Source organism: Bacillus sp. L75, assembly GCF_003676355.1.
Lineage (GTDB): Bacteria > Bacillota > Bacilli > Bacillales > Bacillaceae > Bacillus > Bacillus velezensis.
Genome location: NZ_ML064901.1, coordinates 115,344 through 171,613 on the forward strand (window position 1 = coordinate 115,344; position 56,270 = coordinate 171,613).

At 47.0% G+C, this 56,270-nt stretch carries 66 protein-coding genes (2 of these 66 cut by a window edge); 51 read left to right on the top strand and 15 right to left on the bottom strand.

The annotated features are described in order from the left end of the window. The 14 genes from D5S11_RS00615 to D5S11_RS00680 all read left to right on the top strand — a co-directional run. On the top strand, window positions 1-365 hold the 3' portion of the coding sequence (locus tag D5S11_RS00615; protein WP_020956469.1) for a low molecular weight protein arginine phosphatase. 91 nt of this gene lie to the left of the window's left edge; only the last 365 of its 456 coding nucleotides appear in the window; the start codon falls outside the window, past its left edge; its stop codon occupies window positions 363-365. 133 nt (window positions 366-498) lie between these two features. Next, window positions 499-948 (top strand): ribose 5-phosphate isomerase B, encoded by a 450-nt coding sequence (rpiB, locus tag D5S11_RS00620; protein WP_020956468.1) that lies wholly within the window; start codon window positions 499-501, stop codon window positions 946-948. 13 nt (window positions 949-961) lie between these two features. Continuing rightward, complete coding sequence (locus tag D5S11_RS00625) at window positions 962-1,504, top strand: TIGR01440 family protein (protein WP_108725262.1); 543 nt, start codon at window positions 962-964, stop codon at window positions 1,502-1,504. Between the two features lie 147 nt (window positions 1,505-1,651). Next, window positions 1,652-2,899: a serine hydroxymethyltransferase gene (gene glyA / locus D5S11_RS00630; protein WP_015240756.1), complete on the top strand. Its 1,248-nt coding sequence runs from the start codon at window positions 1,652-1,654 to the stop codon at window positions 2,897-2,899. Window positions 2,900-3,033: 134 nt separating this feature from the next. Beyond that, the gene (upp, locus tag D5S11_RS00635; protein WP_003151154.1) at window positions 3,034-3,663 is read left to right on the top strand and encodes a uracil phosphoribosyltransferase; all 630 of its coding nucleotides are present in this window, start codon (window positions 3,034-3,036) and stop codon (window positions 3,661-3,663) included. A 418-nt stretch (window positions 3,664-4,081) separates the two neighbouring features. Next, window positions 4,082-4,465 carry an ATP synthase subunit I gene (atpI, locus tag D5S11_RS00640; protein WP_003151155.1) on the top strand — a complete coding sequence of 128 codons (384 nt, stop codon included), beginning with the start codon at window positions 4,082-4,084 and terminating at the stop codon, window positions 4,463-4,465. A 7-nt stretch (window positions 4,466-4,472) separates the two neighbouring features. Beyond that, entirely contained in the window at window positions 4,473-5,207 is a 735-nt protein-coding gene (atpB, locus tag D5S11_RS00645; RefSeq protein ID WP_003151158.1) for a F0F1 ATP synthase subunit A, read from the top strand. 45 nt (window positions 5,208-5,252) lie between these two features. Then, window positions 5,253-5,465: a F0F1 ATP synthase subunit C gene (atpE, locus tag D5S11_RS00650; RefSeq protein ID WP_003151167.1), complete on the top strand. Its 213-nt coding sequence runs from the start codon at window positions 5,253-5,255 to the stop codon at window positions 5,463-5,465. A gap of 142 nt (window positions 5,466-5,607) precedes the next feature. After that, a complete protein-coding gene (gene atpF, locus D5S11_RS00655; RefSeq protein WP_003151168.1) occupies window positions 5,608-6,120 on the top strand; it encodes a F0F1 ATP synthase subunit B in 513 nt (170 codons plus the stop codon). Then, window positions 6,117-6,662 (top strand): F0F1 ATP synthase subunit delta, encoded by a 546-nt coding sequence (locus D5S11_RS00660; protein WP_003151169.1) that lies wholly within the window; start codon window positions 6,117-6,119, stop codon window positions 6,660-6,662. Before atpF ends, D5S11_RS00660 begins: the two co-directional genes overlap by 4 nt. Before the next feature lie 16 nt (window positions 6,663-6,678). Then, a complete protein-coding gene (gene atpA, locus D5S11_RS00665; RefSeq protein ID WP_003151170.1) occupies window positions 6,679-8,187 on the top strand; it encodes a F0F1 ATP synthase subunit alpha in 1,509 nt (502 codons plus the stop codon). A gap of 75 nt (window positions 8,188-8,262) precedes the next feature. Beyond that, on the top strand, window positions 8,263-9,126 hold the full coding sequence (atpG, locus tag D5S11_RS00670; RefSeq protein ID WP_003151172.1) for an ATP synthase F1 subunit gamma: 864 nt from the start codon (window positions 8,263-8,265) through the stop codon (window positions 9,124-9,126). Between the two features lie 25 nt (window positions 9,127-9,151). Further along, window positions 9,152-10,573, top strand: coding sequence for a F0F1 ATP synthase subunit beta (atpD, locus tag D5S11_RS00675; RefSeq protein WP_003151173.1), 1,422 nt, complete (start codon window positions 9,152-9,154; stop codon window positions 10,571-10,573). 23 nt (window positions 10,574-10,596) lie between these two features. Next, window positions 10,597-10,995, top strand: coding sequence for a F0F1 ATP synthase subunit epsilon (locus D5S11_RS00680; protein WP_003151176.1), 399 nt, complete (start codon window positions 10,597-10,599; stop codon window positions 10,993-10,995). A 44-nt stretch (window positions 10,996-11,039) separates the two neighbouring features. Here D5S11_RS00680 and D5S11_RS00685 read toward each other — a convergent pair whose 3' ends face one another. Continuing rightward, the gene (locus tag D5S11_RS00685) at window positions 11,040-11,510 is read right to left on the bottom strand and encodes a hypothetical protein (RefSeq protein ID WP_007407595.1); all 471 of its coding nucleotides are present in this window, start codon (window positions 11,508-11,510) and stop codon (window positions 11,040-11,042) included. Window positions 11,511-11,682: 172 nt separating this feature from the next. Between D5S11_RS00685 and D5S11_RS00690 the strand changes: the two genes are divergently transcribed. From D5S11_RS00690 to D5S11_RS00765, 16 genes are all read left to right on the top strand, one after another. Further along, on the top strand, window positions 11,683-11,913 hold the full coding sequence (locus D5S11_RS00690; RefSeq protein ID WP_003151181.1) for a DUF1146 family protein: 231 nt from the start codon (window positions 11,683-11,685) through the stop codon (window positions 11,911-11,913). Between the two features lie 141 nt (window positions 11,914-12,054). Next, window positions 12,055-12,795, top strand: a complete 741-nt coding sequence (locus D5S11_RS00695) for a YwmB family TATA-box binding protein (protein WP_007407593.1) — start codon at window positions 12,055-12,057, stop codon at window positions 12,793-12,795. 33 nt (window positions 12,796-12,828) lie between these two features. Then, a complete protein-coding gene (gene murA / locus D5S11_RS00700) occupies window positions 12,829-14,139 on the top strand; it encodes a UDP-N-acetylglucosamine 1-carboxyvinyltransferase (protein ID WP_007614362.1) in 1,311 nt (436 codons plus the stop codon). Between the two features lie 199 nt (window positions 14,140-14,338). Continuing rightward, window positions 14,339-15,370: a stage II sporulation protein D gene (gene spoIID, locus D5S11_RS00705; protein ID WP_007407591.1), complete on the top strand. Its 1,032-nt coding sequence runs from the start codon at window positions 14,339-14,341 to the stop codon at window positions 15,368-15,370. 264 nt (window positions 15,371-15,634) lie between these two features. Beyond that, a complete protein-coding gene (locus tag D5S11_RS00715; protein ID WP_007407590.1) occupies window positions 15,635-16,321 on the top strand; it encodes a VWA domain-containing protein in 687 nt (228 codons plus the stop codon). A 309-nt stretch (window positions 16,322-16,630) separates the two neighbouring features. Then, entirely contained in the window at window positions 16,631-17,311 is a 681-nt protein-coding gene (locus tag D5S11_RS00720; RefSeq protein WP_020956466.1) for a VWA domain-containing protein, read from the top strand. Between the two features lie 85 nt (window positions 17,312-17,396). After that, window positions 17,397-17,561, top strand: coding sequence for a hypothetical protein (locus D5S11_RS19805; RefSeq protein WP_007407587.1), 165 nt, complete (start codon window positions 17,397-17,399; stop codon window positions 17,559-17,561). Between the two features lie 94 nt (window positions 17,562-17,655). Then, window positions 17,656-18,444, top strand: coding sequence for a formate dehydrogenase accessory sulfurtransferase FdhD (gene fdhD, locus D5S11_RS00725; RefSeq protein ID WP_007407586.1), 789 nt, complete (start codon window positions 17,656-17,658; stop codon window positions 18,442-18,444). A 17-nt stretch (window positions 18,445-18,461) separates the two neighbouring features. Beyond that, complete coding sequence (gene moaA, locus D5S11_RS00730; protein WP_020956465.1) at window positions 18,462-19,487, top strand: GTP 3',8-cyclase MoaA; 1,026 nt, start codon at window positions 18,462-18,464, stop codon at window positions 19,485-19,487. Between the two features lie 190 nt (window positions 19,488-19,677). Continuing rightward, window positions 19,678-20,808 (top strand): response regulator aspartate phosphatase, encoded by a 1,131-nt coding sequence (locus tag D5S11_RS00735; protein ID WP_020956464.1) that lies wholly within the window; start codon window positions 19,678-19,680, stop codon window positions 20,806-20,808. A 122-nt stretch (window positions 20,809-20,930) separates the two neighbouring features. Further along, complete coding sequence (locus tag D5S11_RS00740) at window positions 20,931-21,410, top strand: hypothetical protein (RefSeq protein WP_007407583.1); 480 nt, start codon at window positions 20,931-20,933, stop codon at window positions 21,408-21,410. 74 nt (window positions 21,411-21,484) lie between these two features. Beyond that, window positions 21,485-21,673 carry a CsbD family protein gene (locus D5S11_RS00745; protein ID WP_012118653.1) on the top strand — a complete coding sequence of 63 codons (189 nt, stop codon included), beginning with the start codon at window positions 21,485-21,487 and terminating at the stop codon, window positions 21,671-21,673. A 353-nt stretch (window positions 21,674-22,026) separates the two neighbouring features. Beyond that, complete coding sequence (gene ureA, locus D5S11_RS00750) at window positions 22,027-22,344, top strand: urease subunit gamma (RefSeq protein ID WP_007407581.1); 318 nt, start codon at window positions 22,027-22,029, stop codon at window positions 22,342-22,344. Next, window positions 22,341-22,715, top strand: a complete 375-nt coding sequence (gene ureB / locus D5S11_RS00755; protein ID WP_012118652.1) for an urease subunit beta — start codon at window positions 22,341-22,343, stop codon at window positions 22,713-22,715. Before ureA ends, ureB begins: the two co-directional genes overlap by 4 nt. Beyond that, a complete protein-coding gene (gene ureC / locus D5S11_RS00760) occupies window positions 22,712-24,421 on the top strand; it encodes an urease subunit alpha (RefSeq protein WP_007407580.1) in 1,710 nt (569 codons plus the stop codon). Before ureB ends, ureC begins: the two co-directional genes overlap by 4 nt. Window positions 24,422-24,561: 140 nt before the next feature. Continuing rightward, window positions 24,562-24,966, top strand: a complete 405-nt coding sequence (locus D5S11_RS00765; protein WP_003151203.1) for an Rrf2 family transcriptional regulator — start codon at window positions 24,562-24,564, stop codon at window positions 24,964-24,966. 331 nt (window positions 24,967-25,297) lie between these two features. Here the strand turns inward: D5S11_RS00765 and xynA are convergent, their stop codons facing one another. The 3 genes from xynA to cls form a co-directional block, all read right to left on the bottom strand. Then, the gene (gene xynA, locus D5S11_RS00775; protein WP_007407578.1) at window positions 25,298-25,939 is read right to left on the bottom strand and encodes an endo-1,4-beta-xylanase XynA; all 642 of its coding nucleotides are present in this window, start codon (window positions 25,937-25,939) and stop codon (window positions 25,298-25,300) included. 487 nt (window positions 25,940-26,426) lie between these two features. Then, window positions 26,427-26,813: a DUF5362 family protein gene (locus D5S11_RS00785; RefSeq protein WP_007407576.1), complete on the bottom strand. Its 387-nt coding sequence runs from the start codon at window positions 26,811-26,813 to the stop codon at window positions 26,427-26,429. 136 nt (window positions 26,814-26,949) lie between these two features. Beyond that, window positions 26,950-28,398, bottom strand: a complete 1,449-nt coding sequence (cls, locus tag D5S11_RS00790) for a cardiolipin synthase (protein ID WP_007407575.1) — start codon at window positions 28,396-28,398, stop codon at window positions 26,950-26,952. 220 nt (window positions 28,399-28,618) lie between these two features. Here cls and D5S11_RS00795 point away from each other — a divergent pair, with 220 nt between their 5' ends. Further along, window positions 28,619-29,056 carry a DUF5392 family protein gene (locus D5S11_RS00795; protein WP_007614328.1) on the top strand — a complete coding sequence of 146 codons (438 nt, stop codon included), beginning with the start codon at window positions 28,619-28,621 and terminating at the stop codon, window positions 29,054-29,056. A gap of 31 nt (window positions 29,057-29,087) precedes the next feature. On the opposite strand, the gene D5S11_RS00800 is transcribed toward D5S11_RS00795, so the two are convergent. After that, on the bottom strand, window positions 29,088-29,537 hold the full coding sequence (locus D5S11_RS00800; protein ID WP_015418404.1) for a DUF5362 family protein: 450 nt from the start codon (window positions 29,535-29,537) through the stop codon (window positions 29,088-29,090). Next, window positions 29,534-30,025 carry a GNAT family N-acetyltransferase gene (locus D5S11_RS00805; protein WP_089072492.1) on the bottom strand — a complete coding sequence of 164 codons (492 nt, stop codon included), beginning with the start codon at window positions 30,023-30,025 and terminating at the stop codon, window positions 29,534-29,536. Before D5S11_RS00805 ends, D5S11_RS00800 begins: the two co-directional genes overlap by 4 nt. A gap of 138 nt (window positions 30,026-30,163) precedes the next feature. On the opposite strand from D5S11_RS00805, the gene spoIIQ reads away from it, so the two are divergent. Further along, window positions 30,164-31,033, top strand: a complete 870-nt coding sequence (gene spoIIQ, locus D5S11_RS00810) for a stage II sporulation protein SpoIIQ (RefSeq protein WP_007407571.1) — start codon at window positions 30,164-30,166, stop codon at window positions 31,031-31,033. 91 nt (window positions 31,034-31,124) lie between these two features. Then, window positions 31,125-31,547 carry a VanZ family protein gene (locus tag D5S11_RS00815; RefSeq protein ID WP_007407570.1) on the top strand — a complete coding sequence of 141 codons (423 nt, stop codon included), beginning with the start codon at window positions 31,125-31,127 and terminating at the stop codon, window positions 31,545-31,547. Between the two features lie 16 nt (window positions 31,548-31,563). Here the strand turns inward: D5S11_RS00815 and D5S11_RS00820 are convergent, their stop codons facing one another. After that, window positions 31,564-32,139: an undecaprenyl-diphosphatase gene (locus tag D5S11_RS00820; RefSeq protein ID WP_007407569.1), complete on the bottom strand. Its 576-nt coding sequence runs from the start codon at window positions 32,137-32,139 to the stop codon at window positions 31,564-31,566. Between the two features lie 164 nt (window positions 32,140-32,303). Between D5S11_RS00820 and ftsW the strand changes: the two genes are divergently transcribed. Continuing rightward, window positions 32,304-33,458, top strand: coding sequence for a putative lipid II flippase FtsW (ftsW, locus tag D5S11_RS00825; RefSeq protein ID WP_007407568.1), 1,155 nt, complete (start codon window positions 32,304-32,306; stop codon window positions 33,456-33,458). Between the two features lie 53 nt (window positions 33,459-33,511). Here the strand turns inward: ftsW and D5S11_RS00830 are convergent, their stop codons facing one another. Together D5S11_RS00830 and D5S11_RS00835 are read right to left on the bottom strand one after the other, a co-directional pair. Then, window positions 33,512-33,862, bottom strand: a complete 351-nt coding sequence (locus tag D5S11_RS00830; RefSeq protein ID WP_003151222.1) for a P-II family nitrogen regulator — start codon at window positions 33,860-33,862, stop codon at window positions 33,512-33,514. 17 nt (window positions 33,863-33,879) lie between these two features. Further along, window positions 33,880-35,091: an ammonium transporter gene (locus tag D5S11_RS00835; RefSeq protein WP_003151223.1), complete on the bottom strand. Its 1,212-nt coding sequence runs from the start codon at window positions 35,089-35,091 to the stop codon at window positions 33,880-33,882. 252 nt (window positions 35,092-35,343) lie between these two features. Here D5S11_RS00835 and D5S11_RS00840 point away from each other — a divergent pair, with 252 nt between their 5' ends. The 3 genes from D5S11_RS00840 (at window position 35,344) to D5S11_RS00850 (ending at window position 38,889) form a co-directional block, all read left to right on the top strand. After that, a complete protein-coding gene (locus tag D5S11_RS00840; RefSeq protein ID WP_020956462.1) occupies window positions 35,344-35,910 on the top strand; it encodes an isochorismatase family protein in 567 nt (188 codons plus the stop codon). Beyond that, window positions 35,907-37,271, top strand: coding sequence for an MFS transporter (locus D5S11_RS00845; protein ID WP_020956461.1), 1,365 nt, complete (start codon window positions 35,907-35,909; stop codon window positions 37,269-37,271). The genes D5S11_RS00840 and D5S11_RS00845 overlap by 4 nt, the downstream gene beginning before the upstream one ends. A 163-nt stretch (window positions 37,272-37,434) precedes the next feature. Further along, window positions 37,435-38,889 carry an NCS1 family nucleobase:cation symporter-1 gene (locus D5S11_RS00850; RefSeq protein ID WP_108725264.1) on the top strand — a complete coding sequence of 485 codons (1,455 nt, stop codon included), beginning with the start codon at window positions 37,435-37,437 and terminating at the stop codon, window positions 38,887-38,889. Between the two features lie 34 nt (window positions 38,890-38,923). Here the strand turns inward: D5S11_RS00850 and D5S11_RS00855 are convergent, their stop codons facing one another. Together D5S11_RS00855 and D5S11_RS00860 are read right to left on the bottom strand one after the other, a co-directional pair. Next, window positions 38,924-40,120 carry an MFS transporter gene (locus D5S11_RS00855; RefSeq protein WP_012118641.1) on the bottom strand — a complete coding sequence of 399 codons (1,197 nt, stop codon included), beginning with the start codon at window positions 40,118-40,120 and terminating at the stop codon, window positions 38,924-38,926. 24 nt (window positions 40,121-40,144) lie between these two features. After that, on the bottom strand, window positions 40,145-40,558 hold the full coding sequence (locus D5S11_RS00860; RefSeq protein ID WP_007407562.1) for a MarR family winged helix-turn-helix transcriptional regulator: 414 nt from the start codon (window positions 40,556-40,558) through the stop codon (window positions 40,145-40,147). 331 nt (window positions 40,559-40,889) lie between these two features. On the opposite strand from D5S11_RS00860, the gene spoIIID reads away from it, so the two are divergent. From spoIIID to D5S11_RS00880, 4 genes are all read left to right on the top strand, one after another. Beyond that, entirely contained in the window at window positions 40,890-41,171 is a 282-nt protein-coding gene (spoIIID, locus tag D5S11_RS00865; protein ID WP_003151236.1) for a sporulation transcriptional regulator SpoIIID, read from the top strand. Window positions 41,172-41,351: 180 nt separating this feature from the next. Beyond that, entirely contained in the window at window positions 41,352-42,353 is a 1,002-nt protein-coding gene (gene mbl, locus D5S11_RS00870; protein WP_003151237.1) for a cell shape-determining protein Mbl, read from the top strand. Between the two features lie 159 nt (window positions 42,354-42,512). Continuing rightward, a complete protein-coding gene (locus D5S11_RS00875) occupies window positions 42,513-43,310 on the top strand; it encodes a flagellar hook-basal body complex protein FlhO (protein ID WP_007407561.1) in 798 nt (265 codons plus the stop codon). A gap of 24 nt (window positions 43,311-43,334) precedes the next feature. After that, on the top strand, window positions 43,335-44,156 hold the full coding sequence (locus D5S11_RS00880) for a flagellar hook-basal body protein (protein ID WP_032869859.1): 822 nt from the start codon (window positions 43,335-43,337) through the stop codon (window positions 44,154-44,156). A 17-nt stretch (window positions 44,157-44,173) separates the two neighbouring features. Here D5S11_RS00880 and D5S11_RS00885 read toward each other — a convergent pair whose 3' ends face one another. Next, on the bottom strand, window positions 44,174-45,238 hold the full coding sequence (locus tag D5S11_RS00885) for a tetratricopeptide repeat protein (RefSeq protein WP_007407559.1): 1,065 nt from the start codon (window positions 45,236-45,238) through the stop codon (window positions 44,174-44,176). A gap of 194 nt (window positions 45,239-45,432) precedes the next feature. On the opposite strand from D5S11_RS00885, the gene fabZ reads away from it, so the two are divergent. Both fabZ and mscL read left to right on the top strand, forming a co-directional pair. Continuing rightward, on the top strand, window positions 45,433-45,858 hold the full coding sequence (fabZ, locus tag D5S11_RS00890) for a 3-hydroxyacyl-ACP dehydratase FabZ (RefSeq protein WP_003151242.1): 426 nt from the start codon (window positions 45,433-45,435) through the stop codon (window positions 45,856-45,858). A gap of 56 nt (window positions 45,859-45,914) precedes the next feature. Next, on the top strand, window positions 45,915-46,310 hold the full coding sequence (gene mscL, locus D5S11_RS00895) for a large conductance mechanosensitive channel protein MscL (protein WP_003151243.1): 396 nt from the start codon (window positions 45,915-45,917) through the stop codon (window positions 46,308-46,310). 45 nt (window positions 46,311-46,355) lie between these two features. Here mscL and D5S11_RS00900 read toward each other — a convergent pair whose 3' ends face one another. Then, a complete protein-coding gene (locus D5S11_RS00900) occupies window positions 46,356-46,766 on the bottom strand; it encodes a YwpF-like family protein (protein ID WP_012118638.1) in 411 nt (136 codons plus the stop codon). Between the two features lie 172 nt (window positions 46,767-46,938). Here D5S11_RS00900 and D5S11_RS00905 point away from each other — a divergent pair, with 172 nt between their 5' ends. From D5S11_RS00905 to D5S11_RS00920, 4 genes are all read left to right on the top strand, one after another. After that, window positions 46,939-47,292, top strand: coding sequence for a hypothetical protein (locus D5S11_RS00905; RefSeq protein ID WP_003151247.1), 354 nt, complete (start codon window positions 46,939-46,941; stop codon window positions 47,290-47,292). A gap of 97 nt (window positions 47,293-47,389) precedes the next feature. Continuing rightward, a complete protein-coding gene (locus tag D5S11_RS00910; protein WP_061581672.1) occupies window positions 47,390-47,731 on the top strand; it encodes a single-stranded DNA-binding protein in 342 nt (113 codons plus the stop codon). Window positions 47,732-47,939: 208 nt separating this feature from the next. Then, on the top strand, window positions 47,940-48,722 hold the full coding sequence (locus D5S11_RS00915) for a transcriptional regulator GlcR (protein ID WP_020956457.1): 783 nt from the start codon (window positions 47,940-47,942) through the stop codon (window positions 48,720-48,722). After that, a complete protein-coding gene (locus tag D5S11_RS00920) occupies window positions 48,719-49,576 on the top strand; it encodes a Cof-type HAD-IIB family hydrolase (protein ID WP_061581673.1) in 858 nt (285 codons plus the stop codon). Before D5S11_RS00915 ends, D5S11_RS00920 begins: the two co-directional genes overlap by 4 nt. A gap of 112 nt (window positions 49,577-49,688) precedes the next feature. Here D5S11_RS00920 and D5S11_RS00925 read toward each other — a convergent pair whose 3' ends face one another. Together D5S11_RS00925 and D5S11_RS00930 are read right to left on the bottom strand one after the other, a co-directional pair. Beyond that, window positions 49,689-52,463: a DEAD/DEAH box helicase gene (locus D5S11_RS00925; protein WP_032867432.1), complete on the bottom strand. Its 2,775-nt coding sequence runs from the start codon at window positions 52,461-52,463 to the stop codon at window positions 49,689-49,691. Beyond that, window positions 52,450-54,060, bottom strand: a complete 1,611-nt coding sequence (locus D5S11_RS00930) for an SWIM zinc finger family protein (protein ID WP_015240739.1) — start codon at window positions 54,058-54,060, stop codon at window positions 52,450-52,452. The genes D5S11_RS00925 and D5S11_RS00930 overlap by 14 nt, the downstream gene beginning before the upstream one ends. A gap of 203 nt (window positions 54,061-54,263) precedes the next feature. Here D5S11_RS00930 and D5S11_RS00935 point away from each other — a divergent pair, with 203 nt between their 5' ends. From D5S11_RS00935 to D5S11_RS00955, 4 genes are all read left to right on the top strand, one after another. After that, the gene (locus tag D5S11_RS00935; protein WP_003151259.1) at window positions 54,264-54,407 is read left to right on the top strand and encodes a YwzD family small protein; all 144 of its coding nucleotides are present in this window, start codon (window positions 54,264-54,266) and stop codon (window positions 54,405-54,407) included. A 215-nt stretch (window positions 54,408-54,622) separates the two neighbouring features. Further along, window positions 54,623-55,369, top strand: coding sequence for a protein-tyrosine kinase activator TkmA (gene tkmA, locus D5S11_RS00945; protein ID WP_085341571.1), 747 nt, complete (start codon window positions 54,623-54,625; stop codon window positions 55,367-55,369). Next, window positions 55,356-56,045 (top strand): CpsD/CapB family tyrosine-protein kinase, encoded by a 690-nt coding sequence (locus D5S11_RS00950; protein WP_012118633.1) that lies wholly within the window; start codon window positions 55,356-55,358, stop codon window positions 56,043-56,045. The genes tkmA and D5S11_RS00950 overlap by 14 nt, the downstream gene beginning before the upstream one ends. A 45-nt stretch (window positions 56,046-56,090) precedes the next feature. Further along, window positions 56,091-56,270, top strand: the 5' end (the start) of a protein-coding gene (locus tag D5S11_RS00955; protein WP_085341570.1) for a tyrosine-protein phosphatase. Its footprint extends 585 nt past the window's final position; the window shows 180 of its 765 coding nt (coding positions 1-180); the start codon lies at window positions 56,091-56,093; its stop codon lies beyond the right edge, outside the window.

The following is a 56,270-nucleotide window of genomic DNA, read 5'->3' on the forward strand; positions in this document are numbered from 1 at the left end:
ACGTCAGCGTAAGCTCGGCCGGCGTATTCGCGTCTCCGAACGGAAAAGCGTCAGCCCATGCCGTGGAAGCGCTGTTTGAAAAACGGATCGCTCTCAATCACAGTTCATCTCCCTTATCGGAAGAACATATCGAGACGGCTGATCTGGTGCTGGCGATGACGGAACAGCACAAACAGCTGATTGAAGGCCGATATCAAAACAGTCAGGGCAAAGTCTTTACCATTAAAGAATACGTAACGGGGGAAAACGGCGATATCTCTGACCCGTTCGGCGGTCCGCTTGATGTTTATAAACAGACGCGGGACGAACTGGAGGAGCTGCTGACCCTTTTGACTGATCAATTGCTTGACGGAAAAAGCAAGTAATCTGTCAGAAAATCTGCAAACAGGTCATTTGCAAAACGAATGTGAAAGAGTAGAATGAAATCAACGGATTTCGTAATAAAAAGGACAAGCACACTGGGCTGTCTTCGCCCAGCCACACCTAGGAGGTAAATGAATGAAAGTAGCTATTGCGTCAGATCACGGCGGCATCCATATCCGCGAAGAAATAAAAAGTCTTTTGGATGAATTGCAGATTGAATACATTGATATGGGCTGTGAATGCGGCGCCGGCTCTGTCGATTATTCAGACTACGCTTTTCCGGTAGCGGAAAAAGTGGTGAACGGCGAAGCTGACAGGGGAATTTTAATTTGCGGCACAGGCATCGGCATGAGCATCTCCGCAAATAAGGTAAAGGGCATACGCTGTGCGCTTGCCCATGACACCTTCAGCGCAAAAGCGACGCGTGAACACAATGACACGAATGTTCTTGCGATGGGCGAACGCGTCATCGGCCCGGGGCTGGCGCGCGAAATCGCAAAAGTCTGGCTGACGACTGAATTTACGGGCGGCCGCCACGAACGGCGGATCGGCAAAATCGCAGATTACGAAGAAAAAAATCTGTAAGAGGTGCTGGACAATGGAAGAGATGAAGCAAAAATGGACGGACATGCTGACTGAGTTTCAAGAGCAGGCAGGACTGACGGAAGGCAGTCTGCTGGTGATCGGGTGCAGTACAAGTGAAGCCGCCGGAAGCCGGATCGGCACCGCCGGAAGCGGGGATTGGGCTGAATTGATATACGGCGGACTTAACCGGTTTAAGGAAAAAACGGGTGTGCATCTTGCTTTTCAATGCTGCGAGCATTTAAACAGGGCGCTTGTCATTGAAGCGGAAACGGCCGAGCGGTTCAAGCTCCCCATTGTTTCAGCCGTCCCCGTCCCGAAAGCGGGCGGAGCGATGGCCTCTTATGCATACCGGCAGATGCGTTCTCCCGTGCTCGCTGAATCGATTCAGGCTGACGCCGGGATTGACATCGGTGATACGTTCATCGGCATGCATCTGAAACCCGTTGCCGTCCCTGTCCGGATATCAAGCCGTGAGCTTGGAGAAGCACATGTGACGATGGCCCGGACAAGGCCGAAGCTGATAGGCGGAATTCGCGCCGTTTATGAATGCGAATGATGAAAATACTTTTCCTGTATAATGTTCGTGTTTTCTAATTAAATTTTGTGATTTTTTTAAATAAGCTGTTACATTCACCTGAAAAACCATGTACAATAAGGGTGGTAAAAATAAAGAACAGGAAACGGATAGGAGAGGATCTCGCTGATGAAACATTTACCTGTACAAGACAAACAAGTGTTTAACGCCATCAAAGATGAGCGTAAGCGTCAACAGACTAAGATCGAATTAATTGCTTCTGAAAACTTCGTGACGGAAGCGGTAATGGAAGCGCAAGGCTCTGTTTTAACAAACAAATATGCTGAAGGCTACCCCGGCAAACGCTACTACGGCGGCTGTGAGCATGTTGATGTCGTTGAGGACATCGCCCGCGACCGCGCGAAAGAGATTTTCGGAGCTGAGCATGTAAACGTTCAGCCGCACTCAGGCGCTCAAGCGAACATGGCTGTTTACTTCACGATTTTAGAGCACGGCGACACGGTGCTCGGGATGAACCTCTCCCACGGCGGCCACTTAACACACGGAAGCCCGGTTAATTTCAGCGGCGTTCAATACAACTTTGTAGAATACGGAGTCGATAAAGACACGCAATATATAGATTATGAAGATGTGCGTGAAAAAGCGCTGGCGCATAAGCCGAAACTCATCGTTGCCGGAGCGAGCGCGTACCCCCGCACGATCGACTTTAAAAAATTCCGCGAAATCGCTGATGAAGTCGGCGCTTACTTCATGGTAGACATGGCGCATATCGCGGGTCTTGTCGCAGCCGGTCTTCATCCGAATCCGGTTCCTTACGCTGACTTTGTAACGACAACGACTCACAAAACACTTCGCGGACCCCGCGGAGGAATGATCCTTTGCCGTGAAGAGTTCGGCAAAAAGATTGATAAATCCATTTTCCCGGGAATCCAAGGCGGACCGCTTATGCATGTCATCGCGGCCAAAGCCGTTTCTTTCGGAGAAGTGCTTGAAGATGATTTCAAAACATATGCGCAAAACGTCATCTCGAACGCGAAGCGCCTGGCTGAGTCTCTGAACAAAGAGGGCATTCAGCTCGTATCAGGCGGAACGGATAACCACCTTGTGCTTGTCGACCTCCGTTCTCTCGGACTGACCGGAAAAGTCGCTGAACACGTTCTTGATGAAATCGGCATTACATCTAATAAAAACGCGATCCCTTACGATCCGGAAAAACCGTTCGTCACAAGCGGAATCCGTCTCGGTACGGCAGCTGTGACAAGCCGCGGCTTTGACGGTGACGCGCTTGAAGAAGTCGGCGCCATCATCGGCCTCGCGCTGAAACATCATGAAGACGAAGCAAAACTTGAAGAAGCGAGACAGCGCGTATCTGCCTTGACTGAAAAGTTTCCTTTATATAAAGAACTAGGCTATTAATAAGGAAGAAACCCGCCGGAACCTTAATCCGGCGGGTTTTTTTATGATTTTCTTGAAACTGTTTGTCTTTTTCTGTAGAATCAATAGAAGTGTGAAAAAGTCACTCGGACAACAAAAAAGGAGCTGAACACAGTATGGGAAAGGTTTACGTATTTGATCATCCTTTAATCCAGCATAAGCTGACATATATTCGGAATGAAAATACAGGCACAAAGGATTTCAGAGACCTTGTGGACGAAGTCGCGTCACTGATGGCGTTTGAAATTACACGTGATCTTCCTCTTAAAGAAGTGGAAGTGAAAACACCTGTTCAAACAGCGACTTCCAAAGTGATTTCAGGGAAGAAACTCGGTATCGTGCCGATCCTGAGAGCGGGTCTCGGAATGGTTGACGGCATGCTGAAATTAATCCCGGCCGCTAAAGTGGGACATGTCGGATTATACCGTGATCCGGAAACCTTAAAACCGGTGGAATACTATGTCAAGCTTCCTTCTGATGTAGAAGAACGCGAATTTATTGTCGTGGATCCGATGCTTGCTACGGGAGGTTCTGCGGTGGAAGCGATAAACAGCCTGAAAAAGCGCGGCGCGAGAAACATTCGTTTTATGTGTCTTGTAGCGGCTCCGGAAGGCGTGGAAGAGCTGCAGAAACATCATTCTGACGTTGATATTTACATCGCAGCCCTTGATGAAAAACTGAATGAAAAAGGCTATATCGTTCCGGGCCTCGGTGACGCGGGTGACAGACTGTACGGAACCAAATAAATCGGAAAACCTCATTCAGGGGGTTTTCTTTTTTTATCCAGATATTTGCTGAATGGGCAGACTTCATACATTTATAGGTGAATTTGTGAACATTCTGTGTATGCTTTCGGTATAAAAAGTTTTTTAACTTTAAACAGATTGACACATGTTAGGGGCTATTGTATGCTAAACGAGGGTATTATGAGAAGGTTTTCATTCCTTTCATTTCTAGTATCCATCCTCATTTTAAATCCTCCAAAAAACCCGTTATATGAGGATTTATCTAAGCGAATGAAACAGCATCCCGTGGCATCAGGAGGATGAGTGGTTTTTTCGAACAGGCCGTTTTGCGGACAAAAAAGGCCTTCTGCAAGGGTTAACCGCATGTTTTGCCGTATCCAGGAATTATATTACATTTTCATCAGGAGACAGATAGTTGATGGACGATCCCAATCTTACATTCAGCAGACAACGGAGATATGTATTTGTAATCTTAGCAATCTATTTGCTGGGATATGGTCTTACGGCGTATAAAACTGTTTTTTTAGGCCTCTTTTTGGGAACTGTTTTCAGTTTGTTTAATTTGTGGCTCTTGACCAGAAGAATGAATGCTTTTGACAAGGCCGTGGCGAAAGGAAAGTCCATACGATCACTCGGGAGCGCAGCGCGTTGGTGCAATGCGATACTTGCGATGGCTGTCGCCTTTAAATATCCCGATAAAGTCAGTGTGGCAAGTGTGATTATTGGATTAATGACAATTTATCCCGTCATTATGATAGATTCCATTATTCAGCTCAAACGTTCATCAATGGAAGAGAGGTGAAAACCCATTGAATCACGATTACAGAACTATTGATTTGTTTGGTCTTACTTTTAATCTGACAAACATTCTGATGATTACTGTGGCAAGTGTGATTGTGCTGCTGATTGCGATTCTCACTACGAGAACGCTGTCCATCCGTCCGGGAAAAGCCCAGAACTTCATGGAATGGATTGTTGATTTTGTCCGCAATATTATAGGCAGTACAATGGATTTAAAAACAGGGGCTAACTTCTTGGCGCTTGGTGTAACCTTGCTGATGTACATATTTGTATCAAATATGCTAGGGCTGCCGTTTTCTGTAACGGTCGGACACGAGCTTTGGTGGAAATCACCGACGGCCGATCCGGCTATTACTCTGACTCTAGCCGTTATGGTTGTGTCGTTAACGCACTATTACGGCGTGAAGATGAAAGGTTTGAAGGAATATTCTAAGGATTACCTCAGACCGGTTCCGCTTATGTTCCCGATGAAGATCATTGAGGAGTTTGCGAATACGCTGACACTCGGACTTCGTCTTTACGGTAACATTTTCGCCGGGGAAATTCTTCTTGGCCTGCTTGCGAATCTGGCGACGAATTTCTACTCAAACAGTTTCTTTCTCGGTTTGGTCGGCACAGTCGGAGCCATTATTCCGATGCTTGCATGGCAGGCATTCAGCTTGTTCATCGGTACCATCCAGGCATTTATCTTTACGATGCTGACGATGGTGTACATGTCACACAAAATCAGTCATGATCATTAAAATCATATATCCATTCGGATAACATTTTAAAGGAGGAACTTTTTCATGAATTTAATAGCAGCTGCAATTGCAATCGGTTTAGGTGCACTTGGTGCAGGTATTGGTAACGGTCTGATCGTTTCACGTACGGTAGAGGGAATCGCCCGTCAGCCGGAAGCAGGAAAAGAACTTAGAACTCTTATGTTCATGGGTATCGCATTGGTTGAGGCCCTTCCGATTATCGCTGTCGTTATCGCGTTCTTAGCGTTCTTTGGCTAAGCAAAAAAGCCTTATATGAACTAAAAATGGCGAAGATCACTCTAAGAGAACCTTCGCCATTGCTTTATGTCTGATAAGCAGGCCGTCCCAAAACGGCTTTTTATCAGCAGAGAAAACCTGCAGAAGGGAGTTGCCGTAGTAGATGTCTCAATTACCTCTTGAATTAGGACTGTCGTTTAACGGCGGAGATATCCTATTCCAATTGTTAGCTATGCTAGTTTTATTAGCGCTTCTCAAGAAATTCGCTCTTGGACCGCTATTAAATATAATGAAACAGCGTGAAGATCATATCGCCGGCGAAATTACGTCCGCTGAAGAAAGAAATAAAGAAGCGCAGAAGCTGATTGAAGAGCAGCGCGTTCTTTTAAAAGAAGCGAAACAGGAATCACAATCACTCATTGAAAATGCGAAAAAACTGGGTGAAAAGCAGAAGGAAGACATTATCCAGGCTGCACGCGCCGAGTCTGAAAGATTGAAAGAAGCGGCGAGAACCGAAATTGTCAAAGAAAAAGAACAAGCGGTTTCCGCACTTCGCGAGCAAGTCGCATCACTTTCTGTCTTAATCGCATCGAAAGTGATTGAAAAAGAGCTTGATGAACAAGCCCAGGAACAACTGATTCAGGACTATCTTAAAGAGGTAGGAGAAAGCCGATGAGTGGATCTGCTGTCTCTAAACGATACGCGTCAGCGCTTTTCGACATTGCCGTTGAGACTTCTCAAATCAATGAAATCGAAGAAGAGCTTACCGTACTAAAAGAAGTGTTCCGGAACGAAGCCGGATTACAGGAAGTGTTAAGCCATCCGAAGGTATCGGCCGCTAAGAAAAAAGAGCTGATTCAGCAATCGTTCGGCGCACTGTCTGAGTCTGTGCTGCATACGATTTTTCTTCTGATTGACCGCCGCCGGTCTTCGATTGTGCCTGATCTCACAGACGAGTTTATCAAACTTGCCAATCAGGCCCGTCAGACAGAGGACGCGGTTGTTTATTCAGTAAAACCGCTGTCAGAAGCGGAAATGTTATCATTGTCTCAAGTGTTTGCAAAAAAAGCCGGAATCGCTTCGCTCAGAATCAGAAATGAAGTGCAGACGGATTTAATAGGCGGCATTAAAGTCCGCATTGGAAACCGGATTTATGACGGAAGCGTAAGCGGAAAGCTTGAGCGCATGGAACGTCAACTTGCCGGAGGAAATCGATAGAAGGGGTGAAACCTAAGTGAGCATCAAAGCTGAAGAGATTAGCACGCTGATAAAGCAGCAAATTCAAAATTACCAATCTGAAATTGAAGTTCATGACGTAGGTACAGTCATCCAAGTCGGAGACGGTATTGCGCGTGTGCACGGCCTTGACAATTGTATGGCCGGTGAACTTGTTGAGTTTTCAAACGGCGTTTTGGGTATGGCTCAAAACCTTGAAGAATCCAACGTAGGTATCGTTATCTTAGGACCTTACAGAGATATCCGTGAAGGTGATGAGGTCAAAAGAACGGGCCGCATCATGGAAGTTCCTGTAGGTGAAGAATTAATCGGACGTATCGTCAACCCGCTCGGACAGCCGGTAGACGGACTGGGTCCGATTCTGACAAGCAAAACACGTCCGATCGAAAGCCAGGCTCCAGGCGTAATGGACCGTAAATCGGTACATGAGCCGCTGCAAACGGGTATCAAAGCGATCGACGCGTTAATTCCGATCGGCCGCGGACAGCGTGAGCTGATTATCGGTGACCGTCAGACAGGTAAAACATCTGTTGCGATTGATACAATCTTAAACCAAAAAGATCAAGACATGATCTGTGTGTACGTAGCGATCGGTCAAAAAGAATCTACAGTGCGCGGCGTGGTGGAAACACTTCGTAAGCATGGCGCGCTTGATTACACGATTGTCGTGACAGCGTCCGCTTCACAGCCGGCTCCGCTTCTGTACCTTGCACCGTATGCAGGGGTGACAATGGGTGAAGAATTCATGTACAACGGCAAGCACGTTCTCGTCGTATATGATGATTTATCCAAACAAGCGGCCGCTTACCGTGAGCTGTCATTGCTTCTTCGCCGTCCGCCGGGCCGTGAAGCATTCCCCGGGGATGTATTCTATCTTCACTCCCGTCTGCTTGAGCGCGCAGCCAAGCTGAGTGACGCAAAAGGCGCAGGATCAATTACGGCGCTGCCGTTCGTCGAAACACAAGCAGGAGATATCTCCGCTTATATCCCGACAAACGTCATTTCCATTACTGACGGACAGATTTTCCTTCAATCCGACCTATTCTTCTCAGGCGTGCGTCCTGCGATCAATGCCGGATTATCCGTATCCCGTGTCGGCGGATCAGCCCAAATCAAAGCGATGAAAAAGGTAGCGGGAACATTGCGTCTTGACCTGGCTTCATACCGTGAACTTGAAGCGTTCGCCCAATTCGGATCTGATCTTGACCAGGCGACTCAGGCGAAACTGAACCGCGGTGCGCGTACAGTTGAAGTGCTGAAGCAAGACTTGAATAAACCGCTTCCGGTTGAAAAACAGGTAGCCATTCTTTATGCGCTGACAAAAGGATATCTTGATGATATTCCGGTTGCGGATATCAGACGTTTTGAAGAAGAGTACTACATGTACCTTGATCAAAACCATAAAGATCTGCTTGACGGCATTGCGAAAACAGGAAACCTTCCTGCTGATGAAGACTTCAAAGCTGCAATCGAAGGTTTCAAACGCACATTTGCACCAAGCAACTAACCCTTAGAAGATGAGAGAAAAAGGTTCTCTTTTTCTCTCTTTTTACGCAAATGAAGAATAAAGGTGGTGAAATCTTTGGCCTCATTACGCGATATTAAGTCAAGGATCACGTCAACGAAAAAAACAAGCCAGATTACAAAAGCCATGCAGATGGTATCCGCTGCGAAGCTGAACCGTGCGGAAACCAACGCGAAGTCATTTGCTCCGTATATGGATAAGATCCAGGAGGTTGTGTTTAACGTCGGAAAAGGCGCGAAAAACGCGAAACACCCGATGCTTGTCTCAAGAGAAGTGAAAAAGACGGCGTATCTCGTCATTACGTCTGACCGCGGGCTTGCGGGTGCGTTTAACAGTTCGGTTTTGCGAAACGCTTACCGCACCATTCAAGAACGCCATCAGTCTAAAGATGAATACACGGTGATTGCAATCGGCAGAGTCGGCCGCGATTTCTTCAAAAAACGGGAAATGCCGATTTTGTCTGAGTTAGTGGGGCTTGGCGACGAGGTCACTTTTGCTCAGATTAAAGATTTGACCCGTCAGACGGTACAAATGTTTATCGACGGCGCTTTTGATGAACTGCATTTGGTGTATAACCATTTCGTCAGTGCGATTTCACAGGAAGTGACGGAGAAAAAAGTGCTGCCTTTAACGGATTTCGGAACGAGCGGCGGGAAGCGCACGGCTTCATACGAGTTCGAACCGGATGAAGAAGAGGTGCTCGAAGTGCTGCTTCCTCAATATGCGGAAAGCTTAATTTACGGCGCGCTTCTTGACAGTAAAGCAAGTGAACACGCTGCGAGAATGACAGCAATGAAAAATGCGACTGATAATGCGAAAGAACTCATTGATTCACTTTCGCTTTCATATAACCGCGCGCGTCAAGCGGCGATTACACAAGAAATTACCGAAATTGTCGGCGGTGCAGCCGCTTTAGAATAGAAAGATTTTGTCAGGAGGGATAGCGATGAAGAAAGGACGCGTAAGTCAGGTGCTTGGACCGGTTGTCGACGTACGTTTCGAGGACGGCCACTTGCCTGCGATTTATAATGCGATTAAAGTTTCACAGCCAGCTACAGGCGAAAATGAAGTAGGCATCGACCTAACGCTAGAGGTTGCTCTTCATTTAGGCGATGATACAGTCCGTACAATTGCCATGGCATCTACGGACGGAATTCAGCGCGGAATGGAAGCTGTTGATACAGGTGCGCCAATTTCCGTTCCTGTCGGTGATGTGACTCTCGGACGCGTATTTAACGTACTGGGAGATAAAATTGATTTAAATGAACCGCTGCCTGCGGATGCTCAAAAGGACCCGATCCACAGATCAGCTCCTTCATTCGATGAGCTTTCAACTGAGGTTGAAATTCTTGAAACGGGAATTAAGGTTGTTGACCTGCTCGCTCCTTACATCAAGGGCGGTAAAATCGGATTGTTCGGCGGCGCCGGCGTAGGTAAAACCGTATTAATCCAGGAATTAATCAACAACATCGCGCAAGAGCACGGCGGTATTTCCGTATTCGCCGGTGTAGGAGAGCGTACTCGTGAAGGGAACGACCTTTTCTACGAAATGAGCGATTCAGGCGTTATCAAGAAAACAGCCATGGTTTTCGGACAAATGAACGAGCCGCCGGGCGCACGTATGCGTGTAGCATTGACGGGTCTTACAATGGCTGAGCATTTCCGTGATAAACAAGGACAGGACGTACTGTTCTTTATCGATAACATTTTCCGTTTCACACAAGCGGGTTCAGAGGTTTCCGCGCTTCTCGGCCGTATGCCTTCTGCGGTTGGTTATCAGCCGACGCTTGCGACAGAAATGGGTCAGCTTCAAGAGCGTATTACGTCTACAAACGTTGGTTCAGTTACATCTATCCAGGCGATCTACGTGCCTGCCGATGACTATACTGACCCGGCTCCGGCGACAACGTTCGCTCACTTGGATGCGACGACTAACCTTGAGCGTAAATTAACTGAAATGGGTATCTACCCTGCGGTTGATCCGCTGGCTTCCACTTCCCGCGCGCTTGCTCCGGAAATTGTCGGAGAAGAGCATTATGCGGTGGCGCGTGAAGTCCAGTCAACGCTTCAGCGTTACAAAGAACTTCAGGATATTATCGCGATTCTCGGTATGGACGAATTAGGTGAAGAAGACAAGCTTGTCGTTCACCGCGCACGCCGTATCCAGTTCTTCCTTTCTCAAAACTTCCACGTAGCTGAGCAGTTTACGGGACAAAAGGGTTCTTACGTGCCTGTTAAAGAAACGGTACGAGGCTTTAAAGAAATCCTTTCCGGTAAATATGACCATCTTCCGGAAGATGCATTCCGTCTTGTGGGACGCATTGAAGAAGTCATTGAGAATGCAAAAGAGATGGGTGTAGAAGTTTAATCTGGTCCTAGGAGGGTAAAAGCATGAAGACCGTTAAAGTCAATATCGTTACTCCCGACGGCCCAGTATATGATGCTGATATTGAAATGGTAAGTGTAAGAGCCGAGAGCGGTGATCTCGGTATCTTGCCTGGCCATATTCCGACCGTGGCTCCGCTTAAAATCGGCGCTGTCCGCCTTAAAAAAGACGGACAGACCGAATTGGCGGCTGTCAGCGGCGGATTTTTAGAAGTCCGTCCTGATCAGGTCACTATCCTTGCACAAGCCGCTGAAACAGCGGAAAGCATTGATAAAGAGCGCGCCCTTGCTGCGAAAAAGCGGGCGGAAGACCGTTTGAACAAACGATCAGATGATACTGACATTCGTCGGGCTGAGCTTGCGCTACAGCGGGCTGTAAACAGATTGGATGTTGCAGGAAACTAAAAAAGAATCCTTCTCGGCTGTCTGAGAAGGATTCTTTTTCTATATTAACGCATAAGAGATTCATAGACGCCGATAAGCGGATGATCCTCTTCTTTTTGCAGATATAAATGTTCGCAGCAGTTGTCGGTGTGCCACGTTTTGTTTCCTCTCCGCACACCCGTCGTATAGGCGCCGTCCGTATACGGATAAGGTTTGACGACCCATTCGGCATCGTCATGGTGTCTGATGGCGCAATCGATGACATACACACTGAGCATTTTCTCAAATTCGTCAATCGGCAGGTTCCAATCCGCCAAAAGCAGCTCTTGTATGCTGCGGAAGTAAAGAGCTTCCACTTCCAGCAGGCTGCCGCGTGAATAATCAAGAGAAATGTTGAAAAACTGACATAATTCTTTCAGTTCCTCTGTTTGAGACTGTCTATAATCATAGTAGAATGCTATCGCTTCCCACTCGTGGTCAAATACGGGAAGTGTTTCTCCATACTGCTTTTCCGGATGAAAAAAGGAATGATTCATATTCCCATCTCCTTTCCAAAAAAGTATATCATGCCGGAGAACGGACATTTAAGCGGGGATTGCCCCTAATTTTGGATAAAAATTCTGATGTAAAAATGATCATCTTTCTCTCTTCTTCTTATATAATAAGAGAGGATATGAGGGGCGGAAAAAATGAAAGGAGATGGGATTTGTGAATGTATTGGGGCAGCAGGCCGCAATCAGCATCCTGGTTCACCTGGTATGCATTGCGGTGACATGGTGGGCGCTTCAGGCCGTCAACTTTGATCCGCTGATCCGAAAAGGAAAAATAGTGCAGGCGAGGCTGCTGATCATTCTTCTTACCATTGCGATCGGTACGGCAGTCGCCAACTTCTTTTTAGATTATCTTACCTATTCGAAACAGCTTCCATACTTATTTTAAGATGTTTCGTCTGTTGAAATGAAGGGAATCGCTGGGTGAGAAACCAATTTTTCTTCACCCGCTTGGCGAGTTTTGACGAAGTTTTCCATGTATCGCTTTCCCCGGCTCCGGCAAAAATGGGAGTAAGGGGGAGAGATCGATATGAAGAAAAAAAGAGCAGGCCGCATCATCTTATTTTTTGTTTTTTTAAGCGCCTTAATAGCGGTATTTCATTCCATTCATGCAAGTGAGCTGTCTCCGCTTGCCCAGATTGCCGAAGGAATGGAGCGGCAGCAGGTCACTGTAGATGAATGGACGCTTCATGCGAAAGAAAATCTGAACCTGTCACTGAGTGAATTTGATGACAAGGTAAAAGAACTGAAGACGCAGTATCCGCAATATCATTGGGAATCCGCGCGGGAAGATAAAATCGTAAAGACCGTCGGCACGTATTCTGACAAAAAAAATCACACAACTTTTAAACTGCAGCTCGTCACTACCCTCAAAAACCAGAACCCAACTTCGTATTTATTATATGAGCAAATGAGCCCGGAGCAACCGGAAAACTGGAATGATACATATGAACAGTTTGAACGGCAGGCACATGACATATTTCAAAATAAAGTATTTATTTTTACTTGTCTTAAGGGTCATTTAAATGATAATATGAGTATTGTTTTGCAAAAAAAAGCAGAACAGCTCATGAAAGAATTTGAAGCAAGTCCAGTTGAACATGTAGTTGAGCCTCATTTCGTTTCTGTTTCTGCATTTACATATAAGTGGACAGATTACATCATGACATCGAAACATAAGATGAATGTGCAAGTTGCGCTTAGAAGTGCGGGAATGGGCGAAAAACATACCGTTACGGTTGGCACACCAATCGTGACGACTGAATATTAATATAGAGAATATAGGGACGCGGAGGGGAATACCTTGGAAAAAATCATCGTCCGCGGCGGTCAGAAGTTAAACGGCACAGTGAAAGTTGAAGGAGCAAAAAATGCCGTTTTACCAGTTATCGCTGCATCTTTATTAGCAAGTGAAGAAAAAAGCGTAATATGTGATGTACCTACGCTCTCCGATGTATATACAATTAATGAAGTGTTGCGTCATTTAGGAGCAGATGTGCATTTTGAGAATAATGAAGTTACCGTAAACGCTTCTTACGCTTTAGAAACAGAAGCACCTTTTGAATATGTGCGCAAAATGCGCGCGTCAGTGCTTGTTATGGGCCCTCTGTTAGCCCGTACGGGTCATTCAAGAGTAGCGCTTCCGGGCGGCTGCGCAATCGGCTCAAGACCGATTGATCAGCATTTAAAAGGCTTTGAAGCAATGGGTGCAAAAATCAAAGTAGGCAACGGCTTTATTGAAGCAGAAGTGGAAGGCCGTCTGCAGGGCGCAAAAATCTATTTAGATTTCCCAAGTGTGGGTGCGACAGAAAACTTGATTATGGCAGCTGCTTTAGCTGAAGGAACAACAACGCTTGAAAACGTGGCAAAAGAGCCTGAAATCGTTGACTTAGCGAACTATATCAATGCGATGGGCGGAAAAATCCGCGGAGCCGGCACAGGCACCATTAAAATTGAAGGTGTCGAGAAGCTTCACGGCGTAAGACACAACATCATTCCTGACCGTATTGAAGCGGGTACTTTCATGGTGGCTGCGGCTATCACGGAAGGAAATGTATTAGTGAAAGGTGCGGTTCCTGAGCATCTTACGTCTTTAATTGCGAAGATGGAAGAAATGGGAGTCAAAATTACGGATGAAGGAGAAGGCCTTCGTGTCATCGGTCCTGCCCAGCTGAAGCCGATCGACATTAAAACGATGCCTCACCCAGGATTCCCGACTGATATGCAGTCGCAAATGATGGCGCTGCTTCTCCGTGCGAGCGGAACAAGCATGATTACTGAAACTGTGTTTGAAAACCGTTTTATGCATGCTGAAGAATTCCGCCGGATGAATGGCGACATTAAAATTGAAGGACGTTCTGTGATCATTAACGGTCCTGTACAGCTGCAAGGCGCAGAAGTTGCCGCTACGGACCTGCGTGCGGGCGCGGCGCTGATTCTTGCGGGATTAGTGGCTGAAGGTCATACACGCGTCACGGAACTGAAGCACTTGGATCGCGGTTATGTGAATTTCCATCAAAAACTTGCGGCTCTCGGCGCTGACATCGAGCGTGTCGTTGATGAAACGGCCGCTGAACAAGAAAGCAAAGAAGTCGTAACTGACCTAAACGCATAATGGCTGTAAAAACAGTATGTCAATCTGGCATACTGTTTTTTTATGGTTTATCATCATTATTATGCTCTGATTTCCAAAAAAGAATACGTTTTTCGCGTGAAAAATGGAACAAAGATTCTGTCCAAAAGGAAGTCATATTAGCTTGTCCCTGCCCATAAGATGAAGTAGAGTCGAATCCCAAGCAGGAGGCAGCTGATATATGAAACCGATTGTATTTCTACTATCCGGGCTGTGTATACTTATTCTTCTAGTCCCCACCATTCTCGTCCTTCCGTTTCAGGCAGAAAAAGGAGCAGCCGTAAACAGAGAGCCCGGACACAAAACAGCACACACCACACGAGAAACAAAAGGAGCAGAAACATTGAAAGAATCACCTGTATCCATTCCGGTTTATCGGACATCCAATCATTCTGTAGAAAACATTCCGCTTGAAGAGTACGTGATCGGTGTCGTGGCTTCCGAAATGCCCGCAGATTTTAAACCGGAGGCCTTAAAAGCCCAGGCGCTCGCCGCCCGTACATTCATCGTCAGACTGATGGTCGCTGATTCAGCCGTTCAGGCGCCGAAAGGATCACTGGTGGATGATACGCAAATGTTCCAAGTCTATCAAAGCAAAAGCCAGCTGAAAAAAGAATGGGGTTCTAAGTACGCACACAACCTCAAGAAAATCACAAACGCGGTGGCTGGCACGCAAGGAAAGATTTTAACGTACGATAACAAGCCGATTGAGGCATCTTTCTTCTCTACGAGCAACGGGTATACGGAAAATGCGGAAGCCTATTGGACAAGCGCCATTCCTTATTTAAAAAGCGTGAAAAGTCCGTGGGATAAGCAATCGCCGAAATATCTTGCCACCCAGACCTTCAGTGTGCCGGAGTTTCAGCAAAAGCTCGGCGTACAGCTCTCAGGACAAAACACGGTGGGACAGATTACAGCCAGAACGCCGGGCCATCAAGTGGCAACGGCCGTCATCAACGGCAAAAAGCTGAAGGGAAGAGACATCCGGGAAAAACTCGGACTCCGTTCTGCCGACTTTGAATGGAAACGAAACGGCAGCAGCATCACCATTACGACAAAAGGATTCGGCCACGGCGTCGGCATGAGCCAGTACGGGGCCAATTACATGGCGGAGCAGGGAAAATCAGTGGCGGACATCGTCAAGCATTATTATCAGGGAGTGGACATTTCCGAAGCAGATTCATTTTTAAACAAATATATGGCGAAAAAATAGACGCTTTCATGAGCGTCTGTTTTTTTGAAAACTATTCCATAAACGGTAAAGCAACCAACAGACTCATATAACGAAAGCCTAAAGGCTGACAAATGTCGATTGAAGGCTGAGCGCCGGGTGTAAATCACTGATAAAAATGCCGCTTCTATGTGAATATACGCAAAAATAATGAGGAACGCCGTCCTATTTATTTCCCTTTTCATCTCATTTACGATAAATATTGTTCGGCGTTGAACGTAAATCTATTGAAAAGGGGAAAAAGCAATGAAAAAAACATTTTCACTCATACTCATGCTCGGATTGATGCTGACTGCTGCATCTCCTGCTTTTGCTGCCGAGAATGCAAACGAGAAGACTCTTTCATTTAAAAACAATACCGCCATTTTACTTGATGCGAGCGGCAGTATGGCAAAACGGATTGACGGTGTTTCTAAATACAACATGGCAAAAGAAGAAATTGTCCGTTTTGCGGATCAAATTAAATCTAAATCACAGGTCAGAATGACAGTTTTCGGTTCGGAAGGCAATAATAAAAACTCCGGAAAGGTTCAATCTTGTGAATCCATTCGCGGTGTGTACGGATTCCAAAGGTTTGACAGACAGAGCTTCCTTAACTCTCTTAACGGAATCGGGCCTACGGGCTGGACACCGATTGCAAAAGCATTAGAGGATGCGAAGGCTTCCTTTACCGGTTTGCACAAACTTGGCAGTAAATCCGTTTTCCTGTTGACGGACGGCGAGGAGACATGCGGAGGAGATCCTGTTAAGACAGCGAAAGAACTTCGCAAACAGCATATTAAAGTCAACGTGATCGGCTTTGACTTTAAGGAAGGCTTCAACGGCCAGCTTCACGAGATTGCCAAAGCGGGCGGAGGAAAATATTACGAAGCTCACAGCCAAAAGGATATGAACCGCATCTTTACAATGGCAGCGAGTTCATTAGCGGAATAAGAAAAGGTGCCGTTTATCGGCCCTTTTTTTTATTTTTATTTAACAAAAATTTCAAGAAAAGATGAAGAGAAAACTGTAAAAAGAATCAGATTCCGGACTTATATTACAAAAAGGGCGAAAAAGGCATTAAATCTGTCATCATTTATCCAATCTTTTTAGGATGATGCGCATAATTCTGTTCATTTTTAACGGCGTACAGCCGCTTATACAAAAGGAATCCCGCCCTATATCTTTTTGCATACACGTCATCTAGCATAGAGAAGAGCCGGGGGCCCATCGGCCAAAAACAAACGGAGAGGAATGAAGGAAATGAAAAAAATGTTCACTGCGGGGATTGTCGGACTTTTGACGCTTTCACTCGGATCACCTGTTTTTGCAGCTGAGAAAAAGCACGAAGAAACAAACATTGCTGTGCTGTTTGATGCAAGCGGAAGCATGATACAAAAAACAGGGGGAGAGCGTAAAATAGATGTTGCGAAAGAGTCTGTCACTTCTTTTGCGGAAGTTCTTCCTGAAGACACGAATCTGATGCTTCGGGTATTCGGGCATAAGGGCAATAATAAAAACTCAGGCAAAGCCGTATCATGTAATGCGACAGAAACGTTATACGGCCTTCAGCCGTACGCCGTGACTCCATTTGAGCAATCACTCAGCAAGATTAAACCGACCGGCTGGACACCGATTGCGAAAGCGCTTTCTGATACGCGTGAAGAATTTGAGCGGGCCGGCGCCACAGGGAAAAACGTCGTATATCTGATCACAGACGGTGAAGAAACATGCGGCGGTAATCCTCAGGCCGAAATTCAAAAGCTCCGTAAAGCGAACGTCAACACGATCGTCAATATCATCGGCTTCAACTTCGGCATGAAAGGAAGCGAAAGCCTTGAAAAAGCGGCGGAAGCGGGAGGCGGCACATATGTCTCAGCTGACAGCGCGGACGAGTTCAAACAGGCTTGGGAAGACGCTGCAAAGGATTTAGCAAAAGAATAGGTTAAAAAAGGACGCCCGCGCGGCGTCTTTTTTGTTTAGAAAACGGAACCGCGGGAATGATACGGATAAAAGGAGATGAACGCTGTTGTTAAAAGGAGCAGGCATTATATTAGTGCTGGCGGCAGTCGTTTTTGTTCTGATGGGAATTTTTCTGAAGCTTGCCGCCTTCATATTCGTCAGTATATTGGCCATTATCGCCGCAGTTATTTTATTCACCATTCTGAGCAGACATCATCGCAATGAAACATAGAGTCCTAAGAGGGCTCTTTTTTTAAACCGCAAATTCGACAAAATACAGGGATTGTGGAAGAATAAAAGAGAAGGATACTGCGGAGGGGAAAACAGTGGATGAAAAAACAACAGCGGTAAGAGACATATACCGCTATGAAAAAGGGGTATTAACAAAGACGGCAGATCGGATGGTTTCAGAGTATCCGCTGACCGTCATGGTGAACGGGCAGGAATTTGTTACGCTCGTCTGCACGCCTGACCATTTAGAGGAACTCGTCATCGGATTTCTCGCATCAGAAGGCGTCATTCGTTTTGAAAAAGAAATCAAAAGCTTTACTATAGATGAAAGTCTCGGGTTTGCATATGTTGAACTGACGAATCCCGGAGTGCTTGAGCAAAAAGACTATACGAAGAGGGTCATCGGTTCATGCTGCGGGAAAGGCCGCCATTTTTACTTTCAGCAGGATGTGAAAACGGCCAAAACCGCCGTCAGCCGTATCACTATAACTCCTGAGACGTGCCTTCGCCTGATGAAGGAGATGCAAAGAGGAAGCGGCACCTTCCAGGAAACGGGCGGCGTCCATAATGCGGCGCTGTGCGATACGGAAAAGCTGCTCTTCATGAGGACGGACATCGGGCGCCACAACGCGCTGGATAAGCTGTACGGCTGCTGTTTGAAAAACGGAATGCCGGTCCGTGACAAGCTGATCGTCTTCAGCGGCCGGATTTCCTCAGAGGTTTTATTAAAAGCCGCAAAAATCGGCGTGTCGATTGTCATTTCAAAATCGGCGCCGACGGAGCTCGCGCTGCAAATGGCGGAAGAGCTGAACATAACCGCGATAGGTTTTGTCAGAAACGGATCATTTAACGTATACACACATCCTGAACGGGTTGAACAATAGAAAGGGGTCTTGGGCTTATGAATACAGAAACGCGCCGGGTGACAGACAAAAGGGAAAGGCCGCTCAGGGATCTTCGTATCTCTGTAACCGACCGCTGCAACTTCAGATGCACGTACTGTATGCCAGCCGAATTATTCGGACCGGATTATCCATTTTTACAAAAGACGGAATTGCTCTCCTTCGAGGAGCTTGAGCGGCTTGCGAAGCTGTTTGTCGGCCGCTTCGGCGTTGAAAAAATCAGGCTGACGGGCGGAGAGCCGCTCATGAGAAAAGATATGCCTGAATTGATCAAAAAACTTGCGCGCATCCCCGGACTTAAAGATATCGCGATGACGACAAACGGCTCTCTGCTTCCCGTGTATGCGGAAAAACTGAAGCAGGCGGGGCTGCATCGCGTGACAGTCAGCCTCGATTCTTTAGAGGATGAGCGGTTTAAGGCCATTAACGGCCGCGGGGTTTCGGTGAACAAGGTGCTTGAGGGCATTGAGGCGGCAAAAGCGGCCGGACTCGGTGTGAAAATCAACATGGTTGTTCAAAAGGGCGTCAATGAAAAAGATATCCTGCCGATGGCCCGCTATTTTAAAGAAAAGGGTCATATTCTCCGGTTTATTGAATTTATGGATGTAGGCAATACGAATCAATGGAATAAAAAAGACGTGATCACGAAGGCGGAGATTATTGATCTGATCAACCAGCACATGCCGACGGAGCCGATAGAAGCGAATTATAAAGGAGAGGTCGCTTCCAGGTTCCGCTATCTTGACGGTTCCGGCGAAATCGGCGTGATTTCCTCCGTCTCGGATGCATTCTGCGCCTCCTGCAACAGAGCGCGCCTGTCGGCGAGAGGAGAGCTGTTTACGTGCCTGTTTGCGTCAAGCGGCTATGATGTTCGGAAACTCGTGCGCGGCGGTCTGAACGATGATGAATTGACGGAATCCATCGCTTCTGTCTGGAGAAATCGCACGGATCAGTATTCAATTGACCGCGCGCTTTCTAAAACGGATGGGAAAAAGAAAGTGGAAATGTCTTATATAGGCGGATGAAGAAAAGCTTGCCCGGACAAGGGCAGGCTTTTTTATTCACAATATGAGAGCGGTCTGTTCAAAAAATACCGGTGACAGCCGAAATATATGATAGGAATTTTGATGCAGGACAATCAAGTTATGCAATTCCAAAGCCATACAATATGTTAAAATATAACCAATAGAAATTAGAAAAGGTTGTGAAAGGGGCATGACCGCATACGAGATTCCGTCATCTCAAGTTGGAGTTAAGATCAACAAATGGTACAAGCACATTTTAGCGTTTCAAGCGGCTGATGCCATAAAGCTGAAAGAGGAAATTGATGAGGATATACAACGTATGGAGGAAGACCAGCTGCTGCTGTTATATTATCAGCTGATCAGCTACCGCCATCATATTATGCTTGATTACGTCAAGCCGGAATGCACCGAACAATCACAGATTCAGTACAGCGAGCTGCAAAAGACGATCGAAAGCACGGACAGCATATCGGGACTGTCTGAGTATTATTTCCATTTGTTCAGAGGGATGTATGAATTCGATCACAATAACTATGTTGCGGCTATTTCTTTTTACCGGAAAGCGGAAAAACTCCTTTCATTTGTCGAGGATGATATAGAGAGGGCGGAATTCCATTTCAAGATGTCTGAAGTGTTTTATGTCATGAAGCAGACTCATTTTTCCATGAATCACGGGATTCAGGCGCTGGATACGTATATGAAACACGATTTCTACAGAGTGCGGAGAATTCAATGCCATTTCGTCATCTCAGGAAACTACATCGACTGCAAAAACTACGACAAAGCGCTTGAGCATTTAGACGAAGCCCTCCGCCTTTCTTTGCTTGAAGGACAGCCCCGCCTGATCGGGTCTTCGCTTTACAATCTGGGGAATTGTTATTCTGAAAAGCGGGATCTGGATGAAGCGGCCCGGTACTTTAGAAAAGCGGTTCCCGTTTTTGAAGAGCATCAGCTTGAACAGCTTCCGAAGGCGCTGTTCAGCTTAACGCACACCCTTTTCAGGCTGCGTGATGACCAAGCGGCCCTTACCTATTATGAAAGAGGGGTTATGATCGCGAAAGAACGGGGCGACCGATTCAGTTTAGAGAAGTATAAGTTTTTACAAGCGCTTTATTTGGAGTCACTCAATATGGATTTAATCCATGAAGTGTTTGACTATATGAATGAAAAATCGCTGTATGTGTATATTGAAGATTTCGCCTTAGAGGCCGCCGTTTACACGAGCGCACATGAGCAATATAAAGAAGCGGCGTATTTTTATGAAAAAGCGATTCGCATGAGAGAAAACATTCAAAAAGAACAGTGTTTATACGATATATAATTTTTCTTAACCATCTGATCAGCAGATGGTTATTTTTTTATGCACATCATAACGTTTGACCATAGAAAAAAACGGAAAAATCGCAAAAGAGAGAAAAAAGTATGATGGGAAGGAGGGATTTGTTGTTCGGATTCAATGATATGATAAAGTTTTTCGTATCATTTCTCATCATTCTGCCGATGGTGTCTGTCATCCATGTGTCGGGACACAGCTTTATGGCCATGCTGTTCGGAGGCAAGGCATCATTGGATATCGGAATGGGGAAACGTCTTTTAAAAGTAGGGCCGATTCAGGTTCGGCGTATCTACTTCATAGATTCTTTCTGCAAGTTCGGCGAATTGCGGATAGATAACCGTCTGACGAGCGCGCTCGTCTATTCCGGAGGCTGTCTGTTTAATCTCGCTTCTATCTTTTTAATAAATCTGCTGATCATAAAAGATGTCCTCGAGCCAAACTTATTTTTTTACCAATTTGTCTATTTTTCAACTTATTATGTTTTCTTTGCCCTTCTGCCGGTGCAATACGGGGATAATAAGCTGTCAGACGGATTGGCTGTTTACAAAGTGCTCCGCTACGGGGAACGCTGTGAAATCAATAATTGAGAGTTTACATGTTTGCTATCAGGCTGAAAGGGAAGAAAACAAGTACACAGAACAAAAAAGGAGCTGAAGAGATCATGAGTCAAGATAACGGTTTAAAAGACAAAGTAAAAGGCGGCATGAACAAAATGAAAGGGGAAGCAAAGGACAAAGCAGGCGACATGGCAAACAAGTCCGACTTAAAAGCGGAAGGTAAAAAAGACAAAGCGAAAGGCAGCCTGCAAAAGGGTGTCGGCAAAACGAAAGATAAACTCAGTGATGATTAATTTGATAGTGAAACACAGCAAAAGCCCAAAATATTTTGGGCTTTTTGTTATGAGAAATGACAAAAATTCCAGTTCATTTGGTTAATATTCACTAAATTTTTAAATATTCTATAAATTCCCCGGCGATTTCTTTATAATATTCACATAGAATGTAACCTTTCTTCACATTTGATTAAACGTTTGTTGAAGAAAAAAATGAGAAATCGGTAATTTCTGCAAAAGGAATCGGGCCGTTCACCGTCGAATAACTTTTATCACTTAACATTTCATGAGGTGAAGGGGGTGACGGCCGCCTGCATCGTTTCGGTATGACCATGCGGATTGTGTTTGACTATCACTAAGGGGGAATACAGATGAAACTGACACCGGTTGAACAAGAAAAATTGCTTATTTTTACGGCGGGAGAGCTCGCTAAGCAGCGGAAGGCGCGCGGCGTTCTGCTGAATTATCCCGAAGCCGCCGCATATTTGACCTGTTATCTGATGGAAGGCGCGAGAGACGGAAAAAGCGTTGCTGAGCTGATGGAATCCGGCCGCAATGTATTGACGGAAAAAGACGTTATGGAAGGCGTTCCGGAAATGCTGGACAGCATTCAGGTGGAAGCGACGTTCCCGGACGGGGTTAAGCTTGTCACCGTTCATCAGCCGATCAAGGCGGAGGTGAAGTCATGAAGCCGGGAGCGATTCAAGTCGCAAAGGGGATCATCACCATTAACGAAGGCCGGAAGACGCTGGAGGTGTCAGTCACCAATAACGGAACACGGTCAGTGCAGGTAGGATCGCATTTTCATTTTGCCGAAGCCAACGGCGCCCTTTCCTTCAATCGGGACAAAGCAATCGGCATGCGCCTTGATATCCCGTCAGGCACATCTGTCCGTTTTGAACCGGGAGAAGAGAAAACCGTCACGCTCGTGGAAATCGGAGGGCGAAAAACGGTCAGAGGTCTCAACGGCATGGCCGATACGTATATGGATGAGCGGGGAAAAGAGAAGACTCTGTCAAATCTTAAAAAAGCCGGATGGATGGAGGAGGCGATCCGATGAAAATGTCACGTGAGCAATACGCAGAACTGTTCGGACCGACAACGGGAGACAAAGTCAGACTCGGAGATACGGATTTATGGATTGAAGTCGAAAAAGATTTCACGAATTACGGTGAAGAAATGATTTTCGGCGGAGGGAAAACAATCCGGGACGGCATGGGGCAGAACGGGCGTATCACCGGGAAAGACGGAGCGCTTGATCTGGTCATTACAAACGCGGTTATCCTGGATTATACCGGAATCGTCAAGGCGGATATCGGGGTGAAGGACGGCCGGATTGTCGGCGTCGGAAAAAGCGGCAACCCTGATATTATGGATGGGGTGGACCCGCACATGATTATCGGTGCCGGAACAGAAGTTATTTCCGGCGAAGGGAAAATCGTAACGGCCGGCGGGGTGGATACGCATATCCACTTTATCTGCCCGCAGCAGATGGAAGTCGCGCTTTCTTCAGGCGTGACCACGCTTCTCGGCGGCGGAACGGGTCCTGCGACGGGAAGTAAAGCGACGACTTGTACATCCGGTGCATGGTACATGTCGAGAATGCTGGAAGCGGCCGAGGAGTTTCCGATCAATGTCGGTTTCTTAGGAAAAGGGAATGCATCCGATAAAGCGCCGCTGATCGAGCAGGTGGAAGCAGGCGCGATCGGCCTGAAGCTGCATGAAGATTGGGGATCAACGCCAAGCGCCATTAAAGCTTGCATGGAAGCAGCGGATGAGGCGGACATTCAGGTGGCGATCCATACAGACACGATAAATGAAGCGGGCTTTTTAGAAAATACGCTTGATGCGATCGGCGACCGGGTTATCCATACATATCACATAGAGGGAGCCGGCGGAGGCCACGCACCGGATATTATGAAACTCGCATCTTACGCCAATATCCTGCCGTCCTCTACGACGCCGACGATCCCGTATACCGTCAACACGATGGACGAGCATCTTGATATGATGATGGTCTGCCATCATTTAGATTCAAAAGTGCCTGAAGACGTGGCGTTCAGTCATTCACGCATCAGAGCGGCCACCATTGCGGCGGAGGATATTCTGCACGATATCGGCGCGATCAGCATGACGTCATCTGACTCGCAGGCGATGGGCAGGGTGGGAGAAGTGATTATCCGGACATGGCAGGTGGCCGATAAAATGAAAAAACAGCGCGGCGCTCTATCAGGAGAAAACGGCAATGACAATGTGCGCGCCAAACGCTATATCGCCAAATACACGATCAACCCGGCCGTCACTCACGGCCTGAGCCATGAAGTCGGTTCCGTTGAAAAAGGAAAGCTCGCCGACCTTGTACTATGGGACCCGGTTTTCTTCGGCGTCAAACCTGAACTTGTGCTCAAAGGCGGCATGATCGCCCGCGCCCAGATGGGAGATCCGAATGCTTCCATTCCGACGCCTGAGCCCGTGTTTATGCGGCAGATGTACGCATCATACGGTAAAGCAAACCGAAATACCTCTATTACATTTATGTCCCAGGCCGGTATCGCAAACGGTGTGCCGGAAAAGCTCGGCCTTGAAAAAATGATTTCTCCCGTACGGAATATCCGTAAGCTGAGTAAGCTCGACATGAAGCTGAATGACGCGATGCCGAATATACAAGTCGATCCGAAAACTTATCAGGTGTTCGCCGACGGAGAAGAGCTGGCATGCCAGCCCGTCAGCTATGTTCCGCTCGGACAGCGTTATTTCTTATTTTAATCCCTCTCCGGCCGGTTTCCCGCCGGCCTGTTTACCCTCTATTGCCAACTTGATTTCATCCTGCCGCCCGTTTTAGTGTATATTAGTAGTTGACAAACAAATGAAATGTAACTATTGCGGTTACAACGGTGGTGAAAAACATGATTAACAGCCGTCTTGCTGTGGCCATTCACATTCTATCGCTGATCTCAACGGATGAACGGGCGTCATCGGATATGATTGCGGGCAGCGTAAACACCAATCCCGTCGTCGTGCGGAGAACGATCAGCCAGCTGAAAAAAGCGGGTATTCTGACATCCCGGGCGGGTGTTCCGGGAGCCAGCCTGAAAAAAGATCCGTCGGAGATCACCCTCTTAGAGGTTTACAGGGCGGTGCAGAATAAGGAAGAGCTTTTTGCGGTTCACGACAATCCGAACCCCGACTGTCCGGTCGGCAAAAATATTCAGCGCGCGCTCGATGAGACGTTCGGAAGCGTACAGCGGGCAATGGAGAATGAACTTGCGAGCAAGTCCCTTTATGATGTAATGAATCATCTCTTTTGTTAAAAAGAGATGGGTTCATGCCGCTAACGGTGTAACAAAAATGGTTACAAGGAATAATGAGGAAATCACGGTCTTGGCTCCATATTCAGACACGCCTGGATGCGGGATTGCGATCTGTTTAATGAAGAAATCCTCCGAAACTAAAGGAGGTGGTTACCGGGATATTTTTATTTCGCTTAAGACTTATGTGAAGGTGTCAGCTGTGAGCAAGTTAAACAAAAAATGATATCCTGCCTCCGATATTGCCAAAACCGTTCGCCTCTTAACAATCATTATAAAATTTCTCAAGGAACGATCAGCAGCCCGTTAGCTGCCCCTAATTAAAGATGAGGTGTTACCACACTGTTACATTAGAACTTCCGCTGCTTTTATATCCTTCTGTCGCTAAGACTTGATAAGCCCAATTACTGCCCAGATTCATTCCATGGCTCTTCCAGGCGTTAACATGATTGCTGAAAGTGATTGCAGCGTTGCTTCCGGTTGGTCTCTTCGACTGGCGAACACTCCAGTACTGCGTAAAAGTAGTGTTATCGCCATCAATGGAAGGTGCGTTATAACGTGTCGTTGTATATATGTCATATGTACCTCCATCACTCTTTACAGTACCTTTATACGTTCCGGTAGGTCTGTAAGTACCCCATGAATCCACTACATAATATTCGATGAGAGGTGCTCTCGTCCAGCCATATAAAGTCAAATATCCATTGCCATTCGGCGCCCAGACTCCGGCATTATAGTTTATTGTTCTAAATGGCGAGCCTGTAGTCCAGCCTTTACCAACAACGAAATTTCCGGTATTAGACCAATTAACACTGTAATTCCCGCCAGATCCATTGACAGCGTTGACTGTTCCGCCCCCATCAGTCCAATTTTGCCAGTAATCTGTGCCAGCTGCAGAGGCGGTTGCCGAAAACATGCTGATACTCATGAAAGCAGCCGTTAATCCAACTAAGAATTTCTTTTTAAACTTAAACATATGTTACCTCCTATACTATTTTTTCTGACTTTGACATGAGGCAGCACTCGTAAATATTTAACGAACGCCAACGCTTTTGATCGTTCCTTTCAATATAATAGCATGAATACATGAGTGAATATTAAGAACAATTGTAATTTAATTACAAAGACCCAAAAAATTGTATGATGAGTGGTCTTGTCCCATCAGGGCTTTTATCCTTATTTTGCAGAATCACAATTCTTGCTTCTAAACCTGATCAGGAACAGTCGAACAATTGAGTGATTTCAGTTGAAACTCTGAGGAAAAGCTTTATTTGAATAAACTTTTTTGAGCTGAAGCCGGAATGTCTGAAAGAATATTTGCAGACAGCTGCATCAGCTGCGCCATTATGCCATCGTCGTATTGAACGAATTGGATAATCCGAAGCACAAAAACGAACGCTTTACCGTTATTGAAGAAGCGGAATAAGAAAAAATCCCGGGCGGATGCGCCGGGATTTTCCTTTTTAATATGTATTGGCATCAATATTATTAAACACGCCGTCCACGATGCCGAGCGTCATGAGGACAATGAAGAGAACGATACCGAGAACGGACAAGCCGACCGTCACAATCAGGTAGATCCCCTGCATTTTCACGAACTTTGCATAATTCTCCAGCATATGTTCCTCTGTCAGTTCATTGAACTGCTCCGCCATCTGTCCCGCTTCATTTGCCGAGCGCATCAGAAAAATGCCGGCAATGATCTGCAGAACGCCGGGAATGGCTCCGATTAAAAAGAAAAACGCGCCCGACAGCGCCGCAAACGCACCCACGATAATAAATAAAATACCTGTCGCTTTTCCCCATTTCGAAATAGAAATAAGCGAACGATTCACTGATTCAGGTTTCAAACTATGGCACTCCTTTACAAAAAAATACTCACTTTTCATTTATACACTATTCGGTCATTCTTTTGAATATAAAATGTGTTTTTTCATGCCGTGTCCGTTTTTATATCAGAAAATTCCCGAGAAAACACCCCGGGAATTACAAAATCGGCGAAAGAAGTCTTGAAATCGATTCTTTAATGCGGATCCGCAGCGAACGCTCCTGATATTCTTCATACGTATATTTTCTGGAGACGAGCAGATCTTCTTTAAATGAGGAAATGAGTTTTTTCGCAATGGTGACGTCATAAATAAAGGCGTTGACTTCAAAATTAAGTCTGAAGCTTCTGACGTCGATATTCGCCGTACCGACTGAAGCCGTCTCATCATCGACGACAATCGTTTTTGCATGAATAAAGCCGTTATCGTAAATGTAGACTGAGGCTCCGGCTTTCAAAAGATCGCCGATGTAAGATAAAGTCGCCCAGTAAACGAAAGCGTGATCCGGCTTGTTCGGAATCATGATTTTGACGTCGATGCCTGACAGACAGGCGATCCTGAGGGCATCTAAAAGACTTGAGTCAGGAATAAAGTAAGGCGTCTGAATCAGGATTGACCGTTTGGCCGTTGAGATCATCTTGATATAGCCGTTTTTAATTTGTTCCCATTCTGAGTCCGGTCCGCTCGTGACAATCTGCATCCCGACATTGCCCTTCGGCTCGCATTCCGGAAAATGATTCGGAACGTATGTGAGCGTATGATGATGGGAGGCTTGGTTCCAATCGAGGATAAACCGTGTCTGAATGGCGTGTACCGCCGTGCCTTGAAGCCTGAGGTGCGTATCGCGCCAGTAGCCGAATTTCGGATTCAGGCCGAGATATTCATCTCCGACGTTAAAGCCGCCGACATAGCCGGTTTCGCCGTCAATGATGACGAGCTTGCGGTGATTCCGGTAATTGAGCCGCAAATTAATCGGACGAAGCCTGGAAGGAAAAAAGACTTCCACATGGCCGCCGGCGTCCCGCAGCGGTTTGAAGAATTTTTTTCTGAGTGATCTTGAACCGAGTTCATCATATAACACTCTGACTTTTACGCCTTCGCGTGCTTTTTTCACTAAGGCATCGCGCAATTTTTTTCCCAGTTCATCACCTTTATAAATATAGTATTGAAGGTGAATGTGATCTTTTGCGTTGGAAATGTCCTTCATTAAGCGTTTGAACTTATCGCGCCCGTCCGTCAAAATCTCCACCGAATTATCCTCTGTAAAGACTGCGTGGTTGTTCATGACAAGCATATAGATGAGGTCTTTATTATCCACAGTCGCCCTGTTGTTAAATTGGAATTGCCTCGACTTCAGATCCTTCAGCTGAGACTTCAGCAGCTTTTCAATCCCGATTTTTTTACGGTCTTCCCACTGAAACAGATGCTTGCGTCTCAGGTTATGGCCGAATAACAGGTATAAAATAAACCCTAAAATGGGAATAAAAAAAAGAACCAAGAGCCAAGCCCATGAAGCGCTGGCATCGCGTCTTTCTTTGAAAATCATGATGACGGCCAAAAGTATATTTAAAACGAAAAAAAATCCGAATAAAATAAATGAAATGCTCACTTTGCAACCCCGCTATATCATATTTATCAAGACTGTGCCCATTAGTATTCCGACAAGTGCAGCAATCTGATTCCCATTTCAAATTATAACATTGACATTTTGAAAGAATAAAGAGCCGGAATCAAAGATGAATGCAGTTTTCTTTCAAAGAAAGTTCCGGGTGCGGTAAAATATGCATATATGAAAAAGAAGACAAAAATGACAGCAAAGGGGAGAGGGCATGAAGCTGGAGCATGCGGAACAATTGCCGGGATTCATAAAAAAAGAAATTCAGAAAATACAAATCGCCATCGCGCCGCTGATGAAAAAAAGCATCATTTACCGTTTTCTTGCTTTCCCGCTCGCCGCTTTTAGTCTGTTTCATCTGGCATCGCTTTTGATTCAGGCCCCTTCCGGGAGAGGAGCTCTCGTATCGGCCGGCATTTTTGCCCTCCTTGCGGCTCTGGGTCTTGCGTTTTTTAAGGAAGCCGGCTATCAGCGGAAACAGGTGCAAAAAACGATCCGCCTTTATATGCTGAACAGAATCAGAAAAAGCGATATTCTGTCCGAGGAACGGAAAAGCGCCTATACCCGGCTGATTGCCGAGGAGCCGTCTGCGATGAAGAGCTTTATTGAATTTTTAACGGAAGAAGACCGGAAAAAAGAAATGCTTTATTAAAAAAGAGCTGACACGCGATCAGCTCTTTTTGTCATTCAAACACCGGGTCGTTCTCATAGTAATATGAATCAGGCGTGTCATACGTATCAGTGCTGTGATAAGCGATAATTCCGATGACAGCGAAGATGACGACTAAAATAAAAGCGAGAATGCCCAATACCACACTGGATGCCGCGTAAAAAAACTGCATTTTGATAAATGACGCGTAATGTGCAAGCATATTTTCTTCCGCGTTTTCTTCTAGTCCTTCCTGAAGGGCGGCAGCCGCTTTTGCCGAGCGCATCAGCATGACGCCGGAAATGATGAGCAGAACCCCCGGAATGGCTCCGAGCAGTGTCACAATGGCTGACAGAGCGGAAAGAGAGCCCGTGATGATCAGAAACACGGCGGTGATCTTTCCCCATTTGGCGATGTCGGCAAGGGAACGGGCTTTTTTATTGAGCGGCTGGTTTTCGTCTTTCTCTTTATCGATGGTGATCATGACAGTTCTCTCCCTAAAATGTTCAAGTCATATCGTTTTCCGTCCATTTCGGCGATACCCGGGAATACGCCCCATTCGGTAAAACCGAATTTTTCAAACAGCTTAATGCTCGGCACATTATGTCCGAAGATAAAAGCCATCAGGCTGCGGATGCCGATTGCCGGAGCGAGTGCCAGGGCTTCTTTCAGCAAAAAGCTTCCTGCTCCTTTGCCGCGGCAATCCTGATGCAGATAGATGCTGATCTCCGCCGTTTTGTCATAGGCCGGACGGCCGTAAAACGTTTCAAAGCTGATCCAGGCCGCCACTTTGCCGGTTTCATCTTCCGCGACCATCAGCGGGCGCCGGTCCGTGTGCCGCAAAAACCAATCCATCCGGTCTTCGGGCGTCACTTCTTCCGTATCAGCCGTTACCATTCGTGAGGCAATCGTCGAGTTGTATATGGCCACCACCGCATCTAAATCCTCCAATACGGCTTTGCGCAGGGTCAAATTCATATTCCGGGATCTCCCTTCACATTTTATTACATAATCAAGTGCAATCTGCACATACTATTTCCAAAAAAGTTTTTTATGGATGTGTATATATTTTCAGAAAAGTGTTCAGAATGTTGCTGAGGTGATGAACAAATGAGAGAGGAAGAAAAGAAAACTTCTCAAGTCAAAAAACTTCAGCGGTTTTTTCGCAAACGCTGGATATTCCCTGCAATCTACTTAGTCAGTGCGGCCGTCATTTTAACAGCTGTCCTTTGGTATCAATCCGTTTCGAATGATGTGAAGGACAATCTGACGAACAACGGAGGAAACTCCGCGTATGACAGCGGCAAAGACGATGCCGTCGAAGTAGGCAAGTCAATGGAAAACGTCGCAATGCCGGCTGCTCATTCTGAAAATGTTTCTGTTGTGAAAAAGTTTTATGAAACTGATGCCGCAAAAAAAGAGAAAGAAGCAGCACTTGTTAACTATAATAACACGTACAGCCTCAGTAAAGGAATTGACTTAGCTGAGAAAGACGGAAAATCATTTGATGTTTCTGCTTCTCTGAGCGGTACGGTTGTTAAAGCTGCTAAAGACCCGGTACTGGGATATGTGGTTGAAATTGAACACTCAGACGGCCTGTCTACTGTCTATCAGTCTTTATCTGAAGTCAGCGTGGATCAGGGCGACAAAGTAAAGCAGAACCAGGTCATCGGTAAATCCGGAAAAAACCTTTACAGTGAAGAAAGCGGAAATCACGTGCACTTTGAAATCCGCAAGGACGGCGTAGCGATGAACCCGCTCAATTTTATGGACAAGCCGGTAACATCTATTGAAAAAGCGGCGGCTGAAGAGAAAAACGCTGTGACAGAAGAAACGGAAGGGTCAATTCAGCAGTCTTCCGAGAAAAAAGATGTGACGCCTAAAAAAGAAACCGAAGAAAAACCAGGTGACAAAGAGGACGGCACAAAAGACAAGACAGATGGTAAAGATGACGGCTCAATGAAAGATTCGGGCAAGTAATCTTGATCCCAAAGCGCCTATCAGCTCAGATAGGCGCTTTTCATATTGCCGCATGTGCCTTTATACTAGTAGAAAACGAAGGAGATGCTGAATGAATAAATGTCTGGCGGCCGGGTGGCTCGTCTTTGTTTTCGTTTCGGCTTTGACGGAAAGCTTTCACGATATGATTGTGTCACAGACGGTGTCCTTCCGTTTCACGCCGCATCCGGATGTGTCCGGTTTCTTTGTGTTCGATATGGCGGAGCTCGCCATACCGGAAGCGGCGATTCAAAAGCTCGGGCACGCGTTTTCATTTTTTGTGCTCGCCTATTTGTTTTTCAGAGAGCGCAGGCGCATGAAGAGGGCGGTGCTGTATGCATTGGCCGCCGCTTTCCTGACAGAAATCGTCCAGCTCTTTTTCGGCAGAAACGGATGCCTCCGCGATGTGCTGATTGACAGTCTCGGCATTGCCGCATTCTGTGCTTTACAAAGGAAAAAGCATACAGCCAAACATACAAAAACCGGCAGTCTGTGACAGACGCCGGCTTTTTTTATATATTATGGTTTGTCGATTTGCTTTTATGAACGATACTTTCATAGATTCGCACGATCAGATCGACAATCGGACGAAGCACATTTGAAAATCTGAACAGCAGGAATCCGACAATGAGGGAAACGATAATGCTTCCGAGCACATCGATCGGATAATGGTGGCCGACCCAAATTCTTGAGAAGCCGGTCAAAAGGCCGAAAATCACAAGCGGCCAGCCGAGTTTTTTGTTGCGGAACAGAATCGCAATTGAAATCGCCAAAGCGCCTGTCGTATGGTCACTCGGAAATGAAGCATCCGCGGCATGAGGGATCAGCGTATGAACCGTATGTTCGACAAAGGGGCGCGGCTCGACATAGACTTTCGTGATGAGGTAGTTGACGATAAGCGCTGCAACACCCGTGAAGCCCGCGTACAGGGCGTTTTGTCTGCCTTTTGTGCTTCCGAACAGCCACATGGCAAGCAGGAAAAGGGCGTAGGCGTAAATGGCGTATTCCGTAATAAATACCATGATAGAGTCGAGAATGGCACTATGGTGCGACAAACCATTGATCGCTTTAAATAGTTCGTAATTCACAAATATCACCTTTTATCTTTATTTTATATGAACAGTGTAATGCTTTTTTCTATGAGACACAATTGGTATTAAAAATAATCATAAAAAAGTAAACAGAATGAAACGTGACTGTATTACTGTGCGTCAAGTATGCGGGAAAAGAATAGCCGAAGGAGTTTTGTCCGTTGCTGAAACGTTTGAAAAACGCCGATCTGCCGCTTGTGTTTGTCATTATGCTGCTTTGCGGATTCGGCTTGTTAATGGTGTACAGCGCCAGTGATGTGATGGGGTCTCAGCGGTACGGAGATCCATCCTATTTCTTCCATAAACAAAGTGCCTCTTTACTGATCGGATTATGCTTATTTCTATTTGCCGCCTGTCTGCCGTATAAGCGGTATGCGCGGCTTGTACCGCTGTTTGTGGTCGGTTCGCTGGTATTGCTGCTGCTCGTCTTGATACCGGGAATCGGGCTGGAGCGGAATTTTTCCCGCAGGTGGCTGGGAGCGGGCCCGCTTGTCGTACAGCCGTCTGAATTGGCGAAGATCGCGATGATTTTGTATTTCGCTTCGATTTATACGAAAAAGCAGCCGTACATTCATCAATTTGTGAAAGGGGTTCTGCCGCCTTTAGTGATTTTGGGAACTGCTTTTCTGCTGACATTGGCGGAGCCTGATTTAGGGACGGCTTCCTTAATCCTGGCGGCGTGCGGGTCGATTTTATTATGTGCCGGCTTGAAAAAGCGCCATCTGTTCGTGCTCGGCGCGACGGCGGTGTCGGGGGTTGTTTATCTCGCATTTTCCGCTTCCTATCGTGTGAAGCGCCTCGTTTCCTTTACCAATCCGTTTGGTGATGCGAACGGGGACGGCTATCAGCTGATTCAATCCTATTTTGCTATTTCCGGAGGCGGGTTTTTCGGAAGAGGACTTGGAAACAGTGTTGAAAAAATGAACTATCTGCCTGAGGCGCATACCGATTTCATTATGGCCGTGATCAGCGAAGAGCTGGGGATATTCGGTGTTCTGATCGTTTTGGGATTATATTTTGCGTTAATGCTTCTCGGCGTAAAAACGGCCGTGCGGGCTGATGACCCGTTCGGGAAGCTTCTTGCCATCGGAATTACGTTTCAATTAATGTTTCAGGTTGTATTGAATTTGGGAGCGATGAGCGGACTTCTCCCGGTTACGGGTGTGCCGCTTCCGTTTATCAGCTACGGCGGTTCTTCATTGATTATGACGCTGTTTTTGTGCGGCATACTGGTCAATATCAGTACATATGCGAAAAAACAACCCGTACGGCATAAGCGGCCTGTCCCGCATGAAAAAAAGGTTTCTTCTTTTTAATGAAGCCCGAAAAAAACGCCCGGGACATTTCTGTCTCCGGGCGTTCTGCCTGTTTATAAAGCTCCTGGTCCTTCTTCTCCGGTGCGGATATTAATCGTGTTTCCGATTTCATAGACGAATATTTTTCCGTCTCCGGGCTCTCCCGTTTTCAGCACTTTTTTCGCCGTTTCCACGACTTGATCAACGGGGACCTTGCTGACAACGATTTCCACTTTCAGCCGTTCATACACATTGCTTTCAATTTTGACTCCGCGGTACAGTTCGGTGTGGGCTTTTTGAAGGCCGCAGCCGTGTACGTTGGAGAAGGTCAGCGATGTGACTCCGATTTTACCGAGTTCCTGTTTCAATGTTTCAAACTTAGCCGGACGCGTAACGATTTCTACCTTGAACATTTGACCGCTCATCTAAGCCACTCCTCACTTTATAAGTCCTGATATGCTTTTTCCCCGTGCATCGTTAAATCAAGCCCAAGTGACTCTTCTTCTTCACTGGCGCGCAGGGGAATGAACAGACCTACAATTTTAATGATAACGAAAGTGACAATAAATACAAATACATAGGTTGCCGCAATGGCCGCAATCTGCTTCCAGAGCAGTCCCGGATCGCCGTAAAACAGCCCGTTTGCCCCGCCGTCATTGACGGAAGTGGTGGCGAATAAACCGGTCGCGATGCCGCCCCATGTCCCGCCGATCCCATGCAGGCCGAAAGCGTCAAGCGCATCATCATAACCGAAAGTCTTTTTGAGCCAATAAACGCCCCAAAAGCAGACAAGCCCGCCGATGAAACCGATTACGATGGAAGAGAACGGCGTAACGAACCCGGCAGCCGGCGTAATGGCGACAAGCCCTGCGATTGCGCCCGATACAGCACCCAGCATGGTCGGTTTTTTATTCAGCATCCATTCGATTAAAATCCAGCCGATAATTCCGGCTGCAGCCGCGGTGTTTGTGTTAATGAAGGCAAACATCGCGATACTGTCAAGCGTGAGGGCGCTGCCGACATTGAAGCCGAACCATCCGAACCAGATGAGCGCTCCGCCCAAGAACGTGTAAATTAAGTTGTGAGGCGAAGCCGCCGTGCCGTCCTTGCGTTTCCCGAGCACAATCGCCAGCACAAGCCCGGCGACTCCGGAAGAAATGTGGACGACGTTTCCGCCTGCGAAGTCAAGAGCGCCCATTTGGCCGATCCAGCCGCCGCCCCATACCCAGTGCGCAACGGGCGTATATACGAGGGAAGCCCATAAAAAGGAAAATACAAGAAAAGCACTGAATCTCATGCGTTCAGCAAATGCTCCGGAAATAATGGCCGTCGTCAGTACGGCAAACGTCATTTGGAACATCATGAACAAGGAATGCGGGATCGTATCACTGTAACTTCCGGGTTCAAAGCCGACCCCCTTCAGCCCGGCCCATTCAATCCCGCCAAGCCATGTATTGCCGGGGGCAAAAGCAAGTGAATATCCGTACAAAACCCAAACGACGGATACGATGGCGAGAGAAGAAAAACTATGCATCGCCGTGCTGAGCACGTTTTTGCTTTTTACCATTCCGCCGTAAAACAAAGCCAGCCCGGGGGTCATCAGCCACACGAGTAAAGCGCAAAAGAACATAAATACTGTATCGCCCATCTGCATGTTGTATTCCTCCGTCTCATTCAGAATGTAATTGTGATTAATTCATTATTATAGAGAAAAAAGAACGATAAAACATTTTCGTGTAAGGTTATCTGACATGGTTTTTTGCATTCATAATGCTGCTTTTTCAAATGGGTGCCGTGCGACTTTATATCCATAAAAAGAGCGCCGGAGCACGGCGGAAGAAATCCTGTCCGGGAAAGAGTAAAATAAACGGGGTGAGAAACACTAACTGCATCAGGAGGAATCATTATGACAACATCATTAAATCTGCAATTTGAAAAAACGGCTTTGGTCCTTATTGATTTACAAAAAGGCATTGTGCCGATGGATAAAAGCGGTACCGTTGTGCCGAACGCGAAAAAATTAATTGAGGTGTTCCGGGAAAAAGGCGGATTTATCAGCTTTGTGAACGTGGATTTTCATGACGGAGCGGATGCGCTGAAGCCGCTGACGGATGAAGAGGCGGCGGGCCATTCGGCTCCGCCGGCGGACTGGGCTGAATTTGTGCCTGACATCGGAGTGAAAGAAAATGATTATACGGTAACAAAACGGCAGTGGGGCGCGTTTTTCGGCACGGACCTGGACCTTCAGCTCAGAAGACGGGGGATCGACACGATTGTGTTATGCGGGATTGCGACAAACATCGGTGTGGAGAGCACGGCGCGAGAAGCTTTTCAGCTCGGGTATCAGCAAGTTTTCGTAACTGACGCGATGGCGACATTCAGCGATGAACAGCACGAAGCGACACTCAAGTTTATCTTCCCGAAAATCGGCAGAAGCCGGACGACGGAAGAATTTATCGCACAGACAAAATGACAATCTCCAAAAAAAGCCGCGTCCTGTTCTTGACAGCCGTGGCTTCGGGGACGATGCTGAACCCATTGAACTCGTCGATGATTTCTCTTGCGCTTCACAGTATTCAGCATGAATTTCACCTGTCGTTTACAACGGTGTCCTGGCTGATATCGTCCTTTTATCTGGCCAGCGCGGTGGCGCAGCCTGTTACCGGGAAGCTCGGTGATATGCTCGGCAGGAAGAAGCTGTTTTTGATCGGGCTTCTGCTTGTTGCCGTCTCAGCGGTCGGCGCGCCGTTTGCGCCGACTTTTATGACTTTGCTGGTCATGCGGCTTTTTCAATCGATCGGAAGCAGCGCGATATATCCGTCCGGCGTCGGATTGATCCGTTCAAATATACGGGAGAAGCAGGCTTCGGCGCTGGCCGTCCTGTCAATCTTTGCATCAGCCATGACGGCGCTCGGTCCGACTCTCGGCGGTTTTCTGATCGTTTGGGGAGGGTGGCCGGCAATCTTTTTCGTCAATCTGCCGTTTATCATTCTCAGCTTTTTTCTCGGAATGTATATGTTTCCGAAAGATGAAAAACGCGAGATCGGCGGCTTGAAAGGTGTGCTCCGCCAGCTTGATACGATCGGGATACTCCTGTTTGCCGGGGCGATTATCCTTCTCCTGTCGTTTTTATTGTCCTTCAGTACGAAGCCTCACTATACAGAAGGCGTATTCGGGCTTTTGTTTGTCGGGCTGTTTATCTGGCGCGAGCTGAAAACAGAGAAACCGTTTATTGATGTCAGGCTGTTTAAAACGCATCGGAAACTATCGTCGGTGTATATTCAATTTATTTTGCTGAATATATTCTTTTACTGCATCTTTTTCGGGCTTCCGAGCTATTTTCAGGATGAAATGCATTTGTCCGTTCAGACAAGCGGGTTGATTATGCTGTTTATGTCGGGCATGAGTATTCTGGTGTCGCCTCTGACCGGAAAATGGATAGATAAGAAAGGGCTTCTTCAGCCGATTGTTGCCGGAACCTGCCTGACCGCGATCGGAGCGGTGCTGTTAACGTTTTTCTTTCTTCAGGCGCCCATGATAGGAAAAGGGCTGATCCTGTCCGTGCTGGGTGTCGGCTACGGCTTCGGAAATGTCACGTTTCAGGCGGCCATGCTGACAACGAGCCCCGCCGACATGGTCGGAACAACGTCCGGCCTGTTTCAGACCTGCCGGTATCTCGGTTCGATTTTGTCTTCTGTCATTTTGGGCATTCTTTTCGGAAAAGAAATTACCGCCGGCCATTTTCATATGCTTGGGACGATTCTTATCGTTGTCGGCGCTGTAAGCCTTTTGATGGCGTTCCGGTTTTCGGTTCTCCTCAAAAAAGCCTCTTAACAGGCGCAACAAAAAGAGACGGGCTCTCCCCGTCTCTTTTTTTGTGTAATGTGCTCAAAAATCAAAACGATTATTGTCGACAGCGACCAATGTTATTTACGGAATTTTCAGTTATATTTTTTCACATGTGATGTAAGGAAAACGCACATGCAGGAGGGAGAAAATGAAAAAAACAACGAGTGATCGGCTAAGCAACAAAGATTTACTGCCTTTAGAAGACGGCGAACGGACATGGAAAGCGGTGAATTTTGCATCCATCTGGATGGGTTGTATTCATAATATCCCGACCTACGCGACTGTGGGCGGGCTCATTGCGATCGGTCTTTCTCCGTGGCAGGTGCTCGCCATTATCGTGACGGCGTCACTCATTTTGTTCGCCGCTTTGGCCTTGAACGGCCATGCCGGAACGAAATACGGACTGCCTTTTCCGGTCATTATCAGGGCTTCTTACGGAATATACGGCGCTAACATTCCAGCGCTTCTCAGGGCGTTTACAGCCATCATGTGGCTCGGAATTCAAACATTTGCCGGGAGCACGGCTTTACACATTCTGCTTTTGAACATATGGCCGGGCTGGGGGAGTCTCGGCGGAGATTGGAATATACTCGGGCTTCATCTGCCGGGTTTTCTGTCGTTCATTTTCTTTTGGGGCATTCATCTGCTTGTACTGCGGCACGGCATGGAATCAATCAAAAAATTTGAAGTGTGGGCGGGCCCGCTTGTTTATCTCGTCTTCGGCGGCATGGTCTGGTGGGCGATAGATATTGCCGGCGGGCTCGGACCGATTTACTCACAGCCGGGAAAGTTCCACACCTTTTCTGAAACGTTTTGGCCGTTTGCAGCAGGGGTGACGGGCATTATCGGAATATGGGCGACGCTGATCCTGAATATCCCTGACTTCACCCGGTTCGCCGCGTCGCAAAAAGAACAGATTCACGGCCAGTTTTACGGGCTGCCGGGAACGTTTGCGCTGTTCGCGTTTGCAAGCATCACGGTGACATCCGGATCACAAGTAGCATTCGGAGAACCGATTTGGGATGTGGTGGAGATTTTGGCCCGGTTTGATAATCCTTTTGTTATCGCTCTTTCGGTCATCACACTTTGCATCGCCGCCGTCTCGGTTAACGTGGCGGCAAACATCGTGTCACCGGCCTATGACTTGGCGAATGTCCTGCCGAAGTATATTACATTCAGGAGGGGTGGGTATTTGACCGCCGTTTTGGCTCTGTTCACAATACCGTGGAAGCTGATGGAGAGCGCCACGAATGTTTATGCGTTTCTCGGGCTCATCGGCGGGATGCTCGGACCGGTGGCCGGGGTGATGATGGCTGATTATTTTATCATCAGAAAAAGGCGGCTCTCAGTTGAAGACCTTTATTCGGAAACCGGACAGTACACTTATTACAAAGGCTATAATTACCGGGCCTTTGCCGCGACCTTTCTCGGCGCGTTTATTTCTTTAATCGGGATGTACGTCCCGGCGTTCGCCGGCATCTATGATATCTCCTGGTTTGCGGGTGTCATTTTGTCATGTCTCGGTTATACGGCGCTTATGTATATTCATCCTCCTTATGTAAAAGCGGCAAGACGAATCGCGCGGGAAAGAGCGGCCGAATAAAAAAAGCCGGGGCTGCCCCCGGCTTTTTGTCATATCAGTCTGCGATTGAAACGTTTCCGTCCGCTTCAAGCGGCGTTCTTTTTTTCTGGCTCCAGCCATACAGGAGTAAAGCAATCAGGACGAACAGCCCCGCTGCCAGATAAATCGAATGGAATCCGGCCGAAGCGACGAAGAGGCCGAATACATATGACCCGCCGGCAATCCCGCTGTCAAAGAAAGTGAAGAAGGTAGCCGTCGCAAAGCCTGAACGGTGTCCGGGCGAGTTCTGAATCGCCAGCGTCTGCATACACGGTACGATAGAGCCGTATCCAAGACCGATTACGGCACCGGATAAGAGAAGCATGAGGGCGCTGTTTGTCATCGCCAGCATGCAAAGCCCCGCGGAGAACACGATAATCGACGGATAGATGACGATTCCCGGCCCCACTCTGTCAAACAGCTTTCCTGTGAAAGGACGGGCGGCCATCATCGTCACTGCGAAACAGACGAAGAAATAGCCGCTGACATCCAACAGGTGGATCGTCTTGGCATAAACGGATAAATATGAAGTCACACTTGAATAACAGAAAGAAATGGACAACCCGACAATCGCGATTTTAAGCGCGCCTTTTTCAAACATGTCGGAGAAAGAAAAACGGAAGACAGTCGTTCCGCTGTTGTTTTGATCCGGCACACGAATCATAAAAGCAATCAGCAAGCCTAAAGAAACAAATACGGCAAAAATCGTAAAGAAAACCGGGAACGAAATGACTTTCACAAGACTCAGCCCGAGAAAAGGACCGATCGCCATGGCAAGGTTCATAGACATCGCAAAATAACCGAGCCCCTCGCCGCGCCGCTTGGCGGGAATAATGTCAGCGGCAATTGCGCCCGTGACCGTCGTTAAAATGCTGAACCAGATGCCTTGGAAAAAACGCAGTCCGAGCAGCAGATAGAAATTGTGTAGCGGCAAATACAGATAAGAAGACAGGGCGAACAGCGCCAAGGATACAATCGTCATTCTTTTCTTGCCGAACCGTTCAATAATCGCCCCTGAAAAAGGACGGGTAATAATAGCAGATAACAGGAACAGGCTGATCAAAAGCCCTCCTTGCGATTCACTGCCGCCAAGCTCCTGAATCATATAGATAGGCAGCACGGCCAAAAATGTATAAAAGAACACAAAGACAAATAAATTCACGAGTACGACCATAATAAAATCTTTGGTCCAGATCGAGTCAGATTTACTCAAAAGTACAGCACTTCCCTTTCTTTTCTATTTCGTTAAAAACACATTCAGAAACTCAGAAAAAGCTTCCTTATCTCCATCTTGGAAATCCGCAAGCATGTCTTCCTCGAACTTCAGCATCTCTTGATTGATGCTGTCGTATTTCAATTCAGCTTCCTTCGTCAGGACGACGAGCTTTTCCCGCTTGTCTTCTCCCTGTTCCCGCTGAATCCAGCCGTTTTCTTCAAGGCGTTTGATCGTTCTGGTAACGGTCGGCGCCTCTACGTTCAGATAGGACCAGATTTCTTTTTGGGTCATCGGTCCGATCGTTTTTAAGCAATATAGGATTGACCATTGAGAGGAGTACAGGCCGAATGGTTCCAGCCGTTCATTGGCTTTCTTCGTAATCAGGCGGGCGCATTGATTGATTTGATGAATGAGGCGTCTGTTGACGTGGATCATTTCCGTTCTCCTTTTCAAAAAACTTACCTAAGTAACTAATTGTGCTGTTTCATTCTACAGCAGGATCGCGCGGATGTAAACCCCCTGATCAAAAAGCAGAAAATTATGACCCGCCCCTTGTCCTTATTGAGTTTTTAGCATATTCCCAATTCATTGCTAATACACTGTTACAAACCTATCAAAGAGAGTGTTTGAGGTGAGGGATCGTGGGCATATTTCTAAAACCTTCTTATATAATCGGACAACGAAGAAGCTGCATCATCAGTGAATCTGTTACAGAATACGGATCTCATTTCACACTTCTCACATCCAACTGGGGAGGTCGAGTGGTGTGCACGATTACATCAAAGAGCGAACAATCAAGATTGGTAAGTATATCGTGGAGACGAAAAAAACCGTTCGTGTCATTGCGAAAGAGTTTGGTGTTTCCAAAAGTACCGTACACAAAGATCTGACAGAGCGCCTGCCTGAAATCAATCCTGACTTGGCGAATGAAGTAAAAGAAATACTCGATTATCATAAATCCATCAGACATTTAAGAGGGGGAGAGGCGACGAAATTAAAGTACAAGAAGGATGAAATTCTTGAAGGGGAGCCCGTTCAGCAGCCGTAGCGCCTGACGTCTGCCGGGCCCTTTTTTCTCCTCCCGGGCGGTTTCGCGAATATCCGCAAAATTTTGTCAAGAACTTATATCGTTCAGCAGCTTTTTTTTGATAAATTATGATAATATATATAATTAGGGCACAATGTGGATATTTTACTGTGAAACAGATATCAAGGAGGATATAAATAGATGTTTGCAAGGGATATTGGAATTGACCTCGGTACTGCAAATGTACTGATCCATGTAAAAGGAAAAGGAATTGTTCTGAATGAGCCTTCCGTTGTGGCACTTGATAAAAACAGCGGCAAAGTGCTGGCTGTCGGTGAAGAAGCCAGACGAATGGTTGGACGTACACCTGGGAATATTGTTGCGATCCGTCCGCTGAAAGACGGCGTAATCGCAGACTTCGAAGTAACAGAAGCCATGCTGAAACATTTCATTAATAAGCTGAATGTAAAAGGACTTTTCTCAAAACCGCGCATGCTGATCTGCTGCCCGACGAATATTACATCCGTTGAGCAAAAAGCGATTAAAGAAGCAGCTGAAAAAAGCGGCGGAAAGCATGTGTACCTTGAAGAAGAACCAAAAGTTGCCGCTATCGGCGCGGGTATGGAAATCTTCCAGCCGAGCGGTAACATGGTTGTTGACATCGGAGGCGGTACGACAGATATCGCAGTTATTTCTATGGGCGATATTGTCACCTCCTCTTCTATTAAGATGGCTGGGGACAAGTTTGACATGGAAATCTTAAATTATATCAAACGCGAGTATAAGCTGCTGATCGGTGAACGTACCGCTGAAGATATTAAGGTGAAGGTCGCAACGGTTTTCCCAGACGCACGTCATGAAGAAATCACCATCCGCGGCCGTGACATGGTTTCCGGTCTGCCGAGAACGATTACAGTAAACAGCAAAGAAGTAGAAGAAGCCCTTCGTGAATCAGTTGCCGTCATTGTGCAGGCCGCCAAGCAGGTTCTTGAAAGAACACCGCCTGAATTGTCCGCTGACATCATCGACCGCGGCGTTATCATTACCGGCGGGGGAGCGCTGTTAAACGGGCTTGACCAGCTTCTTGCCGAAGAGCTGAGGGTGCCTGTTCTTGTCGCTGAGAACCCGATGGATTGTGTTGCGGTCGGAACCGGCGTCATGCTGGATAACATGGACAAGCTTCCAAAACGCAAACTGAGCTGATGATAAAACCTCATTCTGAAAAAGAATGGGGTTTTTTTCTGACAAACCCTTCACGAACGGGAATGTAAATCCGATAATAAGAAAAAATGCTGATTTTCATTATAGAACAAATGTTCCGGTGAGGCAACTGGAAATAATGCTATTTCAGAGGTGGAAGACTTGTTAAAAGGATTATATACCGCAACGTCCGCAATGATTACACAGCAGAGAAGAACGGAAATGCTGTCAAATAACATCGCAAACGCGAATACGTCAGGGTACAAAGAGGATCAAGGTTCAATCCGCGCCTTTCCCGAGATGCTTCTGAGCCGAATAGAAGGCGACAAAAAAACGAAAATCGGCTCCGTCAACACAGGCGTATACATGCAGGAGCTGAAACCGTTGTTTACGCAGGGAAGCCTGAAAACGACCGATCAGCCGACGGATATCGCGCTTATGGAGAATCAGGTTCCCAAGAATGCCGAAACGAATGAAAACGCCGAGCTGTTTTATCCCGTGCAGACCGCAGGCGGCGTCCGCTATTCAAAAAGCAGCACTTTCTCATTAAATGAAAACAATCAGCTTACGATAAACGGAAACCTTGTGTTATCAACAAACGGACAGCCGATTACAGTCGACAATGAAAAATTCACCGTATCAGAAAACGGAACGGTCACGACAAACGGCCGGCCGGCGGGGCAGATTGATATCAGAATGGAAGAAGACGTGCGCAATCTGAAACGGGACGGCAATGACCTATACAGCACGGCCGACGGCTCTGAACTGTTGAGCGCGGCGGCGAATCCCCAAGTCTCGTATTCATTAAAGCAAGGCGTCTCGGAGCTTTCAAACGTGGACGTGACGAGCACGTATACAGAAATGACGGAAGCATACAGATCATTTGAAGCCAATCAGAAAGTCATTCAGGCTTACGATAAAAGCATGGATAAAGCCGCAAATGAAATCGGCAAAGTGTAACAAAATGGGGGACATTCAATTATGATGCTCAGATCAATGCTGACGGCTTCAACAGCCTTACATCAGCTTCAGCAGCAGATGGATACAGTCAGCAGCAACCTTTCAAACAGTGATACGACAGGCTATAAAGCGAGGGACTCCCGCTTTTCCGAGCTGATCAGACAGCAGTATGACCACATAGATGACAAAAAGGAAAATTCGCCGAACATGCGGAAAACGCCGCCCGGCCTGCGTCTCGGCGCCGGAACGGTGATGACTCCGCAGCTGGACTCAGGGCAGGGAAGCATCAAAAAAACCGACCGTGACCTTGATATCGCGTTCACATCACCTTATCAATATCTTCAGGCAGAAGCGGACGGACGGCGGGTGTATACAAGGGACGGCTCACTTTCCCTCAAGCCGGCCGGCGGAAATGACCGGCTGCTTCAGCTGATGACAGCGGGAGGCAATCCCATTCTCGATGAGAACGGTCAGCCCATACAAATTGACAGTTCGCTGACTCAGCTGAAAATCAGCAAAACCGGAACGCTGACTGCTTCGGACCAGGCGGGAACCCGTTCGCAGACGTTTAATCTCGGCATCGTCAATGTCAATAATCCTCAGGCGCTTCATGCGGAAGGGGATAATCTGTTTTCCGTAAACGGCGCGGGGGCTTCAGCGATTGAAGAGCTTACCGGCGCAAACCGGCAGGCAATCGGTATGGAGCAGGGCGCGCTTGAAAGTTCAAATGTCGATATGTCAAAAGAAATGACCGACTTAATCGTGTCTCAGCGTTCCTATCAGCTGAACAGCCGCACGATTACATTGGGAGACCAAATGCTGGGCTTAATCAACTCAGTGAGATAAAAGAAGGGGCGTTTTGATCAGCCGCGCATGATAAAAAATGCGGCTTTCTCAAAATCGCCCTTTTTTTTGTAGTAATCAGTAATATCCTGAAGCAGCACTTCCAAATCCACCCACGCTTCAATTTTCTGCAACTCCAGCACAAGCTTCTGCAATCGGTCGTACGGGTCCTCCTGAGCGGTGTACAGTATGTTGAGCGCGGTCAGCTTCAATTTCATAATCTTGTTCTGCACTTTTTCAGATATGTATAATCCTTTCTGCAGCACGGTTTGTCCTTCGGCGGCAGAGCCGGTTTTAAAAAGTGCTCTGACCGCTTCGTACACACAATGAAGGTAGGAAACGGGAGACTCTTTCTCGAAACGCTGATTGCCCAATACCTTTTTGTAAAAAGGGAGGGCCTCTTTATCTTTTTTCTGGGCGGTCTTTAAAAAACCAAAATTATAATAGGCGTGGCACAGCAGGTTATTGTCATTGATCCGGTCCGTTATCTTTATGGATTCATTGAAGAGCTGTTCTGCGTCGTCATAGCGTGCCTCGTCTATATAATTCACGGCGAGAAGCAGCCGGCAGCTGAGCGTTTTTTTGATGTAGCCGGCTTCATCTTGATAGATTTCCAGCGCTTTATTGACATATTGAATGGAGAGCGCAGGCGACTTCATCATGTAATATGCACCCGCTGTTTTATAATAAAATTCAGCGGCTTCGAAACGGTCCTGAATGGCCGGCAGGTACTGTTCAGCTTCTTTAAAGCGGCAGACAGCACGGTTCGGAGCGCCATTCACCATATGGAATAACCCTTTGAAAAAATAGAAATAATAAGTTAATTCATGATCCATCTCATCTTTGCGCCGCTTCAGCTCGCAGAACAGCTTATTCAGACCGTCTTTTTTCTCAAACAGCAGCTGAAACCGTGCGAAAAACAGCTGATATCTGAGTTTGAGCTTTGCATTCTTTTGTAATTTGGGGAGATGCTGATTGATTTGTTCGTGAAGGGAACGGGCTAGATCGAATTGGCGTTTTCCCATGGCGTCATACCACTCATTCAGCATCACCAGCGTACGTTTTTCAGTAAACTTAGCAATCATCTTCCAACCTCTTTGCATAGGGTAAAAGTCTTTATTTATCATAACACATTAATGGACGAGGCTCATTGCCAGCTGGTTACAGTTTACAGCGCGGTTGAAAAAGAAATTGATTCATAATATACTTCCAAATGTACAGATTGGTGCCACATATGCCTTCTATACATACTATTGTCGATGAAGGAGATGTCAAGAGAATGCTTGATACTCAGCAAATTAAAGAAATTATTCCCCATCGCTATCCGTTTCTTCTGGTAGACAGAATTACGGAAGTCGAAGAAGGAAAACGGGCGGCGGGATATAAAAATGTGACGGCGAATGAAGATTTTTTCAACGGCCATTTTCCTGAATACCCTGTTATGCCGGGCGTATTAATCGTAGAGGCTTTGGCGCAGGTCGGAGCGGTTGCGATGCTGATTAAAGAAGAAAACCGGGGCAGACTCGCATTTTTTGCGGGGATTGATAACTGCCGTTTCAAAAAGCAGGTAAAACCGGGTGACAAGCTGGAGCTTGAGGTTGATATTACCCGCGCGCGCGGTACGATCGGACGCGGCAAAGGCGTTGCCAAAGTTGACGGCGAGCTCGTGTGTGAAGCTGAATTAACTTTTGCGCTCGGAGAATAAAAGCAAACAAATGGGCTTATAAAAAAGCCCATTTTGTATAGAAAGGGGTGAATGTGATGTGGTCAGAATTTAAAAGCTTTGCGATGCGGGGCAATATCATGGATCTGGCTATCGGTGTCGTCATCGGCGGCGCTTTCGGCAAAATCGTGACGTCGCTCGTTGAAGACATCATCATGCCGCTTGTCGGCCTGCTTCTTGGCGGTCTTGACTTTTCAGGACTGGCCGTGACATTCGGCGATGCTCATATCAAGTACGGAAGCTTCATTCAAACGATTGTGAACTTCTTTATTATTTCATTTTCTATTTTTATCGTGATCCGCACAATAGGCAAGCTGAGACGTAAAAAAGAAGCAGAAGAAGAGGCTGAAGAAGCCGAGGAAACAGATCAGCAGACAGAACTGCTGACTGAAATCAGAGATCTGCTGAAACAGCGGGCTCCTCACAATGACTAGTGCACAAAAAAAGGCTGGATGATTAACGTCCGGCCTTTTTCATGATCATAATTTTTGTTTAAACGCTTCAATCAGCCGGCTGCCCGAGTAGCCTTCTTTCACGAGCGACTCCAGAATGCTTTCTGATCCGGGGTGGTTTCTTGACACCATTTGACCGTAAATTAAAACTTGTATACTTCTTTCCAGCTCGACGATATTTTTGATGCTTCCCGTCAGCTGGGCGGGGCGGTTGCTTTTTTTCGTAATCGTTACAAACACCTTCGCTTCTTTCTGGCTTTTCATCAGCATGTCAAAAAAAGACAAGTGTTCGGCCGGGACCAGTGCTTCAATTAACCAGTGATTTTCTCCGTCCTCTTTATTGATAATCAATCCGTCTAAAAGGGGAAACTGCTCAATCGGCTGATCGTCTTTATCTAAACGTTCCACATTCAGATCAACCAGTTTAAAGGTTTTCATCTCTTATTTTCACCCCTGTTGTCCATGTTTTTCGTTCATTTATTATAACACATATCATTTTTCCCGGGAAAATGCTGTAAGACATGCTTCATCATTTTTGTAGGCGGTCAACATTTAATCATTTCTATTTTTTCATTATAATGTAAAAGAATATGGTCATGGAGAGATGCTTATGAATCAATTGCGCCTGAAGGAAATCTATATAGAAGACGGTTCAAGGCGAAAAGACGATCATTCCTACTTGGTATGCAAAAAGGAAGATTGTGAGGTGCATCTTAACAGAAGGGGAAATGTCGTCTTTTTATATGAAACAAAAGACCGCATGGAACAGTATAAAATTCAGCTTTCACTGACTGATAAAAAGCTGAGTTTTTACTGGTTCGCATGGGACGGCGGAAAGTTTGTCCGCATGTTTGAGAAAGACTGGCTCAAAACGAAACTTTTCTCGCGGCTGCTCAAAAATACATATTACATAAGCGGCCAAAAACAAAAGTTTTTTTTATCAGAAAGAAAAACGAAAACATAAGAGCAGCCTGAACGGATAACGGCTTTATCCGCTTTTTGCTTTCACGAGCCCTTGTACTACAATGAAGCCAGCCTCGAAAAAGAGAGGAGGATACGGCTTGTTTAACCACGTTATGCTTGTCGGCCGGCTGACGAAAGACCCGGAGCTCCGTTTTACAGCAGCGGGCATTCCCGTCGCGCATATTACGTTGGCGGTAAACCGCAATTTTAAAAGCGCGTCGGGTGAAACCGGAACCGACTTCGTCAACTGCACCATCTGGAGAAAAAACGCTGAAAACACGGCATTGTACTGCCAAAAAGGGTCAATGGTCGGTGTAAGCGGCAGAATCCAGACAAGAAGCTATGAAAAGACAGACGGCGTAAAAGTTTATGTGACCGAGGTCATGGCTGATACCGTTCGGTTTATGGATCAAAAACAGAAAGAGCAACTGGCTGAATAGCATTCTTTTTTCCTCGATTTCCCGCCTTTCAGCGGGCCCCGCAATACCTCCTTCCCACTCGCCAGTCGAAAGACTGGTTTTTTTGTGCGGGAGCTAAAAAATGGTTAAAAAGAAGTGATTTCGCTTATGAATACTTAAAAACATTGAATATATTGGGATAAAAACTTATAATTACTTACAGATAAGTGACGAAAAAGGGAATGAGGACGTGTATCAAGAAGAAAGACTGATTGCGATAATGGAATATTTGAAACAGCATCGGCGGATCACCGCTGAACAGATATGTTCGCTGCTTCATATTTCAAGAGATACCGCAAGAAGGGACCTTGTAAAGCTGAAAGAGCGCGGGGCCATTATCAGAACACGGGGCGGCGCGATTCTGCCGTCGGTGAATCAGGAGGTTCCTGGCTATTCGGGCCGGCTGAAAACCGTTTCTGAAGAGAAAAACAAAATCGGCAAGCTGGCCGCATCCCTGATCCATAAAGGAGACCGGATCATCCTGGACACCTCGACAACCGTGCAGGCCTGCGCGGAGCATTTAAATGTCACCGGCTGCACTGTTATTACAAATTCGATCAATCAGGCCGATATCCTTTCCGCAAAAGAGGGAATTGATATTCACCTGCTCGGCGGAAAGCTCCAGAAGGAACACCGGTTTTTATACGGGGCTTCCGTCGTAGAAAAACTGGGGGATTATCACGCCGATAAGGTGCTGATCGGCGTTGTCGGCATCTCGGAAAACGGCCTGACGATTCCGCATGAAGAAGACGGCATGGTAAAGCGTAAAATGATCCGACAGGCGGAACAGGTGATTGCGCTGAGCGATCACTCCAAGCTTGGCCGTACGAGTTTTTATCAGTATGCAGCTCTGCATGAGATTGACCTGCTGATTACCGATCAGCTGCCTGATCAGGATTTTTGCGATCTGCTCGACCGGCACGGCGTAGAATTGCTTGTAACTGAATCTGAAGAAGAGGATGAGGACATGTGAAACTGATTGCCATAGATCTGGACGGCACACTGCTGAACAGCAGTCATCAAGTAAGCGATGAAAATGAGCGGGCTTTAAGGGATGCCCGGCAAGCGGGAATTGAAATCGTGGTTTCCACGGGACGCGCGCATTTTGACGTGCACTCCATATTCGAACCGCTCGGCATAAAAACATGGATTATCAGCGCAAACGGAGCCGCCATTCATGCTCCTGACGGCAGCCTGTACCACTGTGATGCGATTGAAGAAACAAGAGCCCGCGGCATTTTGTCATGGCTTGAAGAGAATCAATATTACTATGAGGTGTTTACAAACAAAGCCATCTATACGCCTGAAACCGGCAGGCAGCTGCTCGATATCGAAATGGACCGGGTGAAAAGCGCCAATCCGGAAACCGATCTTTCCGTTTTGGAACAGGCGGCTTCAGTGCAATACAGCCAATCCGGCTTTGCTTACATTCATTCATACCGTGAGCTCTTTGAGAAAGAAGAGCATCTGGATTTTTATAATATTCTCGGATTTTCGTTTGATGAGCGGAAGCTGAAAGCGGGCTGGGACCGATTCAGCGGTCAGAAAGATCTCACCCTTGTCAGCTCTGCCGATCACAACTTCGAACTGGCGTCTCGAAACGCCTCCAAAGGGCAGGCGCTCAAACGGCTGGCGCAAAAGCTCGGCATTCCGATGGCTGAGACCGCCGCGGTCGGTGACAGCTTAAATGACTATTCAATGCTTCAGGCGGCCGGAAAAGGCATAGCGATGGGGAATGCGAGAGAAGATATTAAGGAGATCGCTGATGCCGTTACATTGACAAATGATCAAAACGGCGTTGCGCATATGATCAGGAATTTACTGTGAAAGGTATGGCGATACTGTTCATGACTGGCGTGACGCATTCATGGCAAATGCGGCGTAACAGTAAGGACGACATAAAAGACCGGCTCTTCTGAGAGAGCCGGTCTTTTTGCGTTTAATGTGATTGCGCCGATGCGCTGAGGGTGAATAATTCTTCAAGCTCAGCGGATGACAGCTCGGTAATCCAATTTTCACTTTGGATAATCTGATCGTTCAGCGTTTGTTTCGTTTCGAGCATGGCATCAATTTTTTCTTCAATCGTTCCCGTCGTAATGAGTTTGTGAACGTGGACGAACCGTTCCTGGCCGATTCGGTAGGCGCGGTCGGTTGCCTGGTTTTCCACCGCCGGATTCCACCATCTGTCATAGTGAATGACATGATTGGCAGCCGTCAGGTTCAGGCCGGTTCCGCCCGCTTTCAGTGACAAAATCAGCGTCGGGTATTCTTTCTTCTGGAACCGTTCGACGAGAGAATCGCGTTCCTGCTTGGATAGGCTTCCGTTTAAAAACTGAACCGGTTCTCCGAATGTTTTTTCCAGGAGGCGCTTCATCATATTGCCCATCTGAATGTATTGGGTGAAAATGAGGCAGCTTTCCCCTTGTCCGCGGATCACCGCCATTAAATCAAGCAGCTTTTCCAGTTTGACGGATCTCCCGTTTAACAGCTCTGTCTGTTCTTCCTTCAAATAGAGCGCAGGATGGTCGCATATTTGCTTCAAGCGGCCGAGCATGCTCAGAATCAGCGCTTTCCGCTGCATCCCGGTCAGAGAAGCCATATGTTCAAATGTATCTTTGACAAGCTGTTCATAAAGGGATGCCTGTTCGGCTGAGAGCGGGATAAACTCTTTTTGTTCCAGCTTGTCAGGAAGATTAAGCGCCACTTCTTCATCCCGTTTTGTCCGGCGCAGTAAAAACGGCCGGATTAACTGCTGAAGCTGGTTGATTCTTTTTTCGTCACGGTCTTTTTCAATCGGCAGCACATAGCGTTTATGAAAGCCGGTCAGACTGCCGAGATAGCCTTTGTTCATAAAATCAAAGATCGACCAAAGCTCTGTCAGGCGGTTTTCCATCGGTGTTCCGCTCAGCGCGATATGATGGACGCCTTTCAGCTTTCTGATCGCGCGGGACTGCTTCGTATGCGCGTTTTTAATATTTTGCGCTTCATCAAGGCAGATGGTGCTCCATGTCACGGAAGAAAGCTCTTCCTGATCGGCGTGCGACAGGCCGTAAGAAGTAAGAACGACATCCGCGTCCTGATAGGCCGGGACAAATGCTTCCCCCTTCGGCCGGCGGGGGCCGTAATGAAGCACGGCCTCCAGCTGCGGCGCGAAGGTCTGGAGCTCACGCTGCCAGTTGCCGAGCACCGATGTCGGCGCAATGATTAAGGCAGGCGCTTTTTGCCGGCCGCTTTCCTTCACATGGAGAAAATAAGCGATCATCTGAATCGTCTTTCCCAGTCCCATGTCATCTGCGAGACAGGCGCCGAAGCCGTTTTCCCGTAAAAACAGAAGCCAGTTCATGCCGTACATCTGATAAGGGCGGAGCTGGCCCTGAAACGCGGCGCTGACTTCATGCTCCGGCAGATCCCGGGCATCCGTCAGTTTGCGGATCAGGCTTCTGAGCTGCTTTGATAATTCGATCTTGATCCCGGCAAATGCCGATGAGTCAATGAGGTCCGTGTCCTCGGCTCCGTTTTCCCCGTGATCCATCAGTTCGCGCGCCAGCACGTCGGACATGTGGAGGCCCTCAGATTCTGCTTTTTCCATCAGTTTTTTCATTTGTTTAATGAATTGAGGATCAATTTTCACCCATTGGCCGCGGATGTTGACGAGACGTCTGTTGTTTGCGACAAGCTCATTGAATTCATCCTCTGTCAGCTCAATTCCGTTTGTGGCGAATCTCCAGTTGAAATCAAGCAGAGCGTTCATGCCGACGAAGGACTCGCCCCGCGGCGAGGATGACACTTTCGCCTTGAGCATCATATTGCTGTCCCGGACAATCTGCCACCATGATGGGAGAAGAATCTCCACACCCATATCGACAAGCGTCTCACTCGCTTCCGATAAGAAGATCCAAGCCTCTTCTTCAGAAATCAGCGTCGTTCCTGAATCAAACGAAAGCCAGGGAACCGTTCTGCGGAAGCGGTCCTGTTCGCGCGCGATTTTTCCGCTGTATGCCTGCCACGCTTTTTTCAGTCCCTTCAGTCCGTCAAAAAAGGTGATGGAGCCGGTTTTTTTCTCACGTAAAAACATTTCGATTTTCCAGTCGTCACCGTCGAAATCAGGCTCGTTTAATCGGAGCCCGACGGTAAACGGCGTCAGATCGTCATGCCAGCCGATTCCCTCCAGAAAATCATCTTCATCCAAAAAGGAGCCTTTAAACGTATGAACGGCCGGCGAGCGGGTTTCGATCTGCCGCCATTTTTCCAGCAGGTCATCATTGTACTGAATGTAGTCCTGGACCGCGGCTGAGAACCAGTCTGCCGTAAAGCCTTCCAGCAAAAGCTCGCGGTCTTTGAAGCGCAGGACGCCATTTTGCCAAGCCTCATAATCCGGAAGAAAATCGCCGTCGGCAATAAATTCGTATATCGTCGAAGCCGCTTCGATTAACGGTTCCGTTTCCTTTGTCAGCTGCACGGTGCTGAATGAATTGAACGAGTTTTTTCCGAGCAGCTCGACGGTCATCCACGGGCTGAGCAGAACGGCCGGGGTGCCGATGAAGCTGACGTCTTCAAGAAACGTTCCGTAAAAGGTTGACTCATGCCATTGGAACAAATGAGTCTTCATCTGACTGAGAGTAAGCGGCTGCTCCTTCTCATCATGGCTTGACAGCGTAAATGTCCAATCTTCCATTTGTTCTACATGAATGAAAATTTCCTTAAGACTCGCCATCAATCAACTTTCCTTTCTGCAATTCTTCTTGAAGGGCGCGCAGCCTCTTGTAGCTTGCGCTCAGCCGGCTGATATACCGCTCCCATACCTGCTGTTTCTTTGCCTTTTTATAAAGCGTCCGCAGTTTTTTCAGATGGCGCGCAGCCTCTTTATAGGCGCTGCGGTTTTTTTGGTCGATAAAAAAGGCCGCCGCCCGGTGATAGGAGGGGATGAGCGCTTCCGGATCACTGGCGGCAATTTCCTTTAGGATGTCCTTTTCGATTTCCCAGACGGAAAAACCGACGAGGCTGTGAATCTCCACCCACTCCGCGTACCGCCGTTTTTCGTACAGGTACTGGCTGTATTCGGTAAAGGTATAGGGAAGGCAGCCGGAAGCAAACCGTTCAAACAGCTGATCATCCCGTGAGTGCCGCGCATAATCCGCCAATAGCGCAAACAGCTCTCCGATAATGTCGCGCATTTCTTTAAACGGCTTATCAAGCTTCGTATAGTTCACGGCAAGCGGTTCGATCCGGCCATACCAAGCTTTCAGCCGTTTCCAGTCTTTTTTCGCGGTGAGTTCACCGAGCCATTGAAAGGTATACGGCAGCGCTTCAGGAGGGAAGCGGGACATATCTTCAAAGACAGATTCATCATCTTTTTGCAAAAAGGCCAGATGAAGCCGTCCGAACCGCACTTCCGGCGAAAAACGGCGCCCGCTTTCCTGTTCGAGAATCTCCTGTTCACGCGCAACCCATTTCGGCCGGTTCAAAAGCGCGCTCCACATCTCACCGAATACCCGGAGGCGTTCGTATTGAAAAAGCTCTTCTTTCACAAGCAGTCTGCGGAGCACCGGGGGCGTCCGGTCTAAAAAGGGATCGAGTGAAAAAGACAAAGCGTACGTTTTCAGTCTGTCAATGGAGGAATAAATCGTATCCATCAGCTGTTCCACGTATGGATTGATGCTGTAATAATCTTTTTCGGCATCCAATCTGCCTGACTCAATCAAAGTGAACATGTGAAGCCAGACGGCAAGCGCCGAATGAATCTGATATAAGCTTTTAAGCTCGGGTTTTTTCGGGGCGTGTTTTTTGAGCGCTGACAGATAGCCGTAATAAAGGCCCTGCATCGTCTGGCTTCCGGCCGGCGTCCGCGCCTCCCACAGCGAGAATTCCGAATCAAAAAAAGCGAGCCAGCTTGACAGCGACTCTTCATTCGGCAGCACTTTTTCCTGAAACTGCCGGCGGACAAGCTCCCTGCTTTCCTCAAGCTTTTCTCTTTCCAGCCAATGTTCGGTAAAGGTACCGACCCGCTCGAATTGGGCATATACGTAAAGAAAAACGGCCAGCACGTGGCGGCAGATCGCCTCAGACGGGCATGCGCAGCCGCTTTTCACCATGAAAAATAAGTTCAGCGTGACCCTTACAGGCACAACATCCTGCACATATGCGGAAATCTCTGTCGGGGTTTGAACCTGTATACGATAGACGGAATCCTGCCGATATAAAATGAGTGCTTTCTTCATCAGCTGAACATTGTCTTCATTGTAAGGAAGAAGTTCTTTAAGCTGTTCAGCCGCTGCGAGCACATCTTCTTTAGCAATCATATCCTGAAGCATGATTATCGCTCCTAACGAGTCACAAAATAAAAAGATTCCAATTCCTCTATTATATCGCAACACATGGCCCGGAAAAAGTTTTTCCTAAAAAAGGACATAAAAACCCGAATGTGTCGAATGATGTATTAGAGATTGCAAAACAGCACCCGACAGCATATAATAATCTTGTTTTCAATTTAATGGAAGCCGAAAGGAAACGAATGATGAAGAAAACGAAGTTAGATCAAGAGGAGTTTCTGAAGATTTTAATGCATGCGCACGACATTGGTGAGCAGTCCTCTGAGATGACCACAAAAGAAATGCTTGAGAATTTGATTTCTTATATTAAAAATGGATATGCAACATAAAATCCCGCAGGCTCTTGGCCGCGGGATTTTTTAATCTTCCTGTGACACCAGTATTTAAAGCGCTTACAAAAATAAAACAGATTGAAGTGATTGTCTATTTTTGTCGAATTTTGTCATTTGAAAAGGTTAGAAATGACAGTTTAAAACTGTATAATCGTAATTGGAAAAGATCATTGGAGGGAATGGGAATACGCGGAAAGTGATATGGAGGTTATATGGGAGAATCTACAAGCATAAAGGAAATATTCGCAATACTGAGAAAGCGTCTGCTGTTTATACTTATTATTACCGCGGCGGCATCTGCCGCAGGCGGACTCATCAGTTTCTTCGCTCTTACGCCGGTCTATGAAAACTCAACTCAAATTTTGGTCAGCCAATCCAAAAACAATCAAAAAGAAGTCCAATTCAATGACGTTCAAACCAACCTCCAATTAATCAACACGTATAATGTCATCATCAAAAGTCCGGTCATCCTCGATGAGGTGATTAAACAGCTGCATCTGTCCATGACTTCGAAAGAGCTGGAATCGAAAATCACGGTATCCAGCGAGCAGGATTCACAAGTCGTGACGATTGCCGTGAGGGATACGGATGCTAAGCGGGCGGCCGTTATGGCAAATGCGGTTGCAGCCGTTTTTCAGGACAAGATCATCGCCATCATGAACGTGGATAATGTCAGCATCCTTTCAAAGGCCGAAGCGGCGGACAGCCAGTCACCGGCAGAGCCTAACCGCAAGCTGAACATCGCGATTGCGTTTGCCGCCGGACTTTTGGGCGGAATCGGTCTCGCCTTTTTGCTGGAACATCTGGATAATACGATCAAATCGGAAGAACAGCTGGAATCGCTGCTCGGCATCCCGATCCTGGGAACGGTTACTTCAATCAGTACTAAAGACAGCGTTGCCAAAAACTTGAGGATGGCGGAAACCAAACAAGCGGGGGGCGGACATGTTGACGCGTAAAAAAGACAAACCCGGAAAACGAAGCGTGATTGCGATGTCTGAGCCGAAATCCATCAACTCAGAACAATATCGCACGATCCGCACAAACATTGAATTTTCTTCCGTTGATACGGAGGTGAAGTCCCTTTTGATCACATCCGCCGGTCCGGAAGAAGGAAAATCGACAACCGCGGCCAACCTTGCCGTCGTATTTGCACAGCAGGGGAAAAAAGTGCTTTTAATTGATGCGGATCTGCGCAAACCGACGGTTCATTTCACCTTCAAATTGGATAACGGAACCGGATTAACGTCACTGCTGTTAAAACAGATGCCGTTTCAGAAAGCCGTCCTGCCGGCTGATGAAGCAAACCTGGATATTTTAACGAGCGGGCCGATCCCGCCCAATCCGGCGGAGCTTTTATCGACGGGTGCCATGAAAGATCTTCTGTCAGAAGCAGCCGAAGTTTATGATAAGGTGATTTTGGATACGCCTCCCGTCTTGGCCGTAGCCGATACGAAAATATTAGGCAGCTACACTGACGGGGCCATTATGGTGATCTCAAGCGGGAAAACGGACAAGGAAAAAGCGGCCAAGGCGAAAGAAGCGCTCGATTACTGCCCGTGCAAGCTCCTTGGGGCCGTGATGAACGGGAAGAAACAAACGAAACACTCGGACTACGCCTATTACGGACAATAATGTCATAATGGGCGCGGTCCATTCTTTTTAAGGAGGGATTGAAATATGATAGATATCCATTGTCACATCCTTCCTTCCATAGACGACGGCGCGGCGGATGATACAGAAAGCCTGAAGATGGCGAGAGAAGCGGTCAGACAGGGGATTGATACGATCATCGCGACGCCGCATCATGTGAAATACCGCTATGACACGGACCGGCATACGGTCAACGAAGCGGTCAGC

What these genes read in the sequence shown, in the direction of transcription:
- ureB (WP_012118652.1), top strand. Translation starts at nt 22,341, where the DNA reads ATGAAGCCGGGAGCGATTCAAGTCGCAAAGGGGATCATCACCATTAAC.
- D5S11_RS00685 (WP_007407595.1), bottom strand. Translation starts at nt 11,510, where the DNA reads ATGAATCATTCCTTTTTTCATCCGGAAAAGCAGTATGGAGAAACACTT.
- D5S11_RS00835 (WP_003151223.1), bottom strand. Translation starts at nt 35,091, where the DNA reads ATGCAGATGGGCGATACAGTATTTATGTTCTTTTGCGCTTTACTCGTG.
- D5S11_RS00735 (WP_020956464.1), top strand. Translation starts at nt 19,678, where the DNA reads ATGACCGCATACGAGATTCCGTCATCTCAAGTTGGAGTTAAGATCAAC.
- rpiB (WP_020956468.1), top strand. Translation starts at nt 499, where the DNA reads ATGAAAGTAGCTATTGCGTCAGATCACGGCGGCATCCATATCCGCGAA.
- D5S11_RS00715 (WP_007407590.1), top strand. Translation starts at nt 15,635, where the DNA reads ATGAAAAAAACATTTTCACTCATACTCATGCTCGGATTGATGCTGACT.
- mbl (WP_003151237.1), top strand. Translation starts at nt 41,352, where the DNA reads ATGTTTGCAAGGGATATTGGAATTGACCTCGGTACTGCAAATGTACTG.
- D5S11_RS00765 (WP_003151203.1), top strand. Translation starts at nt 24,562, where the DNA reads ATGATTAACAGCCGTCTTGCTGTGGCCATTCACATTCTATCGCTGATC.
- xynA (WP_007407578.1), bottom strand. Translation starts at nt 25,939, where the DNA reads ATGTTTAAGTTTAAAAAGAAATTCTTAGTTGGATTAACGGCTGCTTTC.
- atpF (WP_003151168.1), top strand. Translation starts at nt 5,608, where the DNA reads ATGTCTCAATTACCTCTTGAATTAGGACTGTCGTTTAACGGCGGAGAT.
- D5S11_RS00800 (WP_015418404.1), bottom strand. Translation starts at nt 29,537, where the DNA reads ATGATCACCATCGATAAAGAGAAAGACGAAAACCAGCCGCTCAATAAA.
- glyA (WP_015240756.1), top strand. Translation starts at nt 1,652, where the DNA reads ATGAAACATTTACCTGTACAAGACAAACAAGTGTTTAACGCCATCAAA.
- D5S11_RS00840 (WP_020956462.1), top strand. Translation starts at nt 35,344, where the DNA reads ATGACAACATCATTAAATCTGCAATTTGAAAAAACGGCTTTGGTCCTT.
- D5S11_RS00660 (WP_003151169.1), top strand. Translation starts at nt 6,117, where the DNA reads ATGAGTGGATCTGCTGTCTCTAAACGATACGCGTCAGCGCTTTTCGAC.
- D5S11_RS00695 (WP_007407593.1), top strand. Translation starts at nt 12,055, where the DNA reads ATGAAGAAAAAAAGAGCAGGCCGCATCATCTTATTTTTTGTTTTTTTA.
- D5S11_RS00815 (WP_007407570.1), top strand. Translation starts at nt 31,125, where the DNA reads ATGAATAAATGTCTGGCGGCCGGGTGGCTCGTCTTTGTTTTCGTTTCG.
- D5S11_RS00885 (WP_007407559.1), bottom strand. Translation starts at nt 45,238, where the DNA reads ATGATTGCTAAGTTTACTGAAAAACGTACGCTGGTGATGCTGAATGAG.
- D5S11_RS00830 (WP_003151222.1), bottom strand. Translation starts at nt 33,862, where the DNA reads ATGAGCGGTCAAATGTTCAAGGTAGAAATCGTTACGCGTCCGGCTAAG.
- D5S11_RS00935 (WP_003151259.1), top strand. Translation starts at nt 54,264, where the DNA reads ATGAAGAAAACGAAGTTAGATCAAGAGGAGTTTCTGAAGATTTTAATG.
- D5S11_RS00795 (WP_007614328.1), top strand. Translation starts at nt 28,619, where the DNA reads ATGAAGCTGGAGCATGCGGAACAATTGCCGGGATTCATAAAAAAAGAA.
- moaA (WP_020956465.1), top strand. Translation starts at nt 18,462, where the DNA reads ATGAATACAGAAACGCGCCGGGTGACAGACAAAAGGGAAAGGCCGCTC.
- atpI (WP_003151155.1), top strand. Translation starts at nt 4,082, where the DNA reads ATGGACGATCCCAATCTTACATTCAGCAGACAACGGAGATATGTATTT.
- spoIID (WP_007407591.1), top strand. Translation starts at nt 14,339, where the DNA reads ATGAAACCGATTGTATTTCTACTATCCGGGCTGTGTATACTTATTCTT.
- D5S11_RS00930 (WP_015240739.1), bottom strand. Translation starts at nt 54,060, where the DNA reads ATGCTTCAGGATATGATTGCTAAAGAAGATGTGCTCGCAGCGGCTGAA.
- D5S11_RS00900 (WP_012118638.1), bottom strand. Translation starts at nt 46,766, where the DNA reads ATGAAAACCTTTAAACTGGTTGATCTGAATGTGGAACGTTTAGATAAA.
- spoIIQ (WP_007407571.1), top strand. Translation starts at nt 30,164, where the DNA reads ATGAGAGAGGAAGAAAAGAAAACTTCTCAAGTCAAAAAACTTCAGCGG.
- mscL (WP_003151243.1), top strand. Translation starts at nt 45,915, where the DNA reads ATGTGGTCAGAATTTAAAAGCTTTGCGATGCGGGGCAATATCATGGAT.
- D5S11_RS00925 (WP_032867432.1), bottom strand. Translation starts at nt 52,463, where the DNA reads ATGGCGAGTCTTAAGGAAATTTTCATTCATGTAGAACAAATGGAAGAT.
- D5S11_RS00745 (WP_012118653.1), top strand. Translation starts at nt 21,485, where the DNA reads ATGAGTCAAGATAACGGTTTAAAAGACAAAGTAAAAGGCGGCATGAAC.
- D5S11_RS00905 (WP_003151247.1), top strand. Translation starts at nt 46,939, where the DNA reads ATGAATCAATTGCGCCTGAAGGAAATCTATATAGAAGACGGTTCAAGG.
- D5S11_RS00625 (WP_108725262.1), top strand. Translation starts at nt 962, where the DNA reads ATGGAAGAGATGAAGCAAAAATGGACGGACATGCTGACTGAGTTTCAA.
- tkmA (WP_085341571.1), top strand. Translation starts at nt 54,623, where the DNA reads ATGGGAGAATCTACAAGCATAAAGGAAATATTCGCAATACTGAGAAAG.
- D5S11_RS00680 (WP_003151176.1), top strand. Translation starts at nt 10,597, where the DNA reads ATGAAGACCGTTAAAGTCAATATCGTTACTCCCGACGGCCCAGTATAT.
- D5S11_RS00880 (WP_032869859.1), top strand. Translation starts at nt 43,335, where the DNA reads ATGCTCAGATCAATGCTGACGGCTTCAACAGCCTTACATCAGCTTCAG.
- D5S11_RS00860 (WP_007407562.1), bottom strand. Translation starts at nt 40,558, where the DNA reads ATGATCCACGTCAACAGACGCCTCATTCATCAAATCAATCAATGCGCC.
- ureC (WP_007407580.1), top strand. Translation starts at nt 22,712, where the DNA reads ATGAAAATGTCACGTGAGCAATACGCAGAACTGTTCGGACCGACAACG.
- D5S11_RS00845 (WP_020956461.1), top strand. Translation starts at nt 35,907, where the DNA reads ATGACAATCTCCAAAAAAAGCCGCGTCCTGTTCTTGACAGCCGTGGCT.
- ureA (WP_007407581.1), top strand. Translation starts at nt 22,027, where the DNA reads ATGAAACTGACACCGGTTGAACAAGAAAAATTGCTTATTTTTACGGCG.
- atpE (WP_003151167.1), top strand. Translation starts at nt 5,253, where the DNA reads ATGAATTTAATAGCAGCTGCAATTGCAATCGGTTTAGGTGCACTTGGT.
- D5S11_RS00950 (WP_012118633.1), top strand. Translation starts at nt 55,356, where the DNA reads ATGTTGACGCGTAAAAAAGACAAACCCGGAAAACGAAGCGTGATTGCG.
- atpD (WP_003151173.1), top strand. Translation starts at nt 9,152, where the DNA reads ATGAAGAAAGGACGCGTAAGTCAGGTGCTTGGACCGGTTGTCGACGTA.
- D5S11_RS00850 (WP_108725264.1), top strand. Translation starts at nt 37,435, where the DNA reads ATGAAAAAAACAACGAGTGATCGGCTAAGCAACAAAGATTTACTGCCT.
- upp (WP_003151154.1), top strand. Translation starts at nt 3,034, where the DNA reads ATGGGAAAGGTTTACGTATTTGATCATCCTTTAATCCAGCATAAGCTG.
- fabZ (WP_003151242.1), top strand. Translation starts at nt 45,433, where the DNA reads ATGCTTGATACTCAGCAAATTAAAGAAATTATTCCCCATCGCTATCCG.
- D5S11_RS00720 (WP_020956466.1), top strand. Translation starts at nt 16,631, where the DNA reads ATGAAAAAAATGTTCACTGCGGGGATTGTCGGACTTTTGACGCTTTCA.